Here is a 55,388-nt window from a genome sequence, read left to right as displayed (position 1 = left end):
CGTCTCCATCGAGGAGGTCTGCGAGGCCGCCGGCTACAGCAGGGGCGCCTTCTACTCCAACTTCGACAGCCTGGACGAGCTGTTCTTCGCCCTCTACCAGCAGCGCGCGGACCTGATCGCGGAGCAGGTGTCCGGTGCGCTCGCCCTCGACGGGCCGGACCTGGACGTGCCCGCCGCCGTGGACCGGGTGACCGACGTGCTGCTCCTGGACCGCGACTGGCTGCTGGTGAAGACGGACTTCCTGGTGCATGCCGCGCGTGAGCCGGCCGTCGCCCGGACCCTCCTCGAACACCGCGCGCGGCTGCGCGGGGCGATCGCCGACCGGCTCGCCCGCGCGCGGGGCCACACCGCACTGCCCGCCGTGCTCGGCGACATCGACGGCGCCGCCCACGCGGTGGTCGCCGCGTACGACGGAGTCACCACCCAACTGCTGCTGGACAGGGACGTCGAGCACGCCCGCGCCTGGCTGAAACAACTGCTCACCGCGCTGCTCACCGACGGCAGCGACATCACCGGATAGCGCCACCACCGTATGAGGAAGGGACGGTCGCCATGGATGCCGACGTCATCGTCGTCGGAGCGGGACTCGCGGGCCTGGTCGCCGCGCACGAACTGACCAGCCGGGGCCGCAGGGTCGCGCTGGTCGACCAGGAGAACGCCGCCAACCTCGGCGGGCAGGCCTTCTGGTCCTTCGGCGGGCTGTTCCTCGTCGACTCCCCGGAGCAGCGCCGCCTGGGCATCAAGGACTCCTTCGAGCTGGCCTGGAACGACTGGCAGGGCAGCGCCCGGTTCGACCGGACGGACGACGAGGACTCCTGGGCGGTGCGCTGGGCGCGCGCGTACGTCGAGTTCGCGGCCGGGGAGAAGCGGGTCTGGCTGGACGGGCACGGCATCAAGTTCCTGCCCACGGTGGGCTGGGCGGAGCGCGGCGACCTGCGCGCCGACGGCCACGGCAACTCGGTACCCCGGTTCCACATCGCGTGGGGCACCGGCACGGGTGTCGTGGAGCCGTTCGTCCGGTACGCCAAGCAGGCCGCGAGTGACGGGCTGCTCACCTTCTACCACCGGCACCAGGTCGACGAGCTGGTCATCGAGGAGGGCGCGGCGCGCGGCGTGCGCGGCACGGTCCTGGCCGAGGACAACTCGCCGCGCGGTGTCGCCTCCAACCGCGACCGTGCCGGAGAGTTCGAGCTGACCGCCCAGGCCGTCGTCGTCACCACCGGAGGCATCGGCGCCAACCACGAGATCGTCCGCCGCTACTGGCCCGAGCGCCTCGGCACACCGCCCACCGAGATGGTCACCGGCGTCCCGGCCTACGTCGACGGCCGGATGCTCGACATCAGCGCGGAGGCGGGTATACGGCTGGTCAACCGCGACCGTATGTGGCACTACACCGAGGGCCTGCAGAACTGGGACCCGATCTGGCCCGGCCACGGCATCCGCATCCTGCCCGGACCGTCCTCGATGTGGTTCGACGCCCTCGGCCGCCGCCTGCCCGACCCGTGCCTGCCGGGCTACGACACCCTCAGCACCCTCAAGTACCTGCGCACGACCGAGGACATCGCCGGGTACGACCACTCCTGGTTCATCCTCAGCCAGAAGATCATCGAGAAGGAGTTCGCGCTGTCGGGCTCCGAGCAGAACCCCGACATCACCGCCAAGGACCGGGCGGGCTTCCTGAAGGAGCGGGTGCTCGGCAAGGGCGCCCCGGGACCGGTGGCGGCGTTCGTGCGCAACGGCGCGGACTTCGTGACCGCTTCGGCCCTTGAGCAACTGGTCGAGAAGATGAACCAGTTGACGGACAAGCCGCTCCTCGACGCGGACGGCATCCGGCGCCAGATCGAGGCCCGCGACCTGCAGATCGCCAACCCGTACAGCAAGGACGCCCAGGTGCAGGGCATCCGCAACGCCCGCCGCTACATCGGCGACCGCCTCGGCCGCGTCGCCACCCCGCACCGCATCCTCGACCCGGCGGCCGGCCCCCTGATCGGCGTCAAGCTGCACGTCCTCACCCGCAAGACCCTCGGCGGCATCCAGACCGACCTCGACTCCCGCGCGCTCGCAGCCGACGGGACGCCCATCGACGGTCTCTACGCGGCCGGCGAGGTCGCCGGCTTCGGCGGTGGCGGCGTCCACGGCTACAACGCCCTGGAGGGCACCTTCCTCGGCGGCTGCCTCTTCTCGGGGAGGGCGGCGGGCCGGGCCGCGGCGCGGCAGACGGCCTGACGGCGGCGTACGGCCCGTCTCCTCAGGCTTCGAGGAGGCGGGCCAGTACGGCGGCGTGGCTCTGCTCGGGCGACTTCGACGCGGTCAGCAGCGTCACGTCGCCCTTCCTCGTCAACTCCCGCACCTGATCGAGGAGTTCTGCCGCCTCGGGAGCGGCCAGCTCGGCCTCGTAGCGGCGCGCGAAATCCTCGTACGACCTCTCGCCCGCGTGGTACCAGCGCCGCAGCTCGGTGGACGGGGTGAGCCCCTTGGGCCACTCGTCCACGTGCGCCGCGTCCTTCGACAGACCGCGCGGCCACAGCCGGTCGACCAAGACGCGCACGCCGTCCTCGGGTTCGGGTGCTTCATAGACGCGCCGGATGCGAACGCTCATGGCCGGGCCTTTCTCGTGGACCTGACGAGTTCCTCACAAGTGTCGGCCAAGGTCGACGCATGATCACGCACAAGCCCCGTGTCGCACTGCTCGCCGCCTCCCTGCTGCTCACCGGCTGCGGCGGCGGTGCCGTGGTGACACCGGACCACGAGCCCGGTGTCACCCGGCCCTCGACCAGCACACCGCTGCCGGACGTCGCCCTTGAAGTGGCCCCGCAGCAACTGCCCGGTCTCGGGCCCAAGACGTGGGCGCAGGTGCCCTCCGAGGCACGCCAGGCCGTCGTCGTGACCGGGCGCGGCAGGAACTCCGCACAGTCCACCGTCGTCCTGTACGAGCGCAGCGACATCGGCTGGGAGGCCGGCGACAGCTGGCCCGCCCACAACGCCCTGCGCGGCTGGACCGACCACCACCGCGCCGGCGATCTGCGCTCACCCATCGGGGTCTTCACCCTCACCGACGCCGGAGGCCTGCTCCGTGACCCCGGCACGAAGCTGCCGTACGACCACGGCTCCGGGTTCACCGCCACCGGCACCGGCTTCGAGGGCGAGCCCCTCGCGGGCTCCTTCGACTACGTGATCGCCATCAACTACAACCGCAAGCCCGGCACCACGCCCCTCGACTGGACCCGCCCGCTCGGCGCCGGACGCGGCGGCGGCATATGGCTGCACGTCGACCACGACGGGCCGACCCAGGGCTGCGTCAGCATCGCGCGCGAGCACATGAAGGAGCTTCTGCTGGCGCTGGACCCCGGCCGGCATCCCGTCGTCGTCATGGGCGACGCCAAGTCACTGGCCCGCTGACCTCCCCGACCGCTTAGGATCCGCCGCGTGTGCGCACATGTGCTGGTCGCCGAGGACGACGAGATGCAGGCCGAACTCATACGCCGCTCCCTGCTGTCGGAGGGCCACACCGCCACCGTCGTCCACGACGGGTCGGCCGCCCTCGACGCGGTCCGGCGGCAGCGGCCCGACCTCGTCGTGCTGGACCTGATGCTGCCGGTGATCGACGGCTTCGGGGTGTGCCGGGTGCTGCGCCGGAACCCCGAGAATCCGGACATCCCCGTGCTGATGCTGACGGCCCGGTCGACGGAGGACGACGTCCTGCTCGGCCTCGAACTCGGCGCCGACGACTACATGACCAAGCCGTACAGCCCGCGCGAGCTGATGGCCCGCATCCGCACGGTGCTGCGGCGCAGCGCGCGCGCCGCCGACCGGCGGGAGGGTCCCGTCGTACGCGCCGCCGGGATCGCCGTCGATCCCGTGCGGCACGAGGTGCGGTGCGACGGGGCGCCCGTGGAGTGCACACCGGCCGAGTTCGAGATCCTCCTGGCCATGGCCGCCGAACCCGAACGGGTCTTCTCCCGGCGGCAGTTGCTGGAGTGCACCCGGGGCACCGACCGGGCCTCCACCGAACGGGCCGTCGACGTCCACATCATGAACCTGCGCAAGAAGATCGAGGCCGACCCGCGCAGGCCCGTGCGACTGCTGACCGTGTTCGGCGTCGGCTACAAGCTCAGCGGCGGCCGCGGATGAGCCGGCGCATCCCGCTGCGCAAGCGCCTCCTGGTCCGGCTGCTGATCGCGACGGTGCTGATCGCCGTGTGCTCGGTGGCGGCGACGGCCTGGCTGGCCGTGGAGACCACCACCCGGGCGCTGCGGGAGGAACAGGGGCAGGTTCTCGCGGAGGACATGGACGTCCTCGCCCGGCTCAGCGGCTACGCCGCGACCCACTCCGACTGGACGGGAGTCGAGGAGACCGTCCGTGCGCTGTCCGAGCGGACCGGGCGCCGTATCGCCCTGACGACCCCCGACCGCAGGCCCCTCGCCGACTCCGCGCCGCCCGGCACCGCCCTGCCGCCGCGCGCCGCCGCCACCGTGGACCCCCTTCGCACCGACACCTACACCGAACGGGGGGCACAGCGCAGCGGCATCGATCCGCGCGTGGTCGGCCCGTACCGGGTGACGGACACGGAGCGGGCCCGACTCGACAAGCTCGCCCTGATCCGGCAGAAGTGCTTCGCCCGCAACGGCTACGAGGCCGACGTCGTCCAGACTCCGAGCGGCCGCCCCGTCGTCACGGACCACGACGGCCCCGTTTCGGCGGGGCAGGTGCCCGACGAGTGCGCCGACGGGCTCCTGAACACCCCGACCCCCACCGAGGAGAAGGCCCTGGCCGAACTGGCCGAGCGCTCCCGTGCCTGCCTGGACCGGCACGGCCTGAGCACCGGCGCGACGCCCTTCGTCACGGTCGACGTGACCGAGCAGCGCCTCGGCACCCGGTACCTCATGGGCAAGTCCAGACCGGGCGACAGCGGCTCCGTACGCGAGGCGGAGAGCTGTGTCGACGCCGCGCGCCGCGCCCAACTCGACCCTTATGTCGCCCCCGTGGCCGAACTCTTTCTGGGGGTCGGGGACACCGCCGCCGTCCGGTTCGACATGTCCCCGGCCAACAAGGCCAAGGTCGTCGGGGCCGCCGGCCTCGTTCTGGCCGTCACGGTGGCCGTGACCGCCGTGGTCGCCACCCGGCTCGTCCGGCCGCTGCGGGCGCTGACCGAGGCGGCCCAGCAGCCGCCCGAGCTGCATGTGCGCGTCCCCGTCACCACCCGCGACGAGACCGGCATCCTCGCCGCGGCGTTCAACGAACTCACCGAGCGGCGCGAGCGGTTGGAGGCCCAGCGCAAGGCCATGGTGAGCGACATCGCGCACGAACTGCGCAGCCCGCTCACCAACATCCGCGGCTGGCTGGAAGTCACCCGCGACGGCGTCGTCGATCCCGCTCCCGCCCTGCTGGCCTCCCTGCACGAGGAGGCGCTCGTCCTTCAGCGCGTCATCGACGACCTCCAGGACCTCGCCGCCGCCGACGCCGGGGCCCTGCGCCTGCACCGCGAGCCGGTCCGGGCCGACGAACTCGTCGACCAGGTCGCCGCCGCCCACCGCGTCGCCGCCGACACGGCGGGCGTCACCCTGCGCACGGCCGCGGACGGCACCCCCTGGCTGGACGCCGACCCCGTCCGCATGCGCCAGGCACTCGGCAACCTCGTCTCCAACGCCCTGCGCCACACACCGGCCGGCGGCACCGTCACGCTCGCCGCCCGGCGTGACGGCGACGACATCGTCCTCGACGTCACCGACACGGGGACCGGTATCGATCCCGAGGACCTGCCGCACGTCTTCGACCGGTTCTGGCGTGCGGAGAAGTCCCGCAGCCGGCGTACCGGAGGCAGCGGGCTGGGCCTGCCGATCGTCCGGCACCTGGTCGCCGCGCACGGCGGTACGGTCGACGCGGCGAGCGAGCCCGGTACCGGCTCCGTGTTCACCCTGCGGTTGCCGGCGGCCGCGGCGCCCGACTGATCCGAGCGGATCCGATGACGTGTGCCTCGATCCGCCGGTTATCCGGCCCGCTGCCGCAGCGCACGTCGCTCGTCCTCGCTCGTGCCGCCCCAGATCCCGATGAACTGCTTTTGGTCGAGCGCCCAGCGCAGGCACTGTTCCCGGACCGAGCAGCGCCGGCAGACGGCCTTCGCCTGTTCCGTCTGCAACACGGTCGGTCCGGACGTGCCGATCGGATAGAAGAGGTCGGGGTCCTCATGGCGGCAGGCGGCGTAGTCTCGCCAGTCGTCCATCAAAGTCACCTGCGATCGTCGTACGTGCCCTCGGTGGATGCATTACTCGTTTTCGAGTCGCCTGTCGATGCGCAAGTGAAACCCCCATGGGTCCCGGCGAATTCGGTCACTGTTCGCGCATGCCCCACGGAGAGCCGTACGCGGTCAGCAGATCCAGGAACGGGCGGGCCGGGAACGCCTCCGGGCCGAGCACGCCCGCGCCCGACCAGGCGCCCGTGGCGAGGAGTTCGAGCGCGACAACCGGGTTGACCGCCGTCTGCCACACCACCGCCTGGCAGCCGTACTCCGCCATGGACCACTGGTTGTCGACCACGTGGTACAGGTACACCTCGCGCGGCGCGCCGTCCTTCACGCCCCGCACCCACGTGCCCGCGCAGGTCTTGCCGTGCATCCGCTCGCCCAGCGTCGCCGGATCCGGCAGACACGCGGCGACCACATCCCGAGGAGACACCTGGACCGGTCCCGCCGGGCTCGGCACCGTGACCGGCTCGGTGCGGTCCAGGCCCAGCAGGTGCAACGTCTTCAGCGTCCGGACGAACTCCTCGCCCAGGCCGTACTTGAAGGTGACCCGGCGCGCGTCGACCCAGCGCGGGACCAGGAGCACCTCCTCGTGCTCCACGTTCACGCACTCGACCGGGCCGATGCCCTCGGGGAAGTCGAACACCTCGGGCTCGCTGAAGGGCTCGGTGGTGAACCAGCCGCGCCCGGCCTCGTAGACCACAGGCGGATTGAGGCACTCCTCGATCGTGGTCCAGATGCTGAACGACGGCGCGAAGTCGTAGCCGTCGACGGTCAGGTTCGCGCCGTCGCGGACGCCGATCTCCTCGATCTCGTCGAAGAGTTCGTCGGCCGCGTGCCGGGCGAACACGTCCGACAGGCCCGGCTCCACGCCCATGCCGACGAGGGCCAGCGCCCCCGCCTTCTCCCAGTCGGCCGCCTCCGCGAACTGGGCGTCGCCCAGCTTTACCCCGCACTCCTGGTACGGCCGCTCCGCATGCGGCCGCGACAGCGACATCGCCATGTCGACATACGTGGCCCCGGCCGTGCGCGCGGCCCGGAAAAGCGGCATCACGAACCGCGGGTCGGTGGCGTTGAGGAGCACGTCGCAGGCGTGCCGCTCCAGCAGCGCGGCCACCGCCGCCTCGTCGCCGGCGTCGACGCGCTCGGCCCGGAAGCGGGCGTCCCCGCTGAGGGCCGCCACGGCCGCCTCGGCCCGCGCGAGGTCGTAGTCGGCGACCACCATCGCCGTGAAGAACGGACGCCGGGCCGCGATCCGGGTGACGGCGGTACCCACTCCGCCGGCTCCCACAAGCAGGACACGCATGACAAGACTCCCTCGACTGAAGGTCTACGACGTGGTGGGGCCCCGCCGGAGATACAACGCCGCGCCCTCACGTAAGGTCAATGGCGTTGGCATAAGGCTCGGAGGTCATGATGCCGAAACCGGTCGTTCCGGAGGAGAAGCGGCGTCGACGCCGTCCCACGAAGAGCGGCACCGTGCTGTCGGAGCGGCTGATCGTCGAGACGGCCCTGCGCATGCTGCGCGAACACGGCAGCGCCGGTCTCACCGCCCGCCGCCTCGGCCTCGCCCTCGACGCCGACCCGAGCACCCTCTACCGCTACTTCCGCGGCATGGACGACCTGACCCTCGCCATCGGCGACGCCCTCATCGGCGAGGCCCTGCGGGGCTGGGAGCCGACGGGGGAGTGGCGGGCCGATCTGCGCGCCGTCGGGCTGCGCATCCACGGCGCGTACGTCGCCCATCCGCAGGCCGCCGTGCTGACGACGAGCCGCGTGACCGGCCGGGCCAACGAACTCGCCGCCGACGAGGCCGTGCTGGACATCCTGCGCACGGCAGGATTCTCGCTGCCGGACACCGTGCGCATCTACCACGCCTTCATCGACCAGACGCTGGCCTTCGCCGCGCTCGACGCCGCGGCGTTGGCGCTGCCGCGTGCGTCGCTCCGGGCCGACGAGGACATGTGGCGGTCGACCTATGCGCGACTGCCCCGTGCGACCCATCCCCGCATCGCCGAGGCGGCTCCGCTGCTGGCGACTCGGATGGTGACCAGCGCGTATCCGACGGCCCTGGAGATGTTGCTGGACAGCGTGGCGGTCCAATTGGCGGTGCGGCAGCGCCCTTGAAGGGGCGCGGGGAACTGCGCGACCAGCCACGACGGCGCGGCAGACCAACGACGGCACACCGTGGCACCGACAGGGGAACTGCTCAGCCGCGCAGCGCCTCCGCCGCCGTGGCTGCCACCGCATCCGTCACCGCGGCCAGCGCCGGTGAGTCCAGCTTCCACTGCTGCCAGTACAACGGGACGTCGAGCGGTCGATCCGGGGCCAACTGCACGAGGCGGCCGTCCTTCAGGAGCGGTGCGGCTTGCACCTCCGGGACCATGCCCCAGCCCAGTCCTGCGGTCACGGCCGACAGGAAACCCTCCGAGGTGGGGACGTGGTGTCGTACGGCGCTCGCGCCGGTGCGGGTGCGCCGCAGCCTGCGGACGAACGCGTCCTGGAGGTCGTCGCTCCGGTCGAAGGTCATCACCGGCGCCCGCCCCAGTGCGTCCCCCAGCGAGCCGCCGAGATGCCGCTCGGCGAACTCCGGGCTCGCCGCGGCGAGATAGCGCATCAGGCCCAAGGGGCGTACCGAACAACCCGCCACCGGGTCGGGCGACGAGGTCACCGCGGCCATCACCCGGCCCTCCCGCAGCAGCGTCGCCGTACGGCTCTCGTCCTCCCGCCGCAGCTCGAAGCAGAGCCGTGGCTCCTCCGGCACGCGCGTGAGCGCCGTCAGGAACCAGGTCGCCAGCGAGTCGGCGTTGACCGCGATCGACACCCGCGTGGCGTCCCCGGCCCCGCTCATGCCCAGCTCCGCCCGTGCATCACGCTCCAGCCGCGCCAGCTGGCGGGCGAACCGCACGACGACCTCGCCCGACTCGGTCGGCCGCACCGGCTTCGTCCGCACCAGCAGCACCCGCCCCGTGCGCTGCTCCAGGGCCTTCACCCGCTGACTCACCGCCGACGGCGTCACATGGAGCGCGGCGGCGGCCGCGTCGAATGTGCCCTCGTCCACCACCGCGAGCAGGGTGCGCACCTGGTCGAGGGGAAGCTCGGTCAGCTCGGTCTTCACAACAGCTAAAGATACCTAAGAATCTTTAGCTGTACGCGAGGAGATCAGTTACCTAGCGTGAAAGGCATGACAAACGCCCTGACCACCGCGGCCGCCGGATTCGGCACCGGCCTCTCCCTCATCGTCGCCATCGGCGCCCAGAACGCCTTCGTCCTGCGTCAGGGGATCCGCCGGGACGCGGTCCTCGCCGTCGTCGGCATCTGCGCCCTGTCCGACGCGCTCCTCATCGCCCTGGGCGTGGCCGGCGTCGGCGCGGTGGTCGTGGCCTGGCCGGGGGTGCTGACGGCGGTCGCCTGGGTCGGCGGGGTGTTCCTGCTCTGCTACGGCGCTCTCGCCGCCCGCCGCGTCTTCAGGCCGGCCGGTGCTCTGCTGACGGAGGGCGAGGCGGCGGGGTCGAGGCGGCGGGCCGTGCTGACGTGCCTCGCGATGACCTGGCTCAACCCGCACGTCTACCTCGACACCGTCTTCCTGCTCGGCACGGTTGCCGCCGACCGCGGCCCGCTGCGCTGGACGTTCGGTCTCGGTGCCGCACTCGCCAGCCTGTGCTGGTTCGCCGCACTGGGCTTCGGGGCGCGGCTGCTGAGCCGTCACCTCTCCAAGCCCAAGGCCTGGCGCGTCCTGGACGGACTGGTCGCCGCGACGATGATCGTGCTCGGCGTCATGCTCATCGCCGGGGCCTGAGCATGCCCCAAAGCCTGACCGTGTCCGGAAACCTGGCCATGTCCGGAAGCTGAGATATCGCATCCCGCATGCGTGACGCCTGGTGCCATAGTGAACCCTGGTTCGGATAGGTGTAACGAGCAACCAGGAAGCGCGTGGACACGAGCGAGAGCAGCACCGAAGATCAGCCGGCGTCGACCCGCGAGGCGCCGGCACCCGCCCGGCGCGGCTGGCGCCGGTGGGCCATGGACACCCGGCCCCTGCGCCGCCCGGCCTACCGCCGCCTGTGGTCCTCGACCGTCGTCACAGCCGTCGGCAGCCAGCTCACCGCGGTCGCCGTGCCCAAGCAGATCTACGACATCACCGGTTCCTCGGCCTGGGTCGGCGCCGCGAGCCTCGCCGGACTGCTGCCGCTGGCGGTGTTCGCGCTGTGGGGCGGGGCGATCGCCGACACCATGGACCGGCGCAAGCTGCTGCTGATCACCAACAGCGGCATCGCGGTCACCTCGGTGCTGTTCTGGCTCCAGGCCGTCACCGGCCTCGACTCGGTGGCCGCGCTGATGGTGCTGCTCGCCGTGCAGCAGGCGTTCTGGGGCCTGAACGCCCCGGCCCGCAACGCCTCCATCGCCCGCCTCGTCCCGGCCGGCGAACTGCCCGCCGCGAACGCCCTCGGCTCCACCGTCATGCAGACCGGCCAGGTGGTCGGCCCCTTGCTGGCCGGCGTACTCATCCCGGTCATCGGCCTGGCCGAGCTGTACCTCATCGACGCGCTCGCCCTGTGCGTCACCGTCTGGGCGGTCGTACGGCTGCCCGCGCTGCCGCCCCTGACGAGCCCGGACGCCATGACGAAGCGACGTGCAGGCGTGCGCGAGATCGCGGAGGGGTTCCGCTACATCGCCCTGCACAAGGTGCTGTTGCTGTCCTTCCTGGCCGACGTCATCGCGATGGTCTTCGGCATGCCCCGCGCCCTCTTCCCGCAACTCGCGAGCGAGACCTACGGGTCGTACGGCGAAGGGCTCGCCCTGGGACTGCTGTTCGCGGCGATCCCGATCGGCGCGGTGGCCGGCGGGCTGTTCTCCGGCACGTTCTCCCGGGCCCGCCGGCACGGCTGGATGGTGATCGGCGCGGTCGTCGCCTGGGGCGTGGCCATCACCGGTTTCGGGCTGAGCGGCAGCCTGTGGCTCGCGGTGGTGTTCCTGGCTCTCGCCGGGGTCGCCGACATGGTCTCCATGGTGTTCCGTGGGGCGATCCTGCTGTCCGCGGCCAGTGACGAGATGCGCGGCCGGATGCAGGGCGTGTTCACGGTCGTCGTCGCGGGCGGCCCACGCCTCGCCGACGTCCTGCACGGCACGGCGGGCTCGGCCTTCGGCGCACGGACGGCAACCGTGGGCGGCGGGCTGCTGGTCGTCGTCCTCATACTGGGCCTGGCAGCCGCGGTGCCGGCCCTGCGCCGCTACCGCGTCTGACGCGGCAGAGCGCCCCACGTCCGACACGGCAGAGCGAACCCCGTCCGGCGCTCAGAGCACGCTGCGCCGGTGCTGCCCGTACTGCTCCATCAGCTTGCCCCGGGTCATCTCCAGCCGGTGCGCGAGGATTTCGGCGACGTGCCGCACCAGCGACAGCCCGAGCGCCGGATCCTCCTCGCACAGCCGGCGTACCGCCGCCGCGTCGAACTCGTAGGCGCGCACCGGGCTGAAGGCCTCCGCGCCGAAGTCCCACTGGTACGGCGGGAACAACCAGGACCAGCCGAGCAGGTCGCCCGCGCCGAGGCTGGCCACGGTGACCCGCTGGATCGACGTCACGCGCTGGTCGAGGGAGACGGCGCCCGAGCGGATGACCCAGAAGCGGTCGGCCGTGCCGCCCGCCTCGAAGATGCGGGCGTCCTCCGGGAAGGCGACCTCCCGGGCGAGCGACATCAGACGCTCACGCTGGGTGGGGGAAGGGCGGTGAGCAGTTTGATCGCTTTGGTCATGACACGGGGCTCCTCGCGAGGACCGAGCTTCCGGTGCTTGCCTGCGTCCATTTCAGCCGCTGCGGGCGCGGTGAGCACCTCGGCGGAGCGTGGTTTCGGCCGGGACTCCCGGTCGGTGGGTCGCCGAGGGCATGAAAAAGCCCTGGCTGGACGGGGGAGGCCAGCTAGGGTTGTAGGTGGTGGTGCACGGGGGACGGATGCGGTCTACCCCGTGACCACTTATGGATGAACCGTAAACCATCTTCGGGGATTCCGCGTAACCGAGACCGGGGTAAGTGACCGGTTTCACGCACTGCGAGGTTCGAGCGGCCGTTCGCCATCACCGGCCGTTCCCGGCGACGACCCTGATCCGCTCCAGTCGGGAGTCGCTCGCGTCGGGGAGGTTCATGCCCGCGGCCAGGCCGGTGACGAGGTAACGCAGGACCGGTTCGGTCAGCCGCTCGCCGGGGAGGACGACCGGGATCCCGGGCGGATACGGGGTGATCATCTCGGCGGCGACGCGTCCGGCGGCCTTGTCCACCGGGACGTCCTCGGTGGAGGCGAAGAACGCGTCCCGCGGTGTGTCGGCCTGTTCCATCCGCAGCTCGGCCGGCGGCGGCACCTCGATCCGTGGTGCCGGGCGCAGCTCGGGCGCCGCCTGGGCGAGGGCCTTGAGCGCGGCGAGCAGTTCGCCGGTCGTCTCGTGGTCGTCGCCATGGGTGAGCTGGGTGCCGATGCGGCGGTGGTCGTTCAGGTGGGCGTCCACGTTCCGGTGTTCCCGCAGCCAGTCCGCGGCCTGGTACCCGCAGATGCCGAGGCCGTCGAGGTCGATGACCACGGGCAGCGGGTCGAAGTCGGCGGCGAGTCCGGCACCGCAGAAGTCGTCCCGGTCATTGACGTGCATCCCGTCGATCTGCTCTATGGCGGCCCGCACTTCGGCCGCGAGATCGAGCGCGTCCCCCATGATCTCCTTGCCGCGCAGGGCCATCTGCCGGCGCCAGCCGTCCATACCGGCGAAGATCAGCACCGACGGGCTGGTGGTGCCCAGCAGGTCGGCCCGCATCTGCAACAGCTGAGCCGGGACGAGATCGCCCTGCTGGTGGAAGACGGATCCCTGCTCCAGGCCGCTGCCCATCTTGTGGATGCTGGTCACGCAGATGTCGGCTCCCGCGTCCATCGCCCAGGACGGAAGATCGGGATGGAACGGCAGATGCGCGCCCCACGCCTCGTCGACGATCAGCGGGCGCGAGCGGCCGTGGCAGACCTCGGCGATCGCCGCCAGGTCCGCGCAACTGCCGTACGGCGTCGGGCTGGTGACCAGGGCCCCCTTGGCGTCGGGATGGGCCTCGAAGGCCCTGGCGAACGCCTCCGCGGACGGCGGGTGGGCCAGATGCCGTTCGGCGTCCCACTGCGGCTCGACCCAGACCGGTTCGATACCGGACAGAACGAGACCCGACACGACCGATTTGTGCGCGTCCCGGCCCAAGAGCAGCTTCTCGTGCGGCCCCGCGACGGCCAGCATCGCCGCCTTGACGGACAGGGAGCTGCCGCACGTGGTGAAGTACGTGTGCTGCGCGTGCACCGCGTCGGCCATCAGCGCCTCGGCGTGTTCCAGGACGCCGCCGTGGTGGAGCCGGTCGTCCAGACCGCCCGACGCCAGCACGTCACCGAGGAACACCGCGTCGCCCAGCACCTCCCGCACCGCGGGATCGGCGCCGCGCGCCTGCTTGTGACCGGGCGGCGTGAACGACGTCCGCCCACGGCGGTGGTAGTCGGCCAGGGCCTCCAGGACCGGTGCTCGGGTCTGATCGGCTGTCATGCACACCCGGGTTCCCGCCAGGGGCGACGCCAATCCGCCGGCCCGGTCAGTCCTCCTGGTCGTGCGTGCCCGGGGTCAGGAACTCGTCCAGCACCCTGATCACGGTCTCGTAGGCCAGCGTCCGCACCGCGGCGTCACGGGCTCCCGCAGGGTCGGCCTGCCCCAGCTCGTCGCTGCGGGCCCGCCATGTCCGCTCCTCCCGTCGTGCGTAAGCCCTGGCGCGCTGCATGCGCCGCAACAGTTCGTCTGAGTCCACGACATCGGTCATGACATCCGCGTACCCCGGTTTCTCCCAGGTGAGCCGTCGCCTTCCGGCGCTTTCACGGGCACGCCCAGCGGCCGCGCCAGACCAGCCATGCCCTCGTCCAGGCGCTGCAGATGCCGCAGGACGCGGTCGGTGACCCGGCCGTAGCGCGGTGCGCCGGCGCCGGCCGGTCCCAGGAGGGACGCGATGCTCGGGCCGGTCTCGATCCTGTCCGTGGCGTGTTCGTCGGTGACGTGAGCGGAGATCGCCTCGAGGTTGTGCGCGATCCGCCCCGCGGCCCGGCGCAGCCGGGGATCCGCCGCGATCGAGGGGTGGGTGGGCAGCAACTCGGCGGTCGCGGCCAGCGAACGCGCGTGGTACGCGCAGGTCTCGAGCAGGGCGACGACATGGCGGGCGGTCTCCCGCCGGGCCCGCAGCGGCGTCACCGGGTGCATGAGAGGCTGCGTGGCCGCCCGCAGATCGGCCAGCGCCTGGTCCAGGTCGCGCGCCTGGTCGAGCAGCTCGACGGGCGGGCCGCCGCTGAGCTGGTCCACGGCGCTGCGGGTGACGTCGCCGAGCCGTTCCAGCACGGTGGCGAGGAGTTCGTTCGTACGGCGGTCCGTCTGCACCGGCAGCACGAACGCGGCCGCGATCACCCCGCAGGCCGCGCCCAGCGCCGTCTCCTCGATGCGCAGCACGAGCACCGAGAGGCTGTAGGTGTGCAGCAGGGTGTAGAGCAGCCCCAGGGCCGCCGTGACGAAGAAGGACACCAGCGTGTAGGACAGCGGTGCCGAGTAGAACATCGCGAAGACGAACAGCAGCACCAGCGCGAACGCCGTCCAGGTGTGCCGCCCCACCGCGCCCGCCAGCACGATGCCGGCCAGGACGCCGAGGACGGTGCCCAGCAGGCGGCGGTAGCCCTTGACCAGGATCTCGCCCGTGGAGGCGGTGTTGAGGAACACGATCCAGCAGGTCAGCACCGCCCAGTACCAGCGGTCCCGGGACAGCAGCTCGCCGCCGACCATGGCCAGCGACGACCCGACGGCGACCTGCACGGCAGCACGCGTCGTGGGCCGCCGCAGCCCGGTGGCCTCCTCCGGGGGCGCCTGATCGGCGGCGTCGAGTACGGCGTCCTCGGCGTCGAGCTCCTCGCGCGAGCGGGCCGTGGCCGGGGTGTCGTCCGATTCGTCCGGGGCCCCGCCCAAGGCGATCCGCAGTCCGAGGACCGCGCGGGCGGCCTCGCCGACGGCCCGGAAGGCATCCTGGACGGCGGGCGGCGCGTCGGGCAGGTTCTCCTCGTCGCGGTAGCCGAGGAGCCGGTTGCGGACGTGCGAGACCGCGGTTCCGGCAGCCTGGTCGACGGGGCGCAGGACCAGCAGGCGCAGCGCCTGAAGGTCACGGCGCAGCACGACGGTCGACTCGTCCCGTACGGGCTGCCGCCCGCCCGAGGGGACGGGGGCACCCGGCAGATGCAGGGCCAGCGTGTCCACCCGCTCGGCCCCGCGTGCGCGCAGCAGCGCCAGCCCCAGGCGCTCGGCGGCGATCTCGGCATCCGCGACGCGCCGCTGGACGAGCCGGGCCACGGCCTCGCCGGCGGTCCCCTCGGCCAGCCGGCTCTGGATCAGCAGAGCCGTCTCGTGCAGGCGGGCGGTGCCCTCGCGCACCTGCTCCAGGGCCCGGTCCGCCTCCTCCGGCCCGGCGTCGAGCAGGTCGAGCTGCGTCGACAGCAGCTGGGCCAGGCGGGCCCGGAAGGCCTCGCGCAGCCGCTGGAGCACTCCCGCCGGCGTCTCGGGGACGAGCGCGAAGCGCACCAGCGCGCTGCACGCGAAGGCCACGGCGACCGCACCGCACAGCTCGGGCAGGTCGGAGACGGTGGCGCCGACGAAGAGGGACACGAAGTAGATCTGGAAGCCGATCAGACCGAGCGCGGTGCCACGGTCGCCGAATCTGCGGCCGTAGACGGCACAGAAGATGAGCGCGACGAAGACCAGGTCGCCGGCCAGGACATGGCGGTGCAGCAGGGCCGCCAGCGTCAGGGAGGCCAGCGCCACCGGGAGGCCCAGGACGAGCGTGACGGCCTGCTGCCCGCGCTGTTTCTCCCGGATGGCGAAGGTGGCGACCATCGCCGCCAGAGCGCCCGCCACCAGATGGGTGACGTCGGTGCCCAGCAGGGCGAGCACGGCGACCGCGAGGGCGATCGCGCCCGCCGTACGGAGCCCGGCGGTCAGCCGCAGCAGGCCGGGGTCCGACGCGGCGACACGGTCACGCAGTCGCGCCCGAACCGGCCGTCCCGCTGCCTTCACGCCGCCTTGCTCTCTCCCGCTCTCTGCGCGTTCACGCCATCAGCCCGGCTCAGCCGAGGCCGCACCTCACTCGGCCGCCCCCTCGCCCGCTCCGGCTCCGTCCGTCCCGGCGACCTGCGCCCGCAACTGCTCCGGCGTCAGATACGCGTGCACGAACTCGAAGTCCTTCAGCTTGGCCGGAGTGCGGGACTGGAACCCGGTGCGCACGAAGTCGTCCCCGGCCACGGCGTTGAGCAGCCAGTTCGTCATCACGCGCGTCTTGGCGACGTTGGTGCGCAGCGCCGACCAGTGGTAGCCGCGGGCGACGGCCATCGCGGGCAGGCCCTTCAGCTCGATGCCGAGGGGCTTGGAGACGGCGTCGGTGCCGCCGAGATCGACGACCAGACCGAGGTCCTTGTGCCGGTACGGCCGCAGCGGCTGGTTGCGCAGGGCCGCGATGACGTTGTCGGCCACGACCTTGCCCTGGCGCATGGCGTGCTGGGCGGTGGGCGGGCAGACGGCGCCCTCCTCGTCCTTCGCCACATCGGGCACCGCGGCGGCGTCGCCGAGCGCGAACACACCGTCGTGCCCGGGCAGGTTCATCTCGGCGGTGACCGCGAGCCGCCCCCGGATCGTCTCCGCGCCCAGCGTGCCGATCAGCGGGCTGGCGACGACACCGGCGGTCCAGATCAGCGTACGGGTGGGGATCACCCGGCCGTCGGTGAAGGTGACCTCCTCGGGCCCCGCCTTCGCGATGGACACGCCCAGGGAGATCTCGATGCCGCGCCTGCGCAGGATCTCCTGGGCGTCCTTGCCGAGCTTCTCGCCGAGCTCGGGCATCAGCCTCGGTGCGATGTCGATCAGATGCCACTTGATGAGGGCCGGGTCGAGCCGCGGATAGCGTTTGACCGCGTTGTGGGTCAGCTGCTGCAGACAGGCCGCCGTCTCGGTGCCGGCGTACCCGCCGCCGACCACCACGAACTGCAGCCGTGCCGCACGCTCGTCCGGATCGTGGCTGGCGTCGGCGAGGTCGAGCTGGGAGATGACGTGGTCGCGGAGGTAGGCCGCCTCCGCGAGCGTCTTCATGCCGTACGCGTTGTCGACGAGCCCCGGGATGTCGAAGGTGCGGGTGATGCTGCCCGGGGCCAGCACGATGTAGTCGTACGGCTCGTTGACGATCCGGTCGGTGATGGTGCGGACGACGCAGACCTTGGCCGCGAGGTCCACGCCGATGGCGCCGCCCGGGATGATCCGGGTGCGGTACTTGCGGCTGCGGCGCAGCGACAGGGCGATCGACTGGGGCGTCAGGACGCCGGAGGCGACCTGGGGCAGCAGCGGCAGGTAGAGCTGGTAGGAGGACGGCGTCACCAAGGTGATCTCGGCCTCGTCGGGGGAGAGTTTGCGTTCCAGCCGGCGAACGCATCCCACTCCGGCGAAGCCTGCTCCAACCACCAGGATCCTGGGTCGTGTCACGGTGATCATCCCTTCTGCGGCTCCAGGCGGTCTGCCTCGACGTCGTTCGCCTGCCCCTGGATCGCGGCTTCGCACGCCTCGATCCCACCGCGCCACCGGTCGTTCCGCCAGCCGGGAGCAGCAGGCAGATGAACCCGTCGACAGCCACCTTGCCCCAACCCGCACGGGGGCACACCGGTTCGGAGGTGAAAGACGTGTACGCGTGATCTCTTGACGGGTCGTTGGTCTGGACCTAACGTCCCCATCGACCGTCCAAATAAGAGGCCGCAGTTCACGTATGTGATCCTATATCGGACAGGAGGCAGGATGCCCCCACGCCTGCGTACCCTCACCCTCACCGTCGCCTCGGCGCTGTGCGTCACCTCCCTGCTCGCCGCCCCGCATGCCTTCGCCGAAGTCGAGCCCGGCGGCTGGCAGTCGGTGTCCCCCGGCTACAGCGTGCAGGAGCGGGGCTGCGGCCAGGTCGAAGGACTGACGTTCCGGCTCACCTGCTCCACCGCGAGCGGCGACCAACGGGCTGAACGGCGCTACGCCACCTACACCGGAGGAACGCGCCAGTTCGAGGGCTACTTCCGCATCACCAGCCTCAGTGGCACCCGGATCAGCCTCAAGCAGACCTTCCACGAGTCGGGCTCCGGACCGTACTTCATGCTCGCCGTCGAGCGCGGCGGCAGGCTGTACGCGGTGCACGGCGGCGCCACCCTCTCGAACGCCGGAACCGTCGGGGCGACCGTGCGCGTCAACACGGTCCATCAGGTCGGCGTCGAGCACCGCACCTACATCAACGGCTCGCTCAAGCACACCTACGCGAGCCCCGGCGGCAGTTTCTACGACAAGTTCGGCGCCTACCGCACCAACAGCGGCAGCGGGCCGGCCACCGTGGAGTGGAGCGACATCCGCTTCTGGCGCAAGTAGCGGCCGCCGTATGCGAGGAAAGGCGCGCATCGCGGCGTCGGCAGCGCTGATCCTGGCGCTGCCGGCCTGCTCGGCCGAGGCTGCCGACCCGGAACAGCCACTGCGAGGTGTCCTCACGACACCCACCGACATCGACCTCGACTGGACGGACAGCAGACCGGGAGTCGCGGGCCACGTGCTGGAGTTCGCGACCGAAGAAGCGGGCCCCTACACCGTCCTGGACCATCTGCCCCGGCAGGTGTCGAGGTACCGCCACCCCGATCTCATGCCGCACACCACGTTCTTCTACCGCCTGCGGGCCTACCGCGGTCCCGTGTCCCGGCCGGACCGCGCCGAACTGCCGGACGGCATCCGCTTCACCTGGACCGACCACTCCTCCGGCGAGGACGGCTTCCTCCTGGAGATGCGCAAGGAGAACAGCACCGGGTACGAACCCGTCGCCGTGGTCGATCCGGACGTCACCGCCACCACCCTGGTCACCCTGCCCGGTGAGAAGCGAGCCACCTTCCGGGTGCGCGCCTTCGTCCTCGGCGAGCAGTCCAACGTCGTACGGCTCACCACCGGCGAGTAGACGCGCTCAGCCGAAGACGTTGTCGGTGTCGTCCCAGTACGCCAGCTCCTCCGACACGCTCTCCTGGGGCGCGCGCGAGCGGGCCTGGTACATCGCGTCGATCTGGAGCGCATAGCGCTGCACGATCGCGTCCCGACGCAGCTTCATCGACGGTGTCAGCAGCCCGCTGGCCACATCGAACGGCTCCGGCAGCACCCGGAACACACGGATGGACTCCGAGCGGGACACCGCACTGTTGGCGGCGGCCACGGCCCGCGCGATCTCCTCCCGCAGCGCGTTCTCCTCCCGCGCCTCGCGCATCCGCGCGTCGCTGCGCACCGCAAGGCCCTCGCGCCAGTACGCCAGGAAGTCCGGGTCCAGGGTGATCAGCGCCCCGATGCACGGCCGGTTGTCGCCGACGACCACCGCCTGATGGACCAGCGGATGCATCCTGAGCCGCTGCTCCAGCACCGCCGGGGAGACGCTCTTGCCGCTGCTCGTGATGATGACGTCCTTCTTGCGCCCCGTGATCGTCAGATAGCCGTCGGAGTCCAGCCGCCCGAGGTCCCCGGTCGCCAGCCAGCCACCGCGCAGCGCGGCCCGCGTCGCCGCCTCGTCGTTGACGTAGCCCTGGAACACCGACGGCCCCCGCACCAGGATCTCCCCGTCGTCGGCCACCCGGATGTCCGTGCCCGGCAGCGCCCGCCCGACCGTCCCCGACATCTCCCGGCCGACCGGCTGCGCCGTGACCCCGCCGCAGGTCTCGGTGAGGCCGTAGCCGTCGTTCACGTAGATGCCGATGCCCTCGTAGAACAGGGAGAGTTCACGGTTCAGGGACGAGCCGCCGGACGTCGCGTACATCACCCTGCCGCCCAGCACGGCCCGCAGCTTGCGGTACACCGTCCGCTCGTACAGGGCGTGTTGCAGCCGCAGGTCGAACCCGGGGCCGGGCCCGCCGCCCAGCCGCTGCCGTTCCAGGGCCGCCGCGAAGTCCCGCGCCGTGTCGGCGGCCCGCTCGAACAGCGCGCCGCGGCCCGCCTGTTGGGCAGCGCGCAGGAAGTTCTTGTAGATCTTCTCGAAGAGCGACGGTACGGCGCAGAAGTAGGTCGGGCGGAAGGTGCGCAGGGCCGACGACAGCGCCGTCTCGTTCAGGTCGGGCTCGTGCCCCATCAGAATGCCGCCGCGGATGCACAGTGCCTGGATCAGAAGGCCGTACACATGGGAGAAGGGCAGGAAGGCGAGCACCGATCCCTGCTGCTCGCCGGGCGGGATCACCACGTGGCCCCAGCCCGCCAGGAGGGTGTCGCAGGGGCTCGCCAGACCGCGGTGGCTCAGCGCGCAGCCCAGAGGGCGGCCTGTTGTGCCGGAGGTGTACATGACGGCGGCGGTGGAGTCCGGCAGCACGATGCGGCGCAGCGACTCGACCGTGGTGAGCGGGATGAACTCGCCCCGCTCCACCAGCTGCCCGAGCCCGCCCGCGTCCAGCTGCCAGACATGGCGCAGCCGCGGCAGCGATCCGCACACCGAGCCCACCGTCATGACCGCCTGCTCGTCCTCGACCAGCACGGCCACGCACTCGGCGTCCCGCAGGATCCACTCGACCTGATCGCGCGACGCCGTCGGATAGATCGGGACCACCTCGGCGCCCACCGCCCACAGCGCGTAGCTGAACACCGTCCACTCGTACCGGGTGCGCGCCATGATGGCCACGCGGTGGCCCGGAGAGATCCCGGAGGCGATGAGTCCCTTGGCCAGATCGGTCACCTCGTCGCGCAGTTCCACGGCGGTCACCTCTTCCCAGGCGGGGGAGGAGGGGTCGGAGCGGCGCGCGAGCATCGGCAGCATGGGGTTGCGGGCCGCTGTCTCGAAGACGCTGTCGGCGAGCCCGCCGGTCAGCGGCGTGACGGTCGGGGGAGCGAGGCCGAGGTTGCGCATGCGCTGCTCCAGATGTGTACCGGGTGTGACATCACCGATGAGTTCCGTTATCGGCGGTGCCCGAATCTAGCCCAGCTGAGAGCGCCTGGTGCCGGGAACTGACAATTGACCTCGTTTGGTGATCTCGGTGCCATGGGGGAACCCGGGTGGCATGACGTACCCGAACCCTGATCCGAATTCCGACCCGGACCGCCGCCCGAACCCCGATCCGGAGCCCGAGAGCACCACCGGCCTCGAACCCGGCGGCGGAGTACCCCCGGGTGAGACCCCGCCCGCGGAGAGCAGCATGCCCGGCGCGGGCCCCCGCGAGACGCACAACCCGCCCACGGGCTGGGCCAAGGCGCCCCTGACCCTGATCATCCTCCTCGTGGTGGTGATCGCCGCTTTCTTCCTGATCTACGCCATCGTCCTGATCGTGTGAGCCCGGCCCGGCGCGTCAGGGGCAGGGCAGCAGGTACACCGTGGCCAAAGGAGGCAGCGTCAGACCGATGCGGCCGTCCTCCGGCTTGACCGGATCGGGGTTGGTGACGTCGCTGCCGCCGTAGCGCGCGGCGTCAGTGTTGAGGGTCTCCTGCCAGGCGGTGATGTGGTCCGGCACCCAGAGGCGGTAGTCGTGACGGACCACGGGGGAGAAGTTGGAGACGCACAGCAGGGCGTCGCCCGCGGCTCCGTACCGCAGGAAGGCGAAGACGTTGTCGTCGGCGGCGTCCCCGAGGGACCACTGGAAACCACCTGGGTCGGTGTCCCGCTCCCACAGGGCCGGCGTCGCGCGATACAGGACGTTGAGGTCACGGACCAGGTCCTGCACGCCACGATGGTCGCCCGCGGACGCGTACCCCGGATCGAGCAGCCACCACTCGGGCCCGTGCGCCTCGGACCACTCGGCGCCCTGCGCGAACTCCTGCCCCATGAAGAGGAGCTGCTTGCCGGGGTGGGCCCACATGAAGCCCAGGTACGCGCGGTGGTTGGCGCGTCGCTGCCACCAGTCGCCGGGCATCTTGGAGACCAGCGCCTGCTTGCCGTGCACGACCTCGTCGTGGGAGATCGGCAGCACGTAGTTCTCGCTGTAGGCGTACACCATCGAGAAGGTCATCTCGTTGTGGTGGTACTTGCGGTGCACCGGCTCCTTCGCGATGTACTGCAGCGAATCGTGCATCCAGCCCATGTTCCACTTCAGCCCGAACCCCAGCCCGCCGCTGTCGGTCGGCCGGGTCACCCCGCCCCAGGCGGTCGACTCCTCCGCGATCGTGACGACCCCGGGGTTGCGCCGGTACACGGTCGCGTTCATCTCCTGCAGGAACGCCATCGCGGCCAGGTCCTCCCGCCCGCCGTAGGCGTTCGGCGCCCACTCACCCGACTCCCGCGAGTAATCGAGGTAGAGCATGGAGGCGACGGCGTCCACGCGCAGCCCGTCGATGTGGAACTCCTCGCACCAGTACGTGGCGTTGGCGACGAGGAAGTTGCGCACCTCGGTACGGCCGTAGTCGAACTCGAACGTGCCCCAGTCCGGATGCTCGGCACGCCGCGAGTCGCCGGGCTCGTACAGGGGGTCCCCGTCGAACCGGCTGAGCGCCCAGTCGTCCTTGGGGAAGTGCGCCGGCACCCAGTCGACGATCACGCCGATGCCGGCCTGGTGCAGCCGGTCCACCAGGTACTTGAAGTCGTCCGGTGTACCGAGGCGTGCGGTCGGCGCGTAGAAACCGGTGACCTGGTAGCCCCACGAACCGGCGAAGGGATGCTGTGCGACCGGCATGAACTCGACATGGGTGAAACCGAGATCGCTGACGTACCCGGGCAGTTCCTCGGCGAGTTCGCGGTAGCCGAGGCCCGGACGCCAGGACGGGAGATGAACCTCGTACACGGAGAACGGAGCCTGGTGCACCGGGACGTCGCCCCGGTGCGCCATCCACTGCTCGTCGCCCCACTCGTGGTGCGAGGCGTGCACGATCGACGCCGTGTCCGGGGGGACCTCCGCACGGCGTGCCATCGGGTCGGCCTTGAGGAACCGGCCGCCGTAGCGGGAGGTGATCTCGAACTTGTACCGGGTGCCCTCGCCGATGCCCGGCAGGAACAGCTCCCACACGCCGGACGCCCCGAGGGACCGCATGGGGAACGCGGTCCCGTCCCAGCAGCAGAAGTCCCCGGCGACCCGTACCCCCTGGGCGTTCGGCGCCCACACGGTGAACCGGGTGCCGCTCACGCCCTGGTGGGTCATCGGCTCGGCGCCGAGCGCCTTCCACAGCTGCTCGTGCCGGCCCTCGCGGATGAGGTGCAGGTCGAGCTCGCCGAGGGCGGGCAGGAAGCGGTACGGGTCGTGGACCTCGCGCTCGTCCGACTCGTCCTCGGCGTACGCCACCAGCAGCGTGTAGGCGGGGATCGCGTCCAGCGGCAGTACGCCGGAGAAGAGGCCGCCCCCCTCGGAGACCAGCCTGGTGCGCTCGCCGTCGACGACCACGCTCACGGCACGCGCGAAGGGCCGCAGCGCCCGGAAGGCGATCCCACCGGGGACGGGATGGGCGCCGAGCAGCGCGTGCGGATCGTGGTGGGCGCCCGACAGCAGGCGGTCACGGTCGGCCGGGTCGAGGCCGGGCGCGGCGGCGTACCGCCCCGGTCCGGCCGGCTCGGGGGGCGAGGTCTCGTGCAGGGCCATGGGGTCAGGCTCCTCTCACGGCGAGGCGTTCGATCGCCGCCATCGGTACGGGCAACCAGTCGGGTCGGTGCCGGGCCTCGTACAGGACCTCGTACACGGCGCGGTCGGTCTCATACGCACGCAGCAGTCCGTGCTTCTTGCGCGGGTCCCATCCGGCGAGGGCGGCGTAGCCCGCGCAGTAGGCCTCCCGGCAGCGGCGCGCCCACTCCGGACGCCACGGACGGCGCTGCCGGGCGGCGTAGTCGAAGGAGCGCAGCATGCCGGCGATGTCACGCACCGGCGAGTGGACACCGCGCCGCTCGGAGAGCGGGCGGGACGGTTCGCCCTCGAAGTCGATGACGAACCACTCACGGCCGGCCCGCAGTACCTGACCCAGGTGCAGGTCGCCGTGGATGCGCTGGGCGGGCGGCCCCGGATCGCAGCCGGCGAGCGCGCCGAACGCGGTGCGCAGGCCCGGGACATAGGGCTGGAGCGCCGGGACGAAGTGGGCGGCGAGCTCCAGGCGTTCGGTCATCGCCGCCGCCATGCGGCCGTTCTCGGCGTGGGCCCCGGACGGGAAGGCCGACGCCAGCGCCAGGTGCACCTCCGCCGTCGCCCGGCCCAGCTGATGGGCCTCCGCCGTGAAGTCGTCCCCCGAGGCCAGGGCGCCCAGCGCCAGCGTCCAGCCGTCGGAGGCGTCCCGCAGGAACGGCTGCAGCACACCGAGGGTCGCCTCCCAGGGGTGCGTCGTGCGGAACCAGGCCACCGGGGCCGGTACTCGGCGGCAGCCCTGCCCGGCCAGCGCGCCGGACAGCTCCAGGTCGGGATTGACACCGGGCTGGATGCGCCGGAACAGCTTCAGGATGAACGTGTCGCCGTACACCAGCGAGGAGTTGGACTGCTCGGCGTCCAGCAGCCGCGGCACGAGCCCGGCCGGCACGGACACGGAGGGGTCCGCCTCGAAGCGCAGCGGGCCCGCCGCGCCGGGATGCCGCAGCCGCTCCAGGAGCAGCTGGGCCGACCGGGGGTCCTGCAACGCGTCGAAGACCGTCAGCCCGGCCAGTGGCCCCTCCTCCGCACGGCCGATGAGTGCCCGGCCGAGCCGCGGCGACAGATGCTGCCGTACGCCGAGCAGCAGCTGGTAGCAGTCACCGGCCGGGGGAGCGCCGCCGGGCGAGGGCACCGCCGAGTGACCGGCGTGCACCAACAGATGCAGACAGCCCGGGAACAGCTCCGTCATCGACAGCAGCACGAGGTCCGTGACGGGCCGGTCCTTGCCCGCGAACCAGCGCTGCCGTGGCAGCCACTCGCGCAGCAGCCCGGAAAGCGAGGCCATCGGGCCGGCGTCGACCGTACGGCTCGGTCGGGGAGATGCGGTCTTCTGCATGGTGACGCGTCCTTTCCTCGGCACACGCTCAAAGCTCACGCCGAAAGGCGTCGGCCGATGCGGGATGCGACTCGGGTGAGCCGGAACCAGTAGAAGCCGTGGCCCCCGAGAGTCAGCAGATACGGCAGTTCGCCGATGGCCGGGAAACGGACTCCGCCGAACAGCTCGACCGGGTGGCGTCCGCTGAACTCGCGGAGGTCGAGCTCGGTGGGCTGCGCGAACCGCGCGAAGTTGTTCACGCACAGCACCAGGTCGTCCTCGTACTCCCGCAGGAAGGCGAGGACCGCCGGGTTGGACGAGTGCAGCTCGGTGTAGGAGCCGAGCCCGAAGGCCGGGTTCTGCTTGCGGATCTCGATCATGCGGCGGGTCCAGTGCAGGAGTGAGGACGGGGAGGCCATGGAGGCCTCGACGTTGGTGACCTGGTAGCCGTAGACCGGGTCCATGATGGTCGGCAGACAGAGCCGGCCGGGGTCGCAGGTGGAGAAGCCGGCGTTGCGGTCCGGGGTCCACTGCATGGGGGTGCGGACGGCGTCGCGGTCGCCGAGCCAGATGTTGTCGCCCATGCCGATCTCGTCGCCGTAATAGAGGATCGGGCTGCCCGGGAGGGAGAGCAGCAGGGCGGTGAAGAGCTCGATCGAATGACGGTCGTTGTCGAGGAGCGGGGCGAGGCGCCGGCGGATGCCGATGTTGGCGCGCATACGCGGGTCCTTGGCGTACTCCGCCCACATGTAGTCGCGTTCCTCGTCGGTGACCATTTCGAGGGTCAGCTCGTCGTGGTTGCGCAGGAAGATGCCCCACTGGCAGCCGGAGGGGATGGCCGGGGTCTTGGCGAGGATTTCGGAGACGGGGTAGCGCGATTCCCGCCGGACGGCCATGAAGATGCGGGGCATCACCGGGAAGTGGAAGGCCATGTGGCATTCGTCGCCGCCGGACTGGAAGTCGCCGAAGTAGTCGACGACGTCCTCCGGCCACTGGTTGGCCTCCGCCAGCAGCACCGTGTCCGGATACATCGCGTCGATCTCTCGGCGGACGCGTTTCAGGAACTCATGGGTCGCGGGCAGGTTTTCGCAGTTCGTGCCCTCCTCCGCGTACAGGTAGGGCACGGCATCGAGCCGGAAGCCGTCGATTCCCAGGTCCAGCCAGAAGCGGAGGGCGGCAAGGATCTCCTCCTGGACGGCCGGGTTCTCGTAGTTGAGGTCGGGCTGGTGGGAGAAGAAGCGGTGGAAGAAGTACTGCCCCCGGACCGGATCGTACGTCCAGTTGGAGGGTTCGGTGTCGACGAAGATGATGCGGGCGTCGCCGTAGGCTTTGTCGTCGTCGGCCCACATGTAGTAGTCGCCGTAAGGGCCGTCGGGGTCCTTTCTCGATTCCTGGAACCACGGGTGCTGGTCGCTGGTGTGGTTCATGACGAAGTCGATGATGACGCGCATGCCGCGCTGGTGAGCGGCGTCGACGAATTCCACGAAGTCGGCGAGGTCGCCGAATTCGGGCAGTACGGAGGTGTAGTCGGAGACGTCGTAGCCGCCGTCCCGGAGGGGTGATTTGAAGAAGGGCGGCAGCCACAGGCAGTCGACGCCGAGCCATTGCAGGTAGTCGAGTTTGGCGGTCAGGCCTTTGAGGTCGCCGACGCCGTCGCCGTTGGAGTCCTGGAAGGAGCGGACCAGGACCTCGTAGAAGACGGCGCGCTTGAACCAGTCCGGGTCACGATCCTTGGCAGGGGTGTCCTCGAAGGTGTCCAGCACGGGCTCGTTGACGGTCATGACGCGGGCGACCCTCCGATCTGGGGTGGTGATGCCTGGACGTGGAGCACGTGCGCGGGTGCCCTGCCGGGCTCCAGGCGTACGTAGTTGGTCCTGCCCCAGCGGTAGGTCTCACCCGTCAGTTCGTCGAGCACGGACAGGGAGGCATCCCAGTCCAGGCCGAGGTGCGGCATGTCCAACGAGACCGTGCCCTCCTGGGTGTGGTGGGGATCAAGGTTGGCGACCACCAGAACGGTGTCCGGGCCCGTGCGTTTGCTGTACGCGATGAGCGCGTCGTTGTCGGTGTGGTGGAAGCGGAGGTTCCTGAGCCGGTGGAGGGCGGGATGGCTTCTCCGGATGGCGTTGAGCCGGGTGATCAGGGGGGTGATGGTGCGGCCCTCGCGTTCGGCGGTTTCCCAGTCGCGGGGTCGGAGTTGGTACTTCTCCGAGTCGAGGTATTCCTCGCTGCCCTCGCGCAGGGGGGTGTTCTCGCACAGCTCGTAGCCGCTGTAGATGCCCCAGGTGGGCGAGAGGGTGGCGGCCAGCACGGCACGCACCTCGAAGGCGGGACGGCCGCCGTGCTGGAGGTAGGCGTGCAGGATGTCGGGGGTGTTGGCGAAGAAGTTCGGCCGCATGTAGGCCGCCGCCTCACCCGACAGCTCGGTGAGGTACTCGGTCAGCTCCTGCTTGCTGTTGCGCCAGGTGAAGTAGGTGTAGGACTGCTGGAAGCCGATCTGGGCCAGGGTGTGCATCATCGCCGGCCGGGTGAACGCCTCCGCCAGGAAGATCACGTCCGGGTCGGTGCGGTTGATGTCGGCGATCACCCGCTGCCAGAACACCACCGGTTTGGTGTGCGGGTTGTCCACCCGGAAGATCCGCACCCCGTGGGCCATCCAGTGCCGCAGCACCCGCAGGGTCTCGGTGATCAGGCCGTCCATGTCCGCGTCGAAGGCGAGGGGGTAGATGTCCTGGTACTTCTTCGGCGGGTTCTCGGCGTAGGCGATGGTGCCGTCGGGGCGGTGGTGGAACCACTCGGGGTGTTTCTGTACCCAGGGGTGGTCGGGGGAGCACTGCAGGGCGAAGTCGAGGGCGATCTCCAGGCCGAGTTCGGCGGCGCGGGCGACGAAGCGGTCGAAGTCCTCGAGGGTGCCCAGGTCGGGGTGGACGGCGTCGTGGCCGCCCTCGGGGGAGCCGATGGCCCAGGGCACGCCGACGTCGTCCGCGCCGGCGGACAGGGTGTTGTTGCGGCCCTTGCGGAAGGTGGTGCCGATGGGGTGGATGGGCGGCAGGTAGACCACGTCGAAGCCCATGGCGGCGATCGCGGGCAGCCGGCGCGCGGCGGTGGTGAAGGTGCCGTGCGGGCGTTCGGGGGTGCCCTCGGAGCGGGGGAAGAACTCGTACCAGGCCCCGTACAGGGCGCGTTCGCGCTCCACCAGCAGCGGCAGCGCATCCGAGGCGGTGACCAGGTCCCGCAGCGGATACCGCCCCAACACCGCATCCACGTTCGCGGCGAACGCCGCCACCAGCCGCGACTCGGGCGGCAGCGAGTCGTCCCGCAGCGCCTCCGCGGCGGCCAGCACAGTCGCCCGCCCCGCCTTGTCGGGCACCCCGGCGGCCGCACGCTCGTACAGCTCGCTGCCCTCCTCCAGCACCAGCCCGACGTCGATCCCGGCCGGAACCTTGATCCGGGCGGTGTGGCGCCACGTGGCCACCGGATCGCTCCAGGCCTCCACATGGAACGTCCAGCGGCCCACCGAGGGCGGCGTCACCTTGGCACCCCAGCGGTCGCTCCCCGGGGCCAGTTCGTGCATGGGCGTCCACGGGCCCAGGCGGCCGTCCGGGTCGGTCAGCACGACATTGGCGGCCACGGCGTCATGGCCCTCACGGAACACGGTGGCGGTGACCTCGAAGGTCTCGCCGGCGACCGCCTTCGCCGGATTCCGGCCGCACTCCACGGCCGGCTGTACGTCCCGTACCGGGATGCGGCCGATCGTCCCGGTCCTGGCCCGGGTCCTCGTCTTGGTCCTGCCCATGGTTCACCTCCACCGTGCTCGAGGCCGGGCACCAGGCCCGGCCGGGGTCCAAGCTTGTTCCGGAAGGCGGCTACCTCCCGGCGAGGAAACGCCACCGCCGTGATCTCGACGGCCCCTGCCGCGCAGCCGCGCGGACGGAAGCCCGTTCGTCCTGCTCCCGGAGGTAGGCCGCCGGGGTGATGCACAGATACCGCTCGGCCGCGTCCGCGGCCTCCCGCGCGCAGCGCTTCCCCATCAGCACGCACAGGGTGTAGCCGGCGTCCTCGAAAGTGGCGCGCACCGCACGGTCGGCCGGGGCCGCGAGCATGGCGCGTTCCCAGGCCCGGTATCGCCGCAGTTGCCGGGCGACTTCGGCTTTGGCCGGTAGCAGCATGGCGCCGTTCACCTTCCGGGCTGCTCGATGACGCGTTTCCCGACCGTCGGGCGGAACCCGTGCGCGCACACGCACGGGTTCCGTTACGGGCATCGAGGTCTTCACACATGGTGCATGGTCGATGACGCAGCGTCCTGTTGGAGCTTCAACTACCTCAGGTGTCTGCTCCTGTTGCACGAACGGCGTACCGCACCCACCCTGGAGTGACTCAGAAGCGATCAGCGCTCACGCTCCGTGCTCGGGGACCCGTCCCGCAGGGGCGAGGAGAGCGGGAGCTTTCGCGGTGAGGAGGTAACGACGGTGAAGACCGCAGTGCCCTGCTACTACCACCTCGACGTGGAAGTCAGCCCCGAACGGGTGGGTCAGGTCAGCCGAATTCTGGCCGCTCACCTCAGGTACTGGGACCTGGAGACGCTTGTGAAGCCCGTCTGCCGTGGCGCGGAGATGCTGCTGCGGGCCATCGACGAGCACGCGACGGACAAGAACACCTCGATCGAGATGTGGTGGAACGGCCAGCACCTCATCACCGCCATCGGCGACAACGACCGCGCCCTGCGTCCGGACCACGAGCTGCGTGCCTGCCTGCAGCACCTCGCCGCGATGAGCGACGGCTGGGGGTGCTGCGCCACCGAGACCGGCAGCAAGGTCATCTGGTTCTCGCAGCGCGCCCGCGCCGGCGAACGTGCCCCGCTGGTTCCGGCGGCGCCCGCGCCCAGCCTGCGTGAGGCGCGCCGGGTGCCCCGCGAGGTGCCCGTCACGGCCATCGCCGACGCGGCGGGCATCCGGGACGGCGCCCTGGAGGAGGCCCGGTGACGGCGAGACGGCGTCGCAAAGAGATCCGCACAGGGGTGCCCGCCTGGAGCGGGCACCCCTATCCGCTGGGCGCCGCCTTCGACGGACAGGGCACGAACTTCGCCCTGTTCAGCGAGGTCGCCGACCGCGTCGAGCTCGTCCTCGTCGACGACAAGGACCGGCACACCACCATCCCGCTCACCGAGGTCGACGGCTTCGTCTGGCACGGCTATCTGCCCGGCGTCGGCCCGGGACAGCGCTACGGCTACCGGGTCCACGGCCCCTGGGCCCCGGACCTCGGCCACCGGTGCAATCCGGCCAAGCTGCTGCTCGACCCGTACAGCCGGGCGGTGGACGGCCAGGTGGACAACCACGCCTCCCTCTTCGAGCGCAGCCCCGGCGCCCCGTCCCCGGGCGACAGCGCGGGGCACACCATGCTCGGCGTGGTGACCGATCCGTACTTCGACTGGGGCGACGACCGACCGCCCCGGCGCCCGTACGCCGACACCGTCATCTACGAGGCACACGTACGCGGCCTCACCCGCACCCACCCCGACGTCCCGCCCGAACTGCGCGGCACCTACGCCGGACTCGCGCACCCCGCGGTCGTCGAGCACCTGACGTCCCTCGGGGTGACCGCCGTCGAGCTGATGCCGGTCCACCAGTACGTCCAGGACGGCGTCCTGCTCGACCGGGGCCTGTCCAACTACTGGGGCTACAACACGATCGGCTTCTTCGCACCCCACAACACCTACGCCGCCCATGGCACCCGAGGGCAGCAGGTCAACGAGTTCAAGTCGATGGTGAAGGCGCTGCACGCGGCCGGCCTCGAAGTGATCCTGGACGTGGTCTACAACCACACCGCCGAGGGCAACGAGCGCGGCCCGACCCTCTCCTTCCGCGGTATCGACAACGCCTCGTACTACCGCCTGGTGGACGGCGACTGGGCGCACTACTACGACACCACCGGCACCGGCAACAGCCTGCTGATGCGCCACCCGTACGTGCTGCAGCTGATCATGGACTCCCTGCGCTACTGGGTCACCGAGATGCACGTCGACGGCTTCCGCTTCGACCTCGCGGCCACCCTTGCCCGCCAGTTCCACGAGGTGGACCGGCTCTCGGCGTTCTTCGACCTGATCCAGCAGGACCCGGTGATCAGCAGGGTCAAGCTGATCGCCGAGCCGTGGGACGTGGGGGAGGGCGGCTACCAGGTGGGCAACTTCCCGCCGCTGTGGTCGGAGTGGAACGGCAAGTACCGGGACGCCGTACGGGACTTCTGGCGCGGCGAGCCCGGCTCGCTCGGCGAGTTCGCCTCCCGGCTCACCGGCTCCTCGGACCTGTACGCCCACAGCCGGCGCCGCCCGCGCGCCAGCGTCAACTTCGTCACCGCGCACGACGGGTTCACCCTGCGCGACCTCGTCTCGTACAACGACAAGCACAACGAGGCCAACGGCGAGGGCAACCGCGACGGCGAGAGCCACAACCGGTCCTGGAACTGCGGGGCGGAGGGCGAGACCGACGACCCGGCCGTGCTGCAACTGCGCGCCCGTCAGCAGCGCAACTTCCTGGTCACGCTGCTGCTCTCGCAGGGCATCCCCATGCTCTGCCACGGCGACGAACTCGGCCGCACCCAGCGCGGCAACAACAACGCCTACTGCCAGGACAACGAGATCTCCTGGATCGACTGGCACCTCACCGACGATCAGCGCGCCCTCGCCGACTTCACCCGGTACGTCATCGCCCTGCGCGCCGCCCACCCCGTCCTGCGGCGCCGCCGCTTCTTCCGGGGCGAAACGGCGACCCACCCCGACCAGCCGCTGCCCGACCTGGTGTGGCTGCAGCCGGACGGCCGCGAGATGGCCGACGAGGACTGGCAGCGCTCCGACGCCCACTCCCTGGCCGTCTTCCTCAACGGCGACGCCATCGCCGAGCCCGACTGGTGCGGGCAGCCCGTCGTGGACGACTCTTTCCTGCTGCTGCTCAACGGCTACTGGGAGCCGGTGGAGTTCCGCCTGCCGGACGCCACGTACGGCGACCGCTGGACGACGTTGATCGACACGGCCGAATCACAGGGCCCCCCGGACGAGTCGGAACACAAGTCAGGCACGGCTCTCCTGATCGAACGCCGCAGCTTGGTCCTCCTGTCGAGACCCTCGCGGCAGCGCCCCTGAAGGGGCGCGGGGAACTGCGCGACCAGCCCCAAGGGGCCCGCAGTCGACCGAAGACCCATCGTGGCACCCCATTGGTCGCACCGAACGACCGCTACCGCTCCCGACGCGACGTCACGGTGAACTGCGCCCCATCAGGATCCCGCAGCACCGCCTCATCGCTCCCCTTCGACAACACGCTCCCCCCATGCAACTCCGCGGCCCGCGCACACTCCGCCACGTCCGCGACAGCGAAGTGCACCTGCCAGTGCGGCCGGATCGTCGGGTCCGGCGCAGCCTCCAACGCCCCCGACTCGATACGCGCCACGACATCGCCACCACTGCGCAGCACGACCTCCCCACCCTCGTAGCGCACCTCGCAGCAGCCAGGCCGCTCCGACGCCCAGTCGAGGACCTCGCCGTAGAACAAGGCGGCGTCGAACGCGTCGCGGGTGTGAAGGCGGATGAACGTCGGTGCGGCGCGGCGCCAGGTCTCCCAACTGGACATGAGCTCGCCCTCCCAGATACCGAACGTCGCCCCGTCCCGGTCGGCCAGCAGCGCCGCCCGCCCCGGGGGCAGCGACAGCGGCCCGACGGCCGTGGTGCCGCCACGCTCCTGCACCCGTGCCACCGCCTCGTCCGCACTGGGCACGGCGAAATACGGTGTCCACGCCACCGCCATCTGCCACATGGAGGCGACCGCGGCGATCCCGGCCACCGGCACGCTCTCCGCCAGCGCGACCCAGAAACGGTCGCCCAGCTTGGCCGGCCGCCAGCGCCAGCCCAGTACGGCCGAGTAGAAGTCCTGGGTGGCCTCCAGATCGCGGCTGGTCAGACTCACCCAGCAGGGTGCGCCGAACACGGAGTGTGTGGACACGACCTCTGCCGTGCCCCTGGAAGTTCTTGCATCGTCGTTCATGGCAGTCGCGTCCTGGTCTCGCCCGACCGGCGGCCACCGGTCTGCTCCCAGTGTCCAACCGGATCCGCTCCCGGGCCTGTCGAGTACCCCCGGCAGAGCGCCGAAACGAGCCGATGACGGGTCTCGTCCTTCACTGGCACACGACCGGCAAAGAGACGAGGATGGAGGCGTGGCAGCGACACCGCATGAGCCCGCCGACGAGTCCGAACGCATCCTGGCGCTGGAAGAGGAAGTCGACCAGCTCAAGGAGGCCGTGGTCTCGCACGCGGTCGTGGACCAGGCGATCGGCATGGTCGTGGCGCTCGGGCGCGTGACGCCCGACCAGGGCTGGGCCGTGCTGAAGGACGTCTCCCAGCACACGAACATCAAGCTCCGCAACGTCGCGGAACTGATCCTCATCTGGGGCCGGGACGGAAGGATGCCGCCCGAAATCCGCGTCGAACTCGAAGAGGCCCTGGAGCGTTACGGCCCGACGCAGATTCCGGGATCGGCACAGGAATGACTCACCCTTTCGGGTTTCACCGGGCTTCGGCGAGCAGTTCCTCGCGCAGATGGGCGAAGCAGCCGCTCAGTAGCCGGGAGACATGCATCTGTGAGATGCCGAGCTGACTGGCGATGCGGCTTTGGGTCATCCCGCCGAAGAAGCGCAGGTAGAGGATTGTCCGCTCACGCTCCGGAAGCCGCTGCAGACACGGCTTGACGGCCACGCGGTCCACGACCACGTCGTACGCCGGGTCGGGACCGCCGATCGCGTCCCCCAGCGCGTAGCCGTCCGTGCCGGGCATCTCCGCTTCCAGCGACAGCGCGGAGAAGCACTCCAGTGCCTCCATTCCGGTGCGCACCTCGCTCTCACTGAGATGCGCGTGCTCGGCGATCTCGGCAATGGTGGGCGGGCGCCCCGGGGTCCTTTGCGACAGCTCCTTCGCGGAACTGCGCACCCGGTTGCGCAGGTCCTGGACCCGGCGGGGCACGTGCAGCGTCCACATGTGGTCACGGAAGTGCCGCTTGATCTCGCCGGTGATGGTGGGCACGGCGTACGCCTCGAAGGCGTGGCCACGTGCCGGGTCGTAGTGGTCGACGGCCTTCACCAGTCCCAGGGCGGCCACCTGGTACAGGTCCTCGAGGGACTCGCCGCGGCCCTTGAACCGGACGGCGATCCGCTCGGCCATGGGCAACCAGGCCTGAACCAGATCGTCCCTGAGCGCCTTGCGTTCCGGTCCCTCGGGCATTCCCACGAGCCGGTCGAACGCCTCGGCGGTGTCAGGGGCGTCGTCGTGCGGATGCTGCTTCGTTCTGGTGGTGGCACTCATCGGTGCGCACCTCCTCAGCAGGTGCTGGCTGGACAGACACCGCGGGAGGCGCGGACTCGGACCTCATGGAGGACACCCAGGGGCCTGGTGGGGCCGGCTCCCACGGACGTGCCTCCTGTCCGAAGCACATATAGGTCAATTCCCTCTGAAACAGCATCCGAAACAAAATTCGTGAATGCGACTACGTGTGACCGCCGGACAACTATGTGTTTGTCGAGAGGTGGGATCTCCCTTGCTGTCCCTTGGGTCTCGTTACCTCTGCTACAGAGGTAACGTCGAGGACGTGGAGCAGGAGACCTTCCCGGAACAGCTGGCCGACGCGCTCGTCGGGGTCCAGCGCCTGATCCGGCGCCGACTGCGACGGGAGATATCCGCACCGCCGCTGCGCGGCGCGGAGGTGGAGCTGCTGCGGCTGGTCGGGGAGCGGCCCGGCATCGGGATCTCGGAAGCGGCCAAGGAGCTGTATCTGGCGGGCAATTCGGTGTCCACGCTGGTCAACCAGCTTGCCCGGCAGGGGTATCTGGTCCGCGAGACGGACCCGGCCGACCGGCGCGCGGCCCGACTGCTGCCCACGCCCGCGGCCGAGGCCCGGCTGAGCGAGTGGCGCAGGCGGCGCGCCGATCTGGTACGACGGCAGGTGTGCCGCCTCGAGGAGGCGGACCGCCGGACGCTGCTCGCGGCGGTCCCGGCGTTGCGCAGGCTGGCGGAGACACTGCGCGAGGAGGCGGAGCGACCATGACACGAGACGTCGCCGAGGCCGTGGCCTGCACCGGACTCACCTACACCTTCGGTGAGACCCACGCGGTGGACGGACTCGACCTGACGGTGCGCGAGGGCGAGGTCTTCGGGCTGCTCGGTCCCAACGGCGCCGGGAAGACCACAGCGATCCGCTGCATGACCACCCTCCTTCCGGTACCCGCCGGCATGGTCCGCGTCTTCGGACACGACGCCGCAGCCGACCGTATGGCCGTACGGCGCCTGCTCGGCTACGTCCCGCAGCAGCTGTCCGCCGACGCGAGCCTCACCGGCCGCGAGAACGTGACCCTCTTCGCCCGCGTCTTCGACGTACCCCGCCGCGAACGCACCGCCCGGGTCGGCCAGGCGCTGGCCGCGGTCGGTCTCACCGACGCCGCCGACCGGCTCGCCGGCACCTACTCCGGCGGCATGGTGCGCCGGCTCGAACTCGCCCAAGCCCTGGTCAGCGCGCCACGCCTGCTGATCCTCGACGAGCCGACCATCGGCCTCGACCCGATCGCCCGCACCGCCGTCTGGGAGCACATCAACGCCGTCCGCGCCGCCACCGGTATGACGGTCCTGGTCACCACCCACTACATGGACGAGGCCGACCAGTACTGCGACCGGATCGGCCTGATGCACCGCGGCCGCATCCGGGCCCTCGGCACCCCGGCCGAGCTCAGGGAAGGGCTCGGCGCGCGCCGGCGCGCCGCGGGCGCCGCCGCCACCGACCCGCTGCCCACGCTGGAGGACGTCTTCCGCGACATCGCCGGCAGCGGGCTCGACGAGAGTTCAGGAGACTTCCGCGATGTCCGAAGCACCCGCCGGACCGCACGCCGCGTCGGCTGACCGGGCCGCCGCCGGCGGTATCGACCTGCTGCTGCGGCCGCCCGAACCCCGCCCCGGCTGGCGGCTGCTGCCCGCCCGTGTCGTGGCCCTGTGCGCCGTGGAGCTGCAGAAGCTGCGCCACGACCGCACCGAGCTGTACACCCGGGCGGTCCAGCCCGCCCTCTGGCTGCTGATCTTCGGCCAGACCTTCACCCGGCTCAGGGCGATCCCCAGCGACGGCGTCCCCTACATCGACTATCTGGCCCCCGGCATCATCGCCCAGTCCGCGATGTTCGTCGCCATCTTCTACGGCATCCAGATCATCTGGGAACGCGACGCCGGCATCCTGAACAAACTCCTCGTCACCCCGACCCCACGCTCCGCCCTGATCACCGGAAAGACGTTCGCGGCCGGGGTGAAGTCCCTGGTCCAGGCCGTGGTCGTGATCGTCATCGCCGCGCTGCTCGGCGTCGCGCTGACCTGGAACCCGCTGAAGCTGCTCGGCGTCGCCGCGGTCGTCATCCTCGGCTCCGCCTTCTTCTCGTGCCTGTCGATGACCATCGCCGGCATCGTCCTCAGCCGTGACCGGCTGATGGGCTTCGGGCAAGCCATCACGATGCCGTTGTTCTTCGGCTCCAACGCGCTCTACCCGCTGTCCGTGATGCCGGGCTGGCTCCAGGCGATCAGCAAGGCCAACCCGCTCAGCTATCAGGTCGACGCCCTGCGCGGCCTCCTCCTCGGAACGTCCGCGCACCTCGCGCTCGACTTCGCCGTGCTCCTCGTGGCCGCCGCGCTCGGCGTCACCGCGGCCTCCTCGCTGCTGGGCCGGCTGGCTCGCTGATCTTGGCCCGCAACGTGATGTGCGGCACGTGGGTGAACACGGCCGCCGGACCGGAAAGCGGATTCTTCCTGCCCACGGCTTGATCGGTGATCAAGGGGGCGAATGGGCTGGCCACAGCGCATTCTGCTCATTTGACAGTGCACTGAGCGCAAAGATAGGAAGCAGCTCTCTGAGGTCGAGAGGTGGACTGTGTACGAGCCGAACGTGGTCGGGGACTGGCACGAGTACGACGAGCATGCCGGTCTGCGTGTCCGCGTCCACGGGCTGGAAGCCGCCGAGCCGCCGCGCGGACGGGACGACGCCGCCGAGGGGCTGACGTACTTCCGGGTCCGCGTCACCGTCGAGAACCGCGGCGAGCGGCACCTCGGCATCCACCTCGAGGACGGTCAGATCGACGTGCGGATCGGCCGCGACGGCGAGGCGGCGTTCATCGACTGGCGCAACTCCCAGTTCATCGAGGGCTTCGACGTCTACCCGCTGCGCCGGGCCACCGCCGTGCTCTACGCCGCCGGCCCGGAGGAGAGCCTGAGCCAGGTCGACGTCCAGATCCAGCTGCGCGTCGAGGAGGAGTGGGCCGACCGCCGGCTGTGGACCGGCGGTCTCGGGCTGCAGGAGAGTGCGGTCGGCGCCCACGCCGCGAGCCTGCGGGACGGTCTCGCGCACCAGGTGAGCAACTTCCTGCGGGACCAGGCCGAAGAGGGCACCGCCTGACGCGCGAGCGTCGGCACGACCAGGTGTCTCAGTGCGGGATGCCGTCGATGATCTCGCGGGCGCCCTGACGCAGCAGCGCGACGGCGACCGACGTGCCGAGCGTGGCCGGGTCCAGCCGGCCCGCCCACTCGTGGGCGTTGAGCCGCGTCTTGCCGTCCGGCGTGAACACACACGCCCGCAGGGACAGCTCGCCGCCGCGGTCCACGCGCGCGTACCCGGCGATCGGGCTGTTGCAGTGCCCCTGGAGGACGTGCAGGAACATGCGCTCGGCGGTGGCCTCCCGATAGGTGTCCGGGTCACCGAGGCCGCTCACCGCGTCGATGAGCGCGGTGTCGCCCTCCCGGACCTGCAGTGCGAGGATGCCCGCGCCGATCGGCGGCATCATCGTCTCGGGGGAGAGGACCTCGCTGATCACGTCACCGCGGCCGATGCGTTCGAGGCCGGACACCGCCAGCAGCAGCGCGTCCGCCTCACCGGCGGCCAGCTTCTCCAGCCGCCGGTTGGCGTTGCCGCGGAACGGCACGCACTCCAGATGCGGGTGGGTGGCGGCCAGCTGCGCGACGCGGCGCACCGAGGAGGTGCCGATCCGGGTCCCGGCCGGCAACTCGTCCAGCGTGAGCCCGTCGGGATGCACGAGGGCGTCCCGGATGTCGTCCCGCTTGAGGAACGCGGCGAACGTCGTCCCCGCCGGCAGCGGCCGGTCGGCGGGGATGTCCTTGAGGCAGTGCACGGCGAGATCGGCCTCGCCCGCCAGCAGAGCGGCGTCGACCTCCTTGGTGAACGCGCCCTTGCCCTCGACCTTGGACAGATCGCCCATCCACTTGTCACCGGTCGTCTTCACCGGCACGACCTCGGTGCGCACACCGGGGTGCAGGGCCGTCAACTCGGCGCGGACACGCTCCACTTGGGCGAGCGCCATCGGCGAGTCGCGGGAGACGATACGGATCAGTTCAGGGACGGACATGACGACACGATAGACCGTCACCACCCCGCGTCCGCACGGTACCGCCCCATTTCCGCCCCGCCCTTGCCGCCCACGCCCCCGGCACCCGTGCGCATCGGCAGGCACAGCACCGCGAGCGCCCCCACCGTCACCAGCCCCCCGACGAGGAACGTGCCGCGCACCCCGACCGCGGACAGTAGCCCGCCACCGAGCAGCGCACCGGCGGCGACACCCACGTTGAAGGCCGCCGAGTTGGCCGCCAGGGCCGTCTCGGTGCGGCCCGGCGCCACCCGCAGCACCTGGCTCTGCGTCGCCATGAAGGCGGGCGCGACCGATGCGCCCAGCAGCATGATCAGCACGACGCTCGCCGCCGGGTGGTGGCCCGTCACCCACAGGCCGAGCAGCGCCACCGCCTGGGCCGCCACCGGCACGGTCAGCGTGGTCCGCGGGAAGCGGTCGAGAAGCGGCCCGGTCACCAAGATCCCGGCCAGCGCCGCCCCGCCGAACGCGAACAGCACGGCGCTCACCGCGTCCTCGCCCAGTCCGCTCACCTCGTCGAGGAAGGCCACGACGTACGTGAACGCGGCGAAGGCACCGGTCACCGACAGGGCGGTGACCGCAAGCACGACGTAGAACCTGCGCCGGTCGGGGACCGCGCCGTACGCGGAGTGGCCGTCCTCCGGGCGGGACGACGGCAGCAGGACGCCGATGGCCACGAGGGACACGAGCGCGAGCACGCCGAGCAGGGCGAAGGGCGCCCGCCAGCCGACGTGCCCGCCCAGCCAGGTCCCGGCCGGAACCCCGGCCACCGTGGCCAGGGAACCGCCGACGGACAGCAGCCCGATGATCCGCCCCCGGCGCCCGGGCGGGAACAGACCGACCGCGACCGGCCCCATCACCGCCCAGAACAACGCCTGCGCCACCGCCGTCGCCACCCGCGCCGCCAGCAGCACCCCGTACGACACCCCGCCCAGCGCAGACACCCAACTGGCCGCGGCGAGCAGCCCCAGGAGTCCCGCGAGCAGATACCGGCGCGGCACGGAACGGGTGACATGGGCGAGCGGCAGTGACACGACGGCCACCGTCAGGCCGTACCCGGTGACGAGGGCGCCCACGGCGGCGAGCGGCACGCGCAGGTCTTCGGCCATCAGCGCGAGCAGGCCGACCGGCAGGTTCTCGGTCGTGTTGAAGGTAAAAGCCGCCAGCATCAACGCCGCGACGACGGTGGCCCGCTGCCAGGGAGCGGGACGTACGCTGCCCATCCATCCGCCTTTCCGACATGGGGAGTCGGGGCAAGCGTGCTGGGCCGCGGCGGGCAGCTCTACTCTTTCGGTCCAGGACGAATCCTCGGTCCGGGACGCAATCGCTGCTCACCTGGGAGGCTCGGAGGTCGCCATGCCGCTCGCCCTGCATCTCGGCACCGCCGACCTCACGCGCTGCCGGTTCGCTATCTCGCCGCTGTGCCAGACCCACGAGGCGCTGCGGCTGCTCCGCCGGCCGTCCCGGCACGGCTACCACCAGGGCTGGCTGCGCCGTATGCGGCGTACCGTCGCCGGCCTCGACCTGGCGCCGCTGTGGCTGTTCATCCCGCCGCCCGGCGGCTACACCCCGGACTTCCTCGGTGCGCCCCCGGAGGAGCCGTACCCCTCCTTCGACGACGAGCTGGCCCGCATGCGCGCCACCGACCCCGCCCTGGCCCACGCGGAGATGGCCCGCTCCCTGGCCTGCACCCCGGGCCTCGCCGAGTCGCCCCGGGGGAGGGCCGCGCTCGACGACCCCGCCGCCACCGTCCGGCGCCTCGCCGACCTCACCGAACGGGCCTGGCACGCCCTGCTCGCCCCGGACTGGCCGCGCCACCGCGCCGTTCTCGAGGCGGACATCGCGCACCGCTCGCGTCAGGCGGCGGACGGCGGCCTCGACGCGCTGCTCACGGGCCTGCACCCGGCCGTCGACTGGGCCGGCCACACCCTCACCCTGCGCAGGTACGTCGATGTGCCGGACGCTCAACGCCCGGACGGCAGAGGCGTGTTGCTCATGCCGAGCGTGTTCGTGTGGCCGGACGTCGTGAGCGGATTCGCCCGACCCTGGCAGCCGACGGTCATCTACCCGGCTCGAGGCATGGGCCGTCTGCACACCGCGCCGCAACCGCGCCCGCCGGAGGCACTGGCCCGGCTGGTCGGCCATCAGCGCGCGGCCGTCCTCGCCGGCCTCGGCACCGCGTCGTCGACGACGGATCTGGCCCGCCGTCACGGCCTGGCGCCCTCGACCGTGTCGGCCCACCTGTCGGTTCTGCGGGAGGCGGGCCTGCTGGAGTCCGGGCGGCAGGGCCACTACGTCCTGTACCGGCGAACGGCCCTGGGCGACGCCCTGGTTGAGGGGGACGCCGGCCCAGGGGCCGAATGACAGCGACCGGTCGCGGGATCAGGCGTTCGGGTCGAACGTGATGCCGGAGGGCTTCGCCGACGCCAGGTGGTTCGCGAAACTGGCGTCCTTCAGGCCGAAGTTGGCGCTGCCGAAGTTGTAGGCGACCAGCTTGTCGCGCACGCCCGACGGGTAGCCGTTCCAGCCGACCAGCGGCGGGTACTGCCAGGTTCCCTTGTGGTTCTCCGGCGGCTCGTCGTTCGAGTTGGCCAGGCGGAAGCAGTGCGTGCTGATGCCGTCCTTGTGGTACACGATCTTCGGGTGCGTGCCGTCGAAGCGCACCGAGGACGCGGCGCTGATCGTGAACGAGCCGTGGTTGGACGTCGAGACGTACCGCACCGCGTTGTTCTGCACCCACACCACGACGTGCTCCCAGTCGTGCCGGTGCCCGCCGATGCTGCTGCCCGCCACCGCCTGGTCCTTCTCGAAGTACAGGGCGTACATGTAGGCGCACCAGCCGTTGTTGCACTTGTAGCGCGAGTACCCGTTGGTGTTGTCGAGGTCCGAGGCGTCGCGGCAGTTGCCGTTGAGTGAACCGGTCGGCTTCAGGCCGCCGTTGACGGTTCCGTCGGGGCCGATGGCGGGCGTGGAGTAGCAGCCGTCCGTGTCGTAGTCGTAGGCGGGCTGGTACATCTGCTCGGCCGCCTCGGCGTTGGCGGGAAGCGCCGCGGGCGGGGCGGCGAAGGCGGTGCTGGGGAAGGCGATGACGAGCGCGGCGGCACCGGCCGCACCGGTGATCCAGCGCATACGGCGTATCCGGGACGTCTGTGACGACACTGCGTCCTCCTCCTGGTTCGGGCGCAGCCCAACGACTATGGGGGAAAGGCAGTTCAGCATCCTGGCTTTTCACTTCCGTGCCAAGAGCCACGGACGTACCGCTGGTAACGATCAGCGCAACAGTTGGGACCGAAGCCGCGTCACACGCTCTCGTCGGGCAGGTCGGCCGCCGACGCCTCCGGCGTGACGTCGAGCCTCAGTCGCAGCCAGGACGGCTGGCGCAGCAGCCCGGAGCGGGTGCGGACGCTGTAGCGGACCTCTCCGACCAGCCGGGGCCGCACCCAGTGCGCGCCCGGCACCCGCGGGTCGGGGTCGAAGGGGCAGGTGTCCGTCGCGGACACCCTCAGCAGTTCGGCCAGTTGCGACCGCTCGGCCTCGCTCCAGCCCGTGCCCACACTGCCGACGTACCGCAGCCGTCCGGCCGCACGCTGTCCGACCAGGACCGCGCCCGGCAGGCCCGTGAGCCGTCCCTTGCCGGGCAGCCAGCCCCCGACGATGACGTCCTCGCTGTGCATGTTGCGGATCTTGATCCAGGCACGGGAGCGCACCCCGGGTTCGTACACCGAGTCCAGCCGCTTGCACACGAGCCCTTCCAGTCCGTGCTCGCGGGTCGCCCGCAGGGCTTCGGCGCCGTGGCCGACCACCGCGGCCGGGGTCGACCAGTACGGCCCGTGCAGAGCCAGCTCTTCCAGCTGCCCGCGGCGCCGGGTGTAGGGCAGCGTGACCAGGGGGCGGCCCGCCAGGTGCATCACGTCGAACAGCACCAGATGCACGGGTGTCCGGGCCGCCATCCGTGCGGCCCGTGCGGGCGCGTGCGCCAGACCCATGCGGGACTGCAACAACTGGAAGTTCGCGCGTCCCTGTTCGTCCAGCGCCAGGATCTCCCCGTCCAGGACGGCCGCAGTGGAGCCCAGTGCCTCGCCGAGCGGCCGCAGTTCGGGATAGGCGGCCGTGATGTCCTCGCCGGAACGGGCGCGCAGCAGGAGGCTGCCGTCCCCTTCGAGATAGACCACCGCGCGCTGGCCGTCCTGCTTGGTCTCGTAGGCCCAGCGCGCGTCCTGGGCGGCGGGCGGCAGGGTGCCGGTCGTGGCGAGCATGGGTGGGATCAGCGGCAGGCTCACGGGTCAGTTGTCGACGGCCCCGGCCCCCGCCACGCACGCTTGCCGCGGTTTTCCCCTGAACGGCGGCCCTGGCGCCTTTGGCCCGACCGGCGGAACGGCTGTCAGTGCTCCCCGTTCGGCGGCACGGCCCGCGCCAGGCCCGACTGATAGGCCATCACGACGAGTTGGGCGCGGTCGCGGGCGCCCAGCTTGGTCATGGTGCGGTGCACGTGGGTGCGCACGGTCAGCGGGCTGACGAAGAGCTTCTCGGCGATCTCCTCGTTGGAGTGTCCCTCGGCCACCCAGGCCATGACCTCCCGTTCGCGGGCGGTGAGGGCGGCCAGGTGTTCGGGCGCGGCCGACTGCGAGCTCTCGGCGGGGGAGGCCAGGAACCGGGTGATCAGCGTGCGGGTCGCGGTGGGGGAGAGCAGGGACTCGCCCGCGGCCACGGTCCGGATGCCGTCGAGCAGCACGTCCGCGGTGACGTCCTTGCCGAGGAAGCCGCTCGCCCCGGCCCGCAGCGCCTGCGCGACGTACTCGTCGATCTCGAACGTGGTGAGGATCAGCACGCGTACCGCCGTGAGGTCCGGGTCGGCGCAGATGGCGGACGTGGCGGCCAGTCCGTCGGTGCCGGGCATGCGGATGTCCATCAGGACCAGGTCAGGGCGGTGGGTGCGGGCGAGGTCGACGGCCTCGGCGCCGTCGGTGGCCTCGCCGACCACCTCCATGTCCGCGCAGGAGTCGATCAGGATCCGGAAGGTGGCCCGCAGCAGGGCCTGGTCGTCGGCGAGGAGTACGCGGATGGTCATGGGCGGGCATCTTCCGGTTGCGGAGCGGTCGGGTACAGCTTCCCGGGAACGGCCCGGCACGTCGTCGTGCGTCCGCCGACAATCGCCGGTACTCGGATCGCAGTACGCGCCGCGGGCAAGGTCATCCCCGAGGGGGAGCAGACCCGTGCAGCTCCTGGCCGCCGAGTGGGAGCCCGAGCGGCTGGCCCTGCGCACCCCCGGCGACCTGGCCGGCCTCGACCTCGACCTGCGTCTCGGCGTGGCCGCCACGGGTCTGCGGCTCGCCGGCGGCGCGGTCGAGTTGGCCGACGGCTCGACGGTGCCGTACGACGGGCTGATCGTCGCCACCGGGGTACGGCCGCGCCGGCTGCCCGGGGAGGGCGGGCATGTGCTGCGCACCCTGGACGACGCCCTGAGGCTGCGGGACCGGCTGACGCCGGGCAGCCGGCTGGTCGTGGTCGGCGCCGGGTTCCTCGGGGCCGAGGCCGCCGCCGTCGCCCGGCGGCTCGGCCGCGACGTGACGCTCCTCGAACCCGCCCCGTGCCGCTGGCCCACGCCGTCGGCACGGAGGTCGGCGAGATGCTGACACGCGCCCATCGGGAGCGGGGCGTCACCCTGCGCTGCGGCGCCACCGTGGCCGAGGTGACCTCGCACGGCGTGCGGCTCGCCGACGGTGAACTGATCGAGGCCGACACGGTGCGGGTCGCGGTCGGCTCGCAGCCCAACACCGAATGGCTCGACGGCAGCGGGCTCACCGTCGGCGACGGAGTCGTGTGCGACGCGTACTGCGAGGCCGCGCGGAACGTGTACGCCGCCGGGGACGTCGCCCGCTGGTACAACCCGCTGTTCGGGGTCTCCATGCGGATCGAGCACCGTACCAACGCCGCCGAGCAGGGCATGGCGGCCGCGCGCAACCTGCTCCACCCCGAGGGACGCAGGCCGTTCGCGCCGGTGCCGTACTTCTGGTCCGACCAGTACGACATGAAGATCCAGGCGTACGGGTATCTGCGCGGACACGACGAAGTAGCCGTCGTGGAGGGCGACTTGACGGAACGCCGGTTCGTCGCCGCGTACCACCGGCGACCGGCTGACCGGCGCCCTGGCGGTCGGCATGCCGCCCAATTCGATCCGGCAGTGGCGACAGGCCATCGCAGGCCGGGCGAGCTGGCGGGAGGCGGTGGAGGTCGAGGCGGGGCAGGTCGGGACAGTGGCTAATTAATTGAGTTACGCAATGAGATGGTAAAGTGGCAGGTATGTCCACACCCCCGCTCCCCGAACTCCCCGACACGCCCGCGTCCCCGGAAGTGGTCGAGATCGAGCGCGCTCTCACCCGGATCACCTACCTCAGCACCCGGGCCCGGCAGCACGACCGGCTGATGGCCCTGGCCGGCGTGCCGCTGGACCGGGCCGCCGTGGCGCTGCTGCGCCAGGTCGCCGACTCGGAGTCGCTGCGCCCCGGGGAGCTGGCCAACCGGCTCGGCGTGGAGGCATCGCACGTCACGCGCACGGTGCAGCAGCTGCAGAAGTCGGGGTACGTCACCCGCGTCCCCGACCCGCAGGACCGCCGCGCCCAGCGCATCGAACTCACCGAGGCCGGTCGGCAGGCCATCGCCCGGATCCGCGAGGCCGGCGCCCGCGGCATGCAGCTCGCCCTGGCCGACTGGACCCCCGAGGAGCTGCGCCGGCTGGCCGGCCTCTTCCACCGCATGGTCGACGACTTCCTGGCCTACGCGGTCGACGAGGAGAGCGAGCAGCAGCCCGCGGCACCGGCCGGGACCGCCTGATCGATCCCCTCGCCCAGATCATGCCGACTTCGCGCGAGGGCGCCGGTCGGACGAGCCGGGCGCCGTACCGGCCCCTCCGGGCTGCGCCGGCTCCCGCAGCCTGCTCAGCAGCAGCCGGCCCAGCGCCGGCAGGACGATCAGCGGCACGAGCGCCGTCCGCAGCGAGGTGGCGTCGGCCAGCGCACCGATGACCGGGGCGGCGAGACCGCCCACGCTCACCGTGAGTCCGAGCGTGACACCGCTCGCGGTGCCCACCCGCCGGGGCAGGTAGTCCTGGCCGAGCGTGATGTGCAGCGAGAACGGGACGTACAGGCCGGCCGAGGTCAGGGCGACGAACAGATACACGGGCGGCCCGGGCACCAGGACCACGCCGGCCACCGCGAGCACCGTCAGCACATACGCCCGGCGCACCACCGCCAGCCGCCCGTACCGGTCGGCGAGCCGCCCCCCGGCCACGGTGCCCACCGCGCCGCCGACATAGAGCACGCACAGCGCGACCGTACCGGCCATGTCCCCGCCGCCGGTCCGCTGCCGGATGTACAGCGAGACGAAAGCGCTCAGTCCGACGAACACGATCGACCGGCACACGACGGCGCCGGACAGCCGCAGGAACGACCCCCAGTCGTCGCTGCCGACATCCTCGCCCACGCCCGAGGACCCGCCACGACCGCCGGCCGAGCGCACGGCTCCAGCGCACAGGGCCGCCCCCACGACCGCCGGGACGACCAGCAGGGGCGAGGCGCGCAGACCCCCGGTGGCGACCACCGATGCCACCAGCAGCGGCGCGAGGGCGAAACCGACGTTGCCGCCGAGGGAGAACCAGCCCATCGCCGTATGACTGCCGTGCGCGGCGTCGCGGGCCGCGCGGGCGGCCTCCGGGTGGTACGCGGCGACGCCGATCCCCGAGACGGCAACCACCACCAACGTGAGCGCGTAGGAACCCATGACGCCGCTCAGCGCGACCCCGGCACCGCCCGTCAGCGCGCTCAGCGGCAGCAGCCAGGGCATCGACCGGCGGTCGGTGAGCGCCCCGAACAGCGGCTGCACCACCGACGACAGCAAGGATGCGGCGAGCACGACGCCCGAAGCGGCGGCGTAGCTGTAGGCGCGCTCGGCGACGAAGTAGGGGACGAGGGCCGCCACGGCGCCTTGGTAGACGTCGACACAGGCGTGGCCCAGGGACAGCAGCGTGATGGCGCGATCGCGTTTCGTGGACACCCTGCGATCGTCGCGGGGCCGCGCAGGGGCCCGCTTTCGATAATCTGCCCAACTGTGTCGAACATCCGCCACACGCCGATCGCGCCGACCCGCGCCCAGGTCCTCGCCGCAGGGGAGCGCATCGACGCACACCGGCACGACGACCACCAGATCGTCTATGCGGGCTCCGGCGTCCTCGCCGTCACCACCGACACCGGGACCTGGTTCGCGCCCGGCAACCGCGCCATCTGGGTCCCCGCGGGTACCGTCCACGCGCACCGCGCCCACGGCCACCTGGACCTCCACTTGGTCGGCCTGCCCGCCGACGACAACCCGCTCGCCCTGGACGCCCCCACCGTCCTCGCCGTCAGCCCGCTGCTGCGCGAGCTGATCGTCGCCTACACCCACGACCCCGGCGACGACAGCCCGAGCGCCACCGCCTGCTCGCCGTCCTGCGCGACCAACTGCGCGCCTCGCCCCAGCGGCCTCTGCGCCTGCCCACGCCCACCGATCCGCGCCTGGCCGCGGTCTGCGCGCTCGTCCACGCCGACCCCGCCGACTCGCGCACCCTCGCCGCGCTCGGCGCCGCGACGGGAGCGGGCGAGCGTACCCTCAGCCGGCTCTTCCGCCACGAGTTCGGCATGACCTTCCCGCAGTGGCGCACCCAGTCGCGCCTCTACCACGCACTGCGCCTGCTCGCCGAGGACACACCCGTCACGACCGTCGCCCACCGCTGCGGCTGGTCCTCCGCCAGCGCCTTCATCGACGTCTTCCGCCGCTCCTTCGGCTACACGCCCGGAACCCACAACCGCCGTACCCAGCAGGGCGGCCGGGGTGGGTGACGGCCGTGAGCTACCCTCCGGTAGCATCCGGCGGCAGGCCATCCAAGGAGGAGCCGTGCCCCGGTCCCAACGCTCGCCCCTGCTGCTCGCCGGCCTGCTGGCCGCAGCGGGCGTCGCCCACCTCTCCGCACCACGCCGATTCGACGAGATCGTGCCGCGCGCCCTGCCGGGGAGGCCCCGGACCTGGACGTACGTCAGTGGAGCCGCCGAACTGGCGCTGGCGGCCGGGCTGGCGCTGCCGCGTACCCGCAAGGCCGCCGCGCTGGCCACGGCGGCGTTCTTCGTCGGCGTGTTCCCCGCGAACGTGCAGATGGCCGCCGACTGGCGGCACCGCCCAGCGCCGCAGAAGGCCGCCGCCCTCGGCCGGCTGCCGCTGCAGATCCCGCTCGTGCTGTGGGCCCGCAACGTGGCGAAGGGCGCGGAGGGCCGGGCATGAGCGCACAGCTGAAGGTCGGCGACAAGGTCGAGGACTTCTCGCTGCCGGACGAGACCGGCACCACCCGCAGCCTCACCGGCCTGCTCGCCGAGGGACCGGTGGTGCTCTTCTTCTACCCCGCCGCCCTCACCCCGGGCTGCACCGCGGAGGCCTGCCACTTCCGGGATCTCGCCGCCGAGTTCGCCGCGGTCGGCGCACGGCCCGTGGGCATCAGCGGCGACGCCGTCGAACGCCAGCAGGAGTTCGCCGACCGGCACACCCTGGGCATGCCGCTGCTGTCCGACGCCGACGGCAGCGTCCGTGAGCGGTTCGGCGTGACCCGTGGCTTCTCGCTGGCCCCGACGAAACGGGTCACCTTCGTCATAGGGCAGGACCGCACGGTCCTGGAGGTCGTCCGCAGCGAACTGCGCATGAACACCCACGCCGACCGGGCCCTCGCAGCACTGCGCAAGTGAGCCGAGGGCCCCGCGGGACCACGGCGGGCGCGAGCTCCGTTGCCCCGCGGGCGCGACCGCCCGCGCATCGCGGTTGATGCGGTGCCGCGCAGGACTCATGCTGGACGACATGGAGCGCGTCTCCGCTGCGGCGATCATCGATGCCCAGGGTGTCGTCACCGGGTGGAGCGAGGGTGCCCACCGTCTGACCGGCCTGACGGCCGAGGAAGCCGTGGGACGGCCGGTGCGGGAGCTGCTCGCCGAGCAGCCGCCGCCCGAAGCCGTGGCCGCGCTGACCGGCACCGCCGTACTGCGGCACCGGGACGGCCCACCCCTGGCCCTGCACGTGACGGCGTGCGCCGTGCTGGGCGAGGACGGCGGCCCGGGTGGATACGTGATCACCGCCGCACCCCCCGACGAGCACGAGCCCTCCCTGGCGGAGCGGGCCTTCCAGCAGGCGTCCATGTCCATGTCCGTCTTCGACGCCGACCAGCGCTATCTGCGGCTCAACGAAGCGGCCTGCAAGGTCATGGGCGTACCGGAGGAGGTGCTGCTCGGCCGCCACTTCCCGGAAACCGTGGAGGACGAGGTACACAGCCAGGGCTTTCTGCGGCATCTGCGCCAGGTCGCCGAGACGGGCAGGCCGCTGCGCTACGAGAGCTTCACGGGCGCCCCGGCCCTGAACCGGGAGCATGCCTGGACCACCGACATGTGGCCCGTGCGGGACTCCTCCGGCGAGCTGATCGGCACAGCGCTCGCCGCGTTCGACAGCTCCGAACAGTACTGGGCGCGGCAGCGGCTCGCCCTGCTGAACGAGGCGGCCGCCACCATCGGCACGACCCTGGACGTGGTGCGCACCGCCGAGGAGCTCGTCGGGGTCGTGGTGCCCCGGTTCGCCGACTTCGCCAGCGTGGACCTGTTCGACTGGGTCCTCGGCGCCGAGGAACCGCCGGCGCTGGCCGGCACGGACATCGCCCTGCGCCGCGTCGCCCACGGCTCCCGCACCGAGGGCACCCCGGAGGCGGCCGTGCACCTGGGCGAGGTGGACTACTACCCGCCGTTCTCACCGCCGGCCCGCGCGATCCTGGAAGGCCGGGTGATCCAGAGTCACGCGGGCGAACCGGCGTTCATGCGGTGGATCGCCGAACGCAACGCCCGGGCCCCGGAAGGCCGGCGCCACCGCGTCGGCGCCCACTCGATGATGGCGGTGCCCCTGCGGGCCCGCGGCACCACCCTCGGTGTCGCGGTGGCCGTGCGCATCAAGCAGTCCGACGACTACGGCGGCGACGACGCCGTGTTCGCCGAGGAACTCGCCAGCCGGGCCGCCGTCTGCGTCGACAACGCCCGCCGCTTCGCCCGGGAACGCACCACCGCACTGTCCCTGCAGCACAACCTGCTGCCCCGGGGACTGACCGGACAGGCGGCCGTCGAGGTGGCCCACCGCTATCGGCCCTCCGGTTCGCAGGCCGGCATCGGCGGCGACTGGTTCGACGTGATCCCGCTGTCCGGGAGCCGGGTCGCCCTCGTCGTCGGCGACGTCGTCGGGCACGGCATTCCGTCGTCGGCCACCATGGGCCGCCTGTGCACGGCCGTACGCACCCTCGCCGACGTGGACCTGCCGCCCGACGAACTCCTCACCCACCTCGACGACCTCGTCACGCACCTCGCCGGGGACGACACCGACGAGGTCGCCGAACTCGGCGCCACCTGCCTGTACTCCGTCTACGACCCCGTCTCCCGCCGCCTCCACCTAGCCGCCGCCGGTCATCCGCCGCCGGTCCTCGTCCTGCCCGACGGCAGCACACAGGTCCTCGAGCTGAACGCGGGACCGCCGCTCGGTGTCGGCGGACTGCCCTTCGAGGCGATGGAGGTGGAGCTGCCGGAGGGCTCCCTGGTCGCCCTGTACACGGACGGCCTCATCGAGGACCGCGACCGCGACATCGACCACTCCACCGCGGAACTGTGCCGCGCGCTGACCGCGCCCGCGGAGACCCTCGACGCCCTGTGCGACACCGTGCTCAAGGCCGTCCTGCCGGAGGACCCCAGCGACGACGTGGCCCTGCTGCTGGCCCGCACCCGGGCCCTGGGCGAGGACCGCATCGCCACCTGGGACGTCCTGCCGGACCCCGAACAGGTGGCGAGGACCCGGCAGGCCGCCACGGACCAGCTGACCGCGTGGGGACTGGACGAGGCCGCCTTCGTCACCGAACTCGTCGTCAGCGAACTCGTCACCAACGCCATCCGGTACGGCGCACCACCCATCCAGCTCCGCCTGATCCGTGACCGCACCCTCATCTGCGAGGTCTCCGACGGCAGTTCCACCTCCCCGCACCTGCGGCGGGCCCACGCCTACGACGAGGGCGGCCGCGGACTGCTGCTGGTCGCCCAGCTCACCCAGCGCTGGGGCAGCCGGCAGACCGGCAGCGGCAAGACCATCTGGGCCGAACAGCCGCTGCCGCCGGTGTGATCACTCGAAGGGGCAGCCGGGGTTGGGCACGTCCTCGGAGAACGGCGCGCCGTGCGGGAGTATGTAGAACACCTCCAGGACGAGCGTGGTGTCGCCCAGGTTCCGGCCGAGGTGGACGTCGCTCGGTCCGCCCGGCTCGCGCACGACGGTGCCCTGCGGATAGACGCCGTCGGAGGCGCAGTCGGAGTGGTAGTGGCTGAGCGTGCCCTGCTTCACGTATCCGTACACGGGACCGTCGTGGTAGTGCCAGCCGGTGGCCTGGCCGGGCGGCACCGTGACCTCTCGCAGGACGTAGTCGGTGTCACCCACGGTGGTCTGGCTGATGGTCCGGCCGGTGACGCCCGGGCCCGGGGGTGTCGCGTGGGCGGGGCCGCACACGAGGACGGTGGCGGTGGCGACGGCGCCGGTGAGGGCGGTACGGAGTGCGGTGCGCATGCGGGGGGCCTCCTGGAGGAGATGGTTTCCGCCGCGAACATAGAGGCAGACAAGGCCGGTTGGGGGCGGAACCCGAAGATCCGCAAGGCGCTCAGGCGGCCGTACCTCCCGTCGGCCGCTCCCGTACGACGTTCTCGGCCGCCTTGTCGTCCCGCAGCCCCAGGAATCGCGGATGCCGCAGCATGCCGTCCCGGGTCCACTCGGTGAAGCCGATCTGCGCGACCAGCTCCGGCCTCGCCCACCGCGCGCCCGCCTCCCGCACCGGCCCGTCGAACGGCGAGCGCGAGACACGCATCCCGTCCAGGCGCTCCCGCAGCTCGAGCAGCGTGCGCCGGTCGAAGCCGGTGCCGACCTTGCCCGCGTACCGCAGCCGCCCACGCTCGTGATAGCCCAGCAGGAGTGCACCAAGCCCCACCCTGCTCCCGGCCGGTTCGGTGAACCCGCCGACGACGAACTCCTGCCCCTGCGAGCACTTCAGCTTGAGCCAGTCCCTGGACCGGCGCGGCTGGTAGTCGCCGTCGGCCCGCTTGGCGATCAGGCCCTCCCAGCCCCGGGCACAGGCGTCGGCCAGGAGCTCGGCCCCGCCGGCGTTGCGATGGGGCGTCATCCGCAGCGGCGAGCGGTACGTCAGCGCGCGCCGCAGCAGGGACTTGCGGGCCCTGAGCGGCAGCCGTGTGGTGTCGTGGCCGTCCAGCCTGAGCAGGTCGAAGACGTAGTACGTCACGGCGACACCGCTCGCTGCCACGTCCTGCCGCCGGGTCAGGCCCATGCGCTGCTGAAGCCGGGCGAAGTCGGTGTGGCCGCGCGAGAACGCGACGATCTCCCCGTCTACGGTGAAGTCGGCACACGACTGCTCGGCGAGCGCTTCCGCGACCTCCGGGTAGGTGGCGTCGAGCCGGCGCCCCGTGCGGGACAGCAGCGCGACCCGCCCGCCTTCACGCACCGCCAGCACCCGCACCCCGTCCAGCTTCCGCTCGAACAGCCACTCCTCGCCGGAGAAGTCCCGCCGTTCGCTCAGCGTGGCCAGCATGGGCTGCGGGGCCAGGTCCGCCCCCGGTCGAGCCTTCCGCAACAGCCGCTGCTGCTCAGCGGGAAGGCTCTCCAGAAGGGCCGTCGCCACCGTTCACCCCTCGTCGCCGTCCGCGGCGACCTGAGCGAGGGTACGGCCGGTCAGCGCCGAACGGGCCCGGTACGGGTCGGGCGTGCCGTGGGCGCGTGCCCGGCTGCCCTTCCCCGCCTTCACCAGCAGCCACGCCTCCCGGTCGCCGTCCTGCCCGCCGCGGAACCGGGTGAGGGCGTACTCGCCGTGCAGCTTCGATCCCCTCAGCCGGAACGTGGCGTGCCCGCGCTCGATGGACTCGTCGAAGTCCACGGGGCGCCCCTTGCGGTCGTGGCTCAGCGGCTCGTACGTGCCGTGGTCCCAGACGATGACCGTTCCGCCCCCGTACTCGCCCTTCGGGATCACACCCTCGAACTCCTCGTACTCCAGCGGATGGTCCTCGGTGGGCATGGCGAGCCGCTTGTCGTGGGGATCGTCGGAGGGCCCCTTCGGCACCGACCACGACTTCAGTACGTCGTCCACCTGAAGCCGGAAGTCGAAGTGCAGCGTGCTGGCGTCATGGATCTGCACCACGAACCGCGGCTCCTCACCCGGACCCGCCCCACGCCCCTCCGGCTCCCGCGTCCGCGCAAAGTCCCGCTTCCCCCGATAGTCCCGCAGCCGGTCCTTCTCAGTCACAAGCGCCTCCTTCCCGAACGCCTCGAGTACCCCGCCGACGGCGGCCTGCATGCCTGGGCCGGAGCGTCGCTCAGCTCATCGACGCGGGGCAGGGGTTCTCGGGCCGGTCAGAACTCCTCGTGCACTTCGGGATCCCCGCCGATGCGCCGGTGGGCGCGGTCCGCGATCGCCGTCATCTGGACGGGGCTGAGGTCGAAGCCGAAGACGTCCAGGTTCTCGCGCTGTCGCCCGGGGTCGGCGGACTTCGGGACGGGGACGGCGCCGAGCTGGATGTGCCAGCGCAGGACGGTCTGGCCCGGCGTCACCCCGTGTGCCTCGGCGATCGAGAGGATCACGGGATCGTCCAGCAGGGCCGTGCCGCGGCCCAGGGGGCTCCAGCTCTCGGTCAGGATGCCCTTGCCGGTGTGGAAGGCGCGCAGTTCCGCCTGCGGAAACAGCGGGTGCAGCTCGATCTGGTTGACCGCGGGGAGGACCCCGGTCTCCTTCTCCAGCCGCTCGATGTGCTCGGGCGTGAAGTTGGAGACGCCGATCGACCGGACGAGACCGTCCTCGCGGAGCTTGATCATCGCCTTCCAGGAGTCGACGTACTTGTCGACGCGGGGGAGTGGCCAGTGGATGAGGTAGAGGTCCACGTGGTCCAGGCCGAGCCGGGCGCGGGACTCCTCGAAGGAGGCGAGGGTCTCCTCGTAGCCGTGATGCCGGCCCGGGAGCTTCGTCGTCACCACCACGTCCTCGCGCGGAACCCCGCTGCGGGCGACGGCCCGGCCGACCCCCGTCTCGTTGCGGTAGTTCGTCGCCGTGTCGACGAGGCGGTAGCCCAGCTCCAGGGCGTCCAGAACCGCCCGTTCCGCCTGCGCGTCGTCCAGCGGCCAGGTGCCCAGACCGATGGCGGGGATCGTCGTACCGTCGTTGAGCGTGTGCGCCGGGATGCTGATCACTGTGGGACCTTCCCTCGACTGTGCCGTACACCCAGCGTCACGGATAGGGTGAGGATTGATCAACCGGACGGGTGGGGGATGAGGGCGGCGGACGGCATGGGCGGCACCGAGGAGAGGCAGGCGACGGGATCGGCGCGTCCCACGTCACGGGACGTCGCCCGGCTCGCCGGCGTGTCGCACACGGCTGTCTCCTTCGTCTTCAACGGCCGCGCCGAGGGCAACCTCTCGCCCGCCACCCAGGAACGCATCCGCGACGCCGCGGCCCGGCTCGGCTACCGCCCCGACCCCGTCGCCCGCGGCCTGCGCCGCCGCCGTACCGCCGTGATCGGCCTGGTCACCGACGAGATCGCCTCCTCCCCCTTCGCCGGCCGGCTGCTGCGCGGCGCCATGGAGACCGCCTGGGGCAGCGACCACCTCGTCCTGACCATCGACTCCGGCGGCGACCCCGCCAAGGAGGACGCGGCCGTCGCCGAACTCCTCGACCGGCGCGTGGACGGCATCATCTACGCGGCCATGTCCCTGCGCCGTGTCCGCGTCCCTGAGGGCCTGCACCGCACCCACTCCGTCCTCGCCAACTGCCTGCCCGAGGACGACTCCCTGCCCTCCGTCATCCCCGCCGAGCGCGCGGGCGGCCGTACGGCGGCCCGGCTGCTGCTGGACGAGGGGCACCGCAGGGTGGCCATGGTGGGCGGCCAGGACGACATCGCCTCCGTCGACCGCCTGCGCGGCTTCCGGGACGCGCTGCGCGCCGAGGGCATCACCGTCCCCAAGGAGTGGGTCGTCAGGAGCGGAGGCGAGATCAGCGGAGGTTACGAGGGCGCGATGCGCGTCCTCGACGGGCTCCCCGCCGACCGGCGGCCCACCGGGATCTTCTGCTACAACGACCGGGTCGCGGCCGGCGTCCTGCACGCCGCGACCCGGCTCGGCATCGCCGTCCCCGGCGAGCTGTCGGTGGTCGGCTACGACGACCAGGAGCACATGTCCGAGTTCCTCACCCCGCCCCTCACCAGCGTCGCGCTGCCCCACCGGGCGATGGGCGAGGCCGCCGCACGGCTGGTCCTCGACTCCATCGACACCGGCAGGACGCCGCCCGCGACGGTACGGCGCCTCGCCTGCCCGGTGATCACTCGTGCGTCGGTGGGACCAGCTCCCAGCCGGTGACGGCCGCCGCGGAACCCGTGACGACCAGCTCGGGCACATCGTCCGGCCGCCGGTAGACCCGCTCGGTGACCGTCGCCCGGTCGCCGACGAACAGCTCCAGCAGCGAGCCGTCGACGAGGATCCGCACCTCACCGGCCGGCGCCCGCACGACGATCGGTCCCGCTCCCTCGGGTCCCGTCCGGGGCCAGTCCCCGCGGTCGAGCGTCACCGTGCCCTCCTCGGGGTCCAGCAGAATCCTCAACTCCGCGCCTGAGGCTGACCGCAGCAGGCTCACCGTGGTCCGCCCCGATGCGGT

General features: G+C 71.6%; 51 protein-coding genes and 3 pseudogenes (2 of these 54 running past the window's edge). 26 read left to right on the top strand and 28 right to left on the bottom strand.

The window, feature by feature from the left end; genetic code table 11:
* Together ACQEV2_RS01565 and ACQEV2_RS01560 are read left to right on the top strand one after the other, a co-directional pair.
* Positions 1-520 carry the 3' portion of a TetR/AcrR family transcriptional regulator gene (locus tag ACQEV2_RS01565; RefSeq protein ID WP_433035527.1) on the top strand. Its footprint begins 107 nt before the window's first position, so the window shows 520 of its 627 coding nt (coding positions 108-627); the start codon falls outside the window, past its left edge; the stop codon is at positions 518-520.
* 32 nt (positions 521-552) lie between these two features.
* Positions 553-2,226, top strand: coding sequence for an FAD-binding dehydrogenase (locus ACQEV2_RS01560; protein WP_433035524.1), 1,674 nt, complete (start codon positions 553-555; stop codon positions 2,224-2,226).
* Between the two features lie 22 nt (positions 2,227-2,248).
* Here the strand turns inward: ACQEV2_RS01560 and ACQEV2_RS01555 are convergent, their stop codons facing one another.
* Complete coding sequence (locus ACQEV2_RS01555; RefSeq protein WP_433035521.1) at positions 2,249-2,599, bottom strand: DUF488 domain-containing protein; 351 nt, start codon at positions 2,597-2,599, stop codon at positions 2,249-2,251.
* Between the two features lie 59 nt (positions 2,600-2,658).
* On the opposite strand from ACQEV2_RS01555, the gene ACQEV2_RS01550 reads away from it, so the two are divergent.
* Genes ACQEV2_RS01550 through ACQEV2_RS01540 form a run of 3 tightly spaced genes read left to right on the top strand, consistent with a single transcriptional unit; the run spans position 2,659 to position 5,948 of the window.
* On the top strand, positions 2,659-3,399 hold the full coding sequence (locus tag ACQEV2_RS01550) for a L,D-transpeptidase family protein (RefSeq protein WP_433035518.1): 741 nt from the start codon (positions 2,659-2,661) through the stop codon (positions 3,397-3,399).
* Between the two features lie 27 nt (positions 3,400-3,426).
* Positions 3,427-4,131, top strand: coding sequence for a response regulator transcription factor (locus ACQEV2_RS01545; RefSeq protein ID WP_433035515.1), 705 nt, complete (start codon positions 3,427-3,429; stop codon positions 4,129-4,131).
* Positions 4,128-5,948, top strand: coding sequence for a sensor histidine kinase (locus tag ACQEV2_RS01540; RefSeq protein ID WP_433035512.1), 1,821 nt, complete (start codon positions 4,128-4,130; stop codon positions 5,946-5,948). Before ACQEV2_RS01545 ends, ACQEV2_RS01540 begins: the two co-directional genes overlap by 4 nt.
* Before the next feature lie 38 nt (positions 5,949-5,986).
* Here the strand turns inward: ACQEV2_RS01540 and ACQEV2_RS01535 are convergent, their stop codons facing one another.
* Together ACQEV2_RS01535 and ACQEV2_RS01530 are read right to left on the bottom strand one after the other, a co-directional pair.
* The gene (locus ACQEV2_RS01535) at positions 5,987-6,220 is read right to left on the bottom strand and encodes a WhiB family transcriptional regulator (RefSeq protein WP_433035509.1); all 234 of its coding nucleotides are present in this window, start codon (positions 6,218-6,220) and stop codon (positions 5,987-5,989) included.
* 106 nt (positions 6,221-6,326) lie between these two features.
* Complete coding sequence (locus tag ACQEV2_RS01530; RefSeq protein ID WP_433035506.1) at positions 6,327-7,544, bottom strand: saccharopine dehydrogenase family protein; 1,218 nt, start codon at positions 7,542-7,544, stop codon at positions 6,327-6,329.
* Positions 7,545-7,654: 110 nt separating this feature from the next.
* On the opposite strand from ACQEV2_RS01530, the gene ACQEV2_RS01525 reads away from it, so the two are divergent.
* On the top strand, positions 7,655-8,365 hold the full coding sequence (locus ACQEV2_RS01525; RefSeq protein WP_433054111.1) for a TetR/AcrR family transcriptional regulator: 711 nt from the start codon (positions 7,655-7,657) through the stop codon (positions 8,363-8,365).
* An 82-nt stretch (positions 8,366-8,447) separates the two neighbouring features.
* On the opposite strand, the gene ACQEV2_RS01520 is transcribed toward ACQEV2_RS01525, so the two are convergent.
* The gene (locus tag ACQEV2_RS01520; RefSeq protein ID WP_433035503.1) at positions 8,448-9,356 is read right to left on the bottom strand and encodes a LysR family transcriptional regulator ArgP; all 909 of its coding nucleotides are present in this window, start codon (positions 9,354-9,356) and stop codon (positions 8,448-8,450) included.
* Between the two features lie 66 nt (positions 9,357-9,422).
* On the opposite strand from ACQEV2_RS01520, the gene ACQEV2_RS01515 reads away from it, so the two are divergent.
* Together ACQEV2_RS01515 and ACQEV2_RS01510 are read left to right on the top strand one after the other, a co-directional pair.
* A complete protein-coding gene (locus ACQEV2_RS01515; RefSeq protein WP_433035500.1) occupies positions 9,423-10,037 on the top strand; it encodes a LysE/ArgO family amino acid transporter in 615 nt (204 codons plus the stop codon).
* Between the two features lie 134 nt (positions 10,038-10,171).
* The gene (locus ACQEV2_RS01510) at positions 10,172-11,482 is read left to right on the top strand and encodes an MFS transporter (protein WP_433035497.1); all 1,311 of its coding nucleotides are present in this window, start codon (positions 10,172-10,174) and stop codon (positions 11,480-11,482) included.
* Positions 11,483-11,533: 51 nt separating this feature from the next.
* Here ACQEV2_RS01510 and ACQEV2_RS01505 read toward each other — a convergent pair.
* The 5 genes and pseudogenes from ACQEV2_RS01505 to ACQEV2_RS01485 all read right to left on the bottom strand — a co-directional run bounded on the left by ACQEV2_RS01505 (position 11,534) and on the right by ACQEV2_RS01485 (position 17,794).
* Positions 11,534-11,988: pseudogene (locus ACQEV2_RS01505) on the bottom strand (cyclic nucleotide-binding domain-containing protein).
* Between the two features lie 319 nt (positions 11,989-12,307).
* Positions 12,308-13,786 (bottom strand): aminotransferase class I/II-fold pyridoxal phosphate-dependent enzyme, encoded by a 1,479-nt coding sequence (locus ACQEV2_RS01500; RefSeq protein WP_433035494.1) that lies wholly within the window; start codon positions 13,784-13,786, stop codon positions 12,308-12,310.
* A 46-nt stretch (positions 13,787-13,832) separates the two neighbouring features.
* The gene (locus tag ACQEV2_RS01495) at positions 13,833-14,054 is read right to left on the bottom strand and encodes a hypothetical protein (RefSeq protein WP_433035491.1); all 222 of its coding nucleotides are present in this window, start codon (positions 14,052-14,054) and stop codon (positions 13,833-13,835) included.
* A complete protein-coding gene (locus ACQEV2_RS01490) occupies positions 14,051-16,333 on the bottom strand; it encodes an FUSC family protein (protein ID WP_433035488.1) in 2,283 nt (760 codons plus the stop codon). The genes ACQEV2_RS01495 and ACQEV2_RS01490 overlap by 4 nt, the downstream gene beginning before the upstream one ends.
* 66 nt (positions 16,334-16,399) lie before the next feature.
* Positions 16,400-17,794, bottom strand: coding sequence for an NAD(P)/FAD-dependent oxidoreductase (locus ACQEV2_RS01485; RefSeq protein ID WP_433035485.1), 1,395 nt, complete (start codon positions 17,792-17,794; stop codon positions 16,400-16,402).
* A 297-nt stretch (positions 17,795-18,091) separates the two neighbouring features.
* Here ACQEV2_RS01485 and ACQEV2_RS01480 point away from each other — a divergent pair, with 297 nt between their 5' ends.
* On the top strand, positions 18,092-18,700 hold the full coding sequence (locus ACQEV2_RS01480; protein ID WP_433035482.1) for a hypothetical protein: 609 nt from the start codon (positions 18,092-18,094) through the stop codon (positions 18,698-18,700).
* 10 nt (positions 18,701-18,710) lie between these two features.
* Positions 18,711-19,271, top strand: a complete 561-nt coding sequence (locus ACQEV2_RS01475) for a fibronectin type III domain-containing protein (RefSeq protein WP_433035479.1) — start codon at positions 18,711-18,713, stop codon at positions 19,269-19,271.
* A gap of 6 nt (positions 19,272-19,277) precedes the next feature.
* Here the strand turns inward: ACQEV2_RS01475 and ACQEV2_RS01470 are convergent, their stop codons facing one another.
* On the bottom strand, positions 19,278-21,185 hold the full coding sequence (locus tag ACQEV2_RS01470; RefSeq protein ID WP_433035476.1) for an AMP-dependent synthetase/ligase: 1,908 nt from the start codon (positions 21,183-21,185) through the stop codon (positions 19,278-19,280).
* A gap of 151 nt (positions 21,186-21,336) precedes the next feature.
* On the opposite strand from ACQEV2_RS01470, the gene ACQEV2_RS01465 reads away from it, so the two are divergent.
* Positions 21,337-21,606, top strand: coding sequence for a DUF6480 family protein (locus ACQEV2_RS01465; RefSeq protein WP_433035473.1), 270 nt, complete (start codon positions 21,337-21,339; stop codon positions 21,604-21,606).
* 15 nt (positions 21,607-21,621) lie between these two features.
* Here the strand turns inward: ACQEV2_RS01465 and glgB are convergent, their stop codons facing one another.
* From glgB to ACQEV2_RS01440, 5 genes are all read right to left on the bottom strand, one after another.
* A complete protein-coding gene (glgB, locus tag ACQEV2_RS01460; protein WP_433035470.1) occupies positions 21,622-23,835 on the bottom strand; it encodes a 1,4-alpha-glucan branching enzyme in 2,214 nt (737 codons plus the stop codon).
* A gap of 4 nt (positions 23,836-23,839) precedes the next feature.
* Positions 23,840-25,201 carry a maltokinase N-terminal cap-like domain-containing protein gene (locus ACQEV2_RS01455; protein ID WP_433035467.1) on the bottom strand — a complete coding sequence of 454 codons (1,362 nt, stop codon included), beginning with the start codon at positions 25,199-25,201 and terminating at the stop codon, positions 23,840-23,842.
* Positions 25,202-25,236: 35 nt separating this feature from the next.
* Complete coding sequence (gene treS / locus ACQEV2_RS01450; protein ID WP_433035464.1) at positions 25,237-26,961, bottom strand: maltose alpha-D-glucosyltransferase; 1,725 nt, start codon at positions 26,959-26,961, stop codon at positions 25,237-25,239.
* Entirely contained in the window at positions 26,958-28,973 is a 2,016-nt protein-coding gene (locus ACQEV2_RS01445; RefSeq protein ID WP_433035461.1) for a maltotransferase domain-containing protein, read from the bottom strand. The genes treS and ACQEV2_RS01445 overlap by 4 nt, the downstream gene beginning before the upstream one ends.
* Before the next feature lie 70 nt (positions 28,974-29,043).
* Entirely contained in the window at positions 29,044-29,346 is a 303-nt protein-coding gene (locus tag ACQEV2_RS01440; RefSeq protein WP_433035458.1) for a DUF5133 domain-containing protein, read from the bottom strand.
* A gap of 300 nt (positions 29,347-29,646) precedes the next feature.
* Here ACQEV2_RS01440 and ACQEV2_RS01435 point away from each other — a divergent pair, with 300 nt between their 5' ends.
* Positions 29,647-30,159, top strand: a complete 513-nt coding sequence (locus ACQEV2_RS01435; RefSeq protein WP_433035455.1) for a pep a2 — start codon at positions 29,647-29,649, stop codon at positions 30,157-30,159.
* Between the two features lie 35 nt (positions 30,160-30,194).
* A complete protein-coding gene (gene glgX / locus ACQEV2_RS01430) occupies positions 30,195-32,312 on the top strand; it encodes a glycogen debranching protein GlgX (protein WP_433054108.1) in 2,118 nt (705 codons plus the stop codon).
* A gap of 91 nt (positions 32,313-32,403) precedes the next feature.
* Here glgX and ACQEV2_RS01425 read toward each other — a convergent pair whose 3' ends face one another.
* Positions 32,404-33,207 carry a VOC family protein gene (locus ACQEV2_RS01425; protein ID WP_433035452.1) on the bottom strand — a complete coding sequence of 268 codons (804 nt, stop codon included), beginning with the start codon at positions 33,205-33,207 and terminating at the stop codon, positions 32,404-32,406.
* Positions 33,208-33,376: 169 nt separating this feature from the next.
* Between ACQEV2_RS01425 and ACQEV2_RS01420 the strand changes: the two genes are divergently transcribed.
* A complete protein-coding gene (locus ACQEV2_RS01420; RefSeq protein ID WP_433035449.1) occupies positions 33,377-33,709 on the top strand; it encodes an ANTAR domain-containing protein in 333 nt (110 codons plus the stop codon).
* Positions 33,710-33,725: 16 nt separating this feature from the next.
* On the opposite strand, the gene ACQEV2_RS01415 is transcribed toward ACQEV2_RS01420, so the two are convergent.
* A complete protein-coding gene (locus tag ACQEV2_RS01415) occupies positions 33,726-34,517 on the bottom strand; it encodes an RNA polymerase sigma factor SigF (RefSeq protein ID WP_433035446.1) in 792 nt (263 codons plus the stop codon).
* A 283-nt stretch (positions 34,518-34,800) separates the two neighbouring features.
* Between ACQEV2_RS01415 and ACQEV2_RS01410 the strand changes: the two genes are divergently transcribed.
* From ACQEV2_RS01410 to ACQEV2_RS01395, 4 genes are all read left to right on the top strand, one after another.
* Positions 34,801-35,256 (top strand): MarR family winged helix-turn-helix transcriptional regulator, encoded by a 456-nt coding sequence (locus tag ACQEV2_RS01410; RefSeq protein WP_433035443.1) that lies wholly within the window; start codon positions 34,801-34,803, stop codon positions 35,254-35,256.
* Positions 35,253-36,101, top strand: a complete 849-nt coding sequence (locus ACQEV2_RS01405) for an ABC transporter ATP-binding protein (RefSeq protein ID WP_433035439.1) — start codon at positions 35,253-35,255, stop codon at positions 36,099-36,101. Before ACQEV2_RS01410 ends, ACQEV2_RS01405 begins: the two co-directional genes overlap by 4 nt.
* A complete protein-coding gene (locus ACQEV2_RS01400; protein WP_433035436.1) occupies positions 36,061-36,921 on the top strand; it encodes an ABC transporter permease in 861 nt (286 codons plus the stop codon). Before ACQEV2_RS01405 ends, ACQEV2_RS01400 begins: the two co-directional genes overlap by 41 nt.
* A 189-nt stretch (positions 36,922-37,110) precedes the next feature.
* On the top strand, positions 37,111-37,632 hold the full coding sequence (locus ACQEV2_RS01395; protein ID WP_433035433.1) for a hypothetical protein: 522 nt from the start codon (positions 37,111-37,113) through the stop codon (positions 37,630-37,632).
* Between the two features lie 28 nt (positions 37,633-37,660).
* Here the strand turns inward: ACQEV2_RS01395 and hemC are convergent, their stop codons facing one another.
* Positions 37,661-38,596, bottom strand: a complete 936-nt coding sequence (gene hemC / locus ACQEV2_RS01390; RefSeq protein WP_433035430.1) for a hydroxymethylbilane synthase — start codon at positions 38,594-38,596, stop codon at positions 37,661-37,663.
* A gap of 17 nt (positions 38,597-38,613) precedes the next feature.
* Entirely contained in the window at positions 38,614-39,837 is a 1,224-nt protein-coding gene (locus ACQEV2_RS01385) for an MFS transporter (RefSeq protein ID WP_433035427.1), read from the bottom strand.
* A gap of 133 nt (positions 39,838-39,970) precedes the next feature.
* Here ACQEV2_RS01385 and ACQEV2_RS01380 point away from each other — a divergent pair, with 133 nt between their 5' ends.
* Positions 39,971-40,978 (top strand): DUF5937 family protein, encoded by a 1,008-nt coding sequence (locus ACQEV2_RS01380; RefSeq protein ID WP_433035424.1) that lies wholly within the window; start codon positions 39,971-39,973, stop codon positions 40,976-40,978.
* An 18-nt stretch (positions 40,979-40,996) separates the two neighbouring features.
* Here the strand turns inward: ACQEV2_RS01380 and ACQEV2_RS01375 are convergent, their stop codons facing one another.
* The 3 genes from ACQEV2_RS01375 to ACQEV2_RS01365 form a co-directional block, all read right to left on the bottom strand.
* Positions 40,997-41,743, bottom strand: a complete 747-nt coding sequence (locus ACQEV2_RS01375) for an NPP1 family protein (protein WP_433054105.1) — start codon at positions 41,741-41,743, stop codon at positions 40,997-40,999.
* Between the two features lie 170 nt (positions 41,744-41,913).
* Positions 41,914-42,894 (bottom strand): non-homologous end-joining DNA ligase, encoded by a 981-nt coding sequence (ligD, locus tag ACQEV2_RS01370; protein WP_433035421.1) that lies wholly within the window; start codon positions 42,892-42,894, stop codon positions 41,914-41,916.
* A 101-nt stretch (positions 42,895-42,995) separates the two neighbouring features.
* Positions 42,996-43,682 carry a response regulator transcription factor gene (locus ACQEV2_RS01365; RefSeq protein WP_433035418.1) on the bottom strand — a complete coding sequence of 229 codons (687 nt, stop codon included), beginning with the start codon at positions 43,680-43,682 and terminating at the stop codon, positions 42,996-42,998.
* A 148-nt stretch (positions 43,683-43,830) separates the two neighbouring features.
* Between ACQEV2_RS01365 and ACQEV2_RS01360 the strand changes: the two are divergent.
* Both ACQEV2_RS01360 and ACQEV2_RS01355 read left to right on the top strand, forming a co-directional pair.
* Positions 43,831-44,880: pseudogene (locus tag ACQEV2_RS01360) on the top strand (NAD(P)/FAD-dependent oxidoreductase); the annotation flags it as partial.
* 34 nt (positions 44,881-44,914) lie between these two features.
* Positions 44,915-45,445 carry a MarR family winged helix-turn-helix transcriptional regulator gene (locus ACQEV2_RS01355; RefSeq protein WP_433035415.1) on the top strand — a complete coding sequence of 177 codons (531 nt, stop codon included), beginning with the start codon at positions 44,915-44,917 and terminating at the stop codon, positions 45,443-45,445.
* 18 nt (positions 45,446-45,463) lie between these two features.
* Here the strand turns inward: ACQEV2_RS01355 and ACQEV2_RS01350 are convergent, their stop codons facing one another.
* Positions 45,464-46,663, bottom strand: a complete 1,200-nt coding sequence (locus tag ACQEV2_RS01350) for an MFS transporter (protein ID WP_433035412.1) — start codon at positions 46,661-46,663, stop codon at positions 45,464-45,466.
* A gap of 54 nt (positions 46,664-46,717) precedes the next feature.
* Between ACQEV2_RS01350 and ACQEV2_RS01345 the strand changes: the two are divergent.
* The 4 genes and pseudogenes from ACQEV2_RS01345 to ACQEV2_RS01330 all read left to right on the top strand — a co-directional run bounded on the left by ACQEV2_RS01345 (position 46,718) and on the right by ACQEV2_RS01330 (position 50,821).
* Positions 46,718-47,484: pseudogene (locus ACQEV2_RS01345) on the top strand (AraC family transcriptional regulator).
* Positions 47,485-47,539: 55 nt separating this feature from the next.
* On the top strand, positions 47,540-47,920 hold the full coding sequence (locus ACQEV2_RS01340; RefSeq protein WP_433035409.1) for a DoxX family protein: 381 nt from the start codon (positions 47,540-47,542) through the stop codon (positions 47,918-47,920).
* Positions 47,917-48,375: a peroxiredoxin gene (locus ACQEV2_RS01335; RefSeq protein WP_433035405.1), complete on the top strand. Its 459-nt coding sequence runs from the start codon at positions 47,917-47,919 to the stop codon at positions 48,373-48,375. The genes ACQEV2_RS01340 and ACQEV2_RS01335 overlap by 4 nt, the downstream gene beginning before the upstream one ends.
* 109 nt (positions 48,376-48,484) lie before the next feature.
* Positions 48,485-50,821: a SpoIIE family protein phosphatase gene (locus ACQEV2_RS01330; protein ID WP_433054102.1), complete on the top strand. Its 2,337-nt coding sequence runs from the start codon at positions 48,485-48,487 to the stop codon at positions 50,819-50,821.
* On the opposite strand, the gene ACQEV2_RS01325 is transcribed toward ACQEV2_RS01330, so the two are convergent.
* From ACQEV2_RS01325 to ACQEV2_RS01310, 4 genes are all read right to left on the bottom strand, one after another.
* Positions 50,822-51,256, bottom strand: coding sequence for a cupin domain-containing protein (locus ACQEV2_RS01325; RefSeq protein ID WP_433035402.1), 435 nt, complete (start codon positions 51,254-51,256; stop codon positions 50,822-50,824).
* 91 nt (positions 51,257-51,347) lie between these two features.
* Entirely contained in the window at positions 51,348-52,376 is a 1,029-nt protein-coding gene (ligD, locus tag ACQEV2_RS01320) for a non-homologous end-joining DNA ligase (protein ID WP_433035399.1), read from the bottom strand.
* Positions 52,377-52,379: 3 nt separating this feature from the next.
* Entirely contained in the window at positions 52,380-52,994 is a 615-nt protein-coding gene (locus ACQEV2_RS01315; RefSeq protein ID WP_433035396.1) for a DNA polymerase ligase N-terminal domain-containing protein, read from the bottom strand.
* A gap of 107 nt (positions 52,995-53,101) precedes the next feature.
* A complete protein-coding gene (locus ACQEV2_RS01310) occupies positions 53,102-53,932 on the bottom strand; it encodes an aldo/keto reductase (protein WP_433035394.1) in 831 nt (276 codons plus the stop codon).
* Positions 53,933-54,028: 96 nt separating this feature from the next.
* Here ACQEV2_RS01310 and ACQEV2_RS01305 point away from each other — a divergent pair, with 96 nt between their 5' ends.
* Positions 54,029-55,093 carry a LacI family DNA-binding transcriptional regulator gene (locus ACQEV2_RS01305; RefSeq protein WP_433054099.1) on the top strand — a complete coding sequence of 355 codons (1,065 nt, stop codon included), beginning with the start codon at positions 54,029-54,031 and terminating at the stop codon, positions 55,091-55,093.
* Here the strand turns inward: ACQEV2_RS01305 and ACQEV2_RS01300 are convergent.
* Positions 55,056-55,388 carry the 3' portion of a glycoside hydrolase family 32 protein gene (locus tag ACQEV2_RS01300; RefSeq protein ID WP_433035392.1) on the bottom strand. Its footprint extends 1,068 nt past the window's final position, so 333 of the gene's 1,401 nt are visible here — the last part of the coding sequence; its start codon lies off the right edge, out of view — the gene reads right to left on this strand; it ends in the stop codon at positions 55,056-55,058. The genes ACQEV2_RS01305 and ACQEV2_RS01300 overlap by 38 nt on opposite strands.

Origin of the sequence: Streptomyces sp. CA-251387, from assembly GCF_050936625.1 — a bacterium.
In the GTDB taxonomy this organism is placed as follows: domain Bacteria; phylum Actinomycetota; class Actinomycetes; order Streptomycetales; family Streptomycetaceae; genus Streptomyces.
This window is presented reverse-complemented; position numbering and strand designations above follow the sequence as displayed.

What these genes read in the sequence shown, in the direction of transcription:
- ACQEV2_RS01400 (WP_433035436.1), top strand. Translation starts at nt 36,061, where the DNA reads ATGTCCGAAGCACCCGCCGGACCGCACGCCGCGTCGGCTGACCGGGCC.
- ACQEV2_RS01525 (WP_433054111.1), top strand. Translation starts at nt 7,655, where the DNA reads ATGCCGAAACCGGTCGTTCCGGAGGAGAAGCGGCGTCGACGCCGTCCC.
- glgB (WP_433035470.1), bottom strand. Translation starts at nt 23,835, where the DNA reads ATGGCCCTGCACGAGACCTCGCCCCCCGAGCCGGCCGGACCGGGGCGG.
- treS (WP_433035464.1), bottom strand. Translation starts at nt 26,961, where the DNA reads ATGACCGTCAACGAGCCCGTGCTGGACACCTTCGAGGACACCCCTGCC.
- ACQEV2_RS01385 (WP_433035427.1), bottom strand. Translation starts at nt 39,837, where the DNA reads ATGGGCAGCGTACGTCCCGCTCCCTGGCAGCGGGCCACCGTCGTCGCG.
- ACQEV2_RS01515 (WP_433035500.1), top strand. Translation starts at nt 9,423, where the DNA reads ATGACAAACGCCCTGACCACCGCGGCCGCCGGATTCGGCACCGGCCTC.
- ACQEV2_RS01305 (WP_433054099.1), top strand. Translation starts at nt 54,029, where the DNA reads ATGGGCGGCACCGAGGAGAGGCAGGCGACGGGATCGGCGCGTCCCACG.
- ACQEV2_RS01475 (WP_433035479.1), top strand. Translation starts at nt 18,711, where the DNA reads ATGCGAGGAAAGGCGCGCATCGCGGCGTCGGCAGCGCTGATCCTGGCG.
- ACQEV2_RS01375 (WP_433054105.1), bottom strand. Translation starts at nt 41,743, where the DNA reads ATGCGCTGGATCACCGGTGCGGCCGGTGCCGCCGCGCTCGTCATCGCC.
- ACQEV2_RS01560 (WP_433035524.1), top strand. Translation starts at nt 553, where the DNA reads ATGGATGCCGACGTCATCGTCGTCGGAGCGGGACTCGCGGGCCTGGTC.
- hemC (WP_433035430.1), bottom strand. Translation starts at nt 38,596, where the DNA reads ATGTCCGTCCCTGAACTGATCCGTATCGTCTCCCGCGACTCGCCGATG.
- ACQEV2_RS01445 (WP_433035461.1), bottom strand. Translation starts at nt 28,973, where the DNA reads ATGGGCAGGACCAAGACGAGGACCCGGGCCAGGACCGGGACGATCGGC.
- ACQEV2_RS01550 (WP_433035518.1), top strand. Translation starts at nt 2,659, where the DNA reads ATGATCACGCACAAGCCCCGTGTCGCACTGCTCGCCGCCTCCCTGCTG.
- ACQEV2_RS01440 (WP_433035458.1), bottom strand. Translation starts at nt 29,346, where the DNA reads ATGCTGCTACCGGCCAAAGCCGAAGTCGCCCGGCAACTGCGGCGATAC.
- ACQEV2_RS01425 (WP_433035452.1), bottom strand. Translation starts at nt 33,207, where the DNA reads ATGAACGACGATGCAAGAACTTCCAGGGGCACGGCAGAGGTCGTGTCC.
- ACQEV2_RS01380 (WP_433035424.1), top strand. Translation starts at nt 39,971, where the DNA reads ATGCCGCTCGCCCTGCATCTCGGCACCGCCGACCTCACGCGCTGCCGG.
- ACQEV2_RS01405 (WP_433035439.1), top strand. Translation starts at nt 35,253, where the DNA reads ATGACACGAGACGTCGCCGAGGCCGTGGCCTGCACCGGACTCACCTAC.
- ACQEV2_RS01455 (WP_433035467.1), bottom strand. Translation starts at nt 25,201, where the DNA reads ATGCAGAAGACCGCATCTCCCCGACCGAGCCGTACGGTCGACGCCGGC.
- ACQEV2_RS01495 (WP_433035491.1), bottom strand. Translation starts at nt 14,054, where the DNA reads ATGACCGATGTCGTGGACTCAGACGAACTGTTGCGGCGCATGCAGCGC.
- ACQEV2_RS01465 (WP_433035473.1), top strand. Translation starts at nt 21,337, where the DNA reads ATGACGTACCCGAACCCTGATCCGAATTCCGACCCGGACCGCCGCCCG.
- ACQEV2_RS01325 (WP_433035402.1), bottom strand. Translation starts at nt 51,256, where the DNA reads ATGCGCACCGCACTCCGTACCGCCCTCACCGGCGCCGTCGCCACCGCC.
- ACQEV2_RS01500 (WP_433035494.1), bottom strand. Translation starts at nt 13,786, where the DNA reads ATGACAGCCGATCAGACCCGAGCACCGGTCCTGGAGGCCCTGGCCGAC.
- ACQEV2_RS01480 (WP_433035482.1), top strand. Translation starts at nt 18,092, where the DNA reads ATGCCCCCACGCCTGCGTACCCTCACCCTCACCGTCGCCTCGGCGCTG.
- ACQEV2_RS01470 (WP_433035476.1), bottom strand. Translation starts at nt 21,185, where the DNA reads ATGCGCAACCTCGGCCTCGCTCCCCCGACCGTCACGCCGCTGACCGGC.
- ACQEV2_RS01540 (WP_433035512.1), top strand. Translation starts at nt 4,128, where the DNA reads ATGAGCCGGCGCATCCCGCTGCGCAAGCGCCTCCTGGTCCGGCTGCTG.
- ACQEV2_RS01365 (WP_433035418.1), bottom strand. Translation starts at nt 43,682, where the DNA reads ATGACCATCCGCGTACTCCTCGCCGACGACCAGGCCCTGCTGCGGGCC.
- ACQEV2_RS01335 (WP_433035405.1), top strand. Translation starts at nt 47,917, where the DNA reads ATGAGCGCACAGCTGAAGGTCGGCGACAAGGTCGAGGACTTCTCGCTG.
- ACQEV2_RS01355 (WP_433035415.1), top strand. Translation starts at nt 44,915, where the DNA reads ATGTCCACACCCCCGCTCCCCGAACTCCCCGACACGCCCGCGTCCCCG.
- ACQEV2_RS01415 (WP_433035446.1), bottom strand. Translation starts at nt 34,517, where the DNA reads ATGAGTGCCACCACCAGAACGAAGCAGCATCCGCACGACGACGCCCCT.
- ACQEV2_RS01535 (WP_433035509.1), bottom strand. Translation starts at nt 6,220, where the DNA reads ATGGACGACTGGCGAGACTACGCCGCCTGCCGCCATGAGGACCCCGAC.
- ACQEV2_RS01330 (WP_433054102.1), top strand. Translation starts at nt 48,485, where the DNA reads ATGGAGCGCGTCTCCGCTGCGGCGATCATCGATGCCCAGGGTGTCGTC.
- ACQEV2_RS01530 (WP_433035506.1), bottom strand. Translation starts at nt 7,544, where the DNA reads ATGCGTGTCCTGCTTGTGGGAGCCGGCGGAGTGGGTACCGCCGTCACC.
- ACQEV2_RS01485 (WP_433035485.1), bottom strand. Translation starts at nt 17,794, where the DNA reads ATGATCACCGTGACACGACCCAGGATCCTGGTGGTTGGAGCAGGCTTC.
- ACQEV2_RS01555 (WP_433035521.1), bottom strand. Translation starts at nt 2,599, where the DNA reads ATGAGCGTTCGCATCCGGCGCGTCTATGAAGCACCCGAACCCGAGGAC.